Raw genomic sequence first — 45,485 nt, forward strand, 5'->3', positions numbered from 1 at the left:
TGATGCAGCAACTAAAGCCATCATCGCAACAAATGATTCCATCAGCATTGCACCATAACCAATAAAACGCGCATCGTTTTCATTGGCAAGTAATTTAGGTGTAGTACCTGACGAAATTAATGCGTGGAAACCAGAAACAGCACCACAAGCAATAGTGATAAATAAGAATGGGAATAATGCCCCTTTCCAAACTGGCCCTGTACCATCAACGTATTGTGTAATAGCAGGCATTTTTAAATCAGGATTTAAAATAACAATACCAATGGCTAAACCTACAATTACACCGATTTTTAGGAAAGTCGCTAAATAATCCCGTGGTGCTAAAATTAACCATACAGGTAACATTGCAGAAATTAATGCATAACCAACCAATACATAAGTAATCGTTGTTGCTTTAAAGGTTAAAGCTGGGCCCCAATATGCATCATGAGCAATAACGCCACCAAACCAGATGGATAAAACAAGTAGTACAATACCAATAACTGATACTTCTGCTACTCTACCCGGTCGAATAAACCGCATATAGATCCCCATAAATAGGGCAATTGGTACAGTTGAACAAACAGTAAAGACACCCCATGGACTTTCTGCCAAGGCTTTAACTACAATCAGTGCTAATACCGCTAAAATGATCAACATAATTAAGAAACAACCGAATAACGCAATAGTTCCCGGTATTGGCCCCATTTCTTCTTTAACCATTTCTCCTAAAGATGAACCGTTACGGCGAGAGGATAAAAACAGTACCATAAAATCTTGCACAGCACCGGCAAAAACCACACCAGCAAGTAGCCAAAGTGTACCCGGTAAATAACCGACTTGTGCTGCAAGCACTGGGCCAACTAAAGGACCTGCACCAGCAATGGCAGCAAAATGGTGCCCAAAAAGTACATATTTATTTGTTGGGACATAATTTAAACCATCATTGTTAATGACAGCTGGCGTAGCACGAGTTGGATCTAATTGCATTACTTTTTTAGCAATATACAGACTATAGTATCGATATGCGACTAAATAAATCGAAACTGCCGCCGCTACAATCCAAAGTGCACTAATATGTTCACCTCGCCGTAATGCAACAACACCTAAACAGCATGCACCTACTAAAGCAAGGATGAACCATGGAATATGCTTAAAAACTTTATTATTCATAATGATTCTCTTTGTGATTTATAAGATTAATTAGTTCATTACTTAATACCATAATGCGTATAAAAAAAATGCCGCGATAATATAGAACAAGTATTTTTTATATAAACAAAAGTAACAAGTAATATCTAAAGACCTTTTTGTGTTCGAGTGTATAGTAATTTTTTGCTCTTAAGAATGATAACCTTATTTGGGTTACAGGTTAGATTAAGAGTATGAGTGGTTAAAATTAGCAACTTAGCGGTAAAAGAAATAGTAATAAAGTAAAAAGATATTGAGATTATTGCAATCCCAATACCTCTTTAAGTGGTTTTAAATAACGACGGCTCACTGGCACCGAAACATCATTAATAAAAATAATATCAACACCACCTGTTTGATTAAAGCGAATTTCTTTAAGTTTTTTTAGATTAATCAGATATTGTCGATGGCACCTAACAAGATCGGTTTTATCTTCGAGTGTTTTTAGTGTTAATTCAGTTAGGTACTCATTATTTTCTTGATTAAATACATAAATACCACTCATTTTAGAGGAGATATAAAACACATCATCAAAATTCAATAAATAAATTCGGTTATACCCAACACATGGGACATATTTCAACTTTTGATTAACGCCATCTAATTGATTAATATTCCCAGAAAAACAATGATTATGCAGACGATATAAGGTTTTATTTAACCGTTCTTGTTCAATAGGCTTAAGCAAATAATCAAAAGCTTGTTCTTCAAAGGCTTTAACCGCAAATTCACTGTAAGCCGTTAAAAAGACAATCCTTGGCATAGTTTCAGGATCAAGCATTGATAACATTTCAATACCGTTTATTTTAGGCAATTGAATATCTAAAAATACAACATCAGGTTGAAGTCGATGAATCTCTCGAATCGCCTCAATGGCATTATTACATTCCGCAACGATGTTAATTTCGGAATCGCTTTCAAGCAAGCAGCGTAAATTTTCACGAGCTGGTAATTCATCATCAACAATAATAACATTTAACATTGAGTACTTGCATCCTCTTGCAAAGGTAATATCAGCATGACTTTAGTATATTCATCGGGTTTACATGCTATTTTTATACCATATTTTTCACCATAACGAATCTTAATTCTTTTATCAACTAAATTAAGCCCCAAGCCTTTAGTGTCTTTCTTATTTTCACGATAATGACCTGCGCTATCAATTACCTCCAAAACCAACGACTGTTCTAACTTATAAGCACTGATAGTCACGTTACCATGACCAAGCAATTGGGATGTGCCATGTTTAATAGCGTTTTCAACAATCGGTTGTAACGAAAAGGCAGGTAGTTGTGCATATTCTAATTTTTGGGGAATATCGATTTTTATAGTCAACTGATCCATAAAACGCATTTTCTCAATTTGCAAGTAGGCATTAACGTGCTCTATTTCATCTTTTAGTGTAACGATTTCTTCCGTTCGCTTTAAATTTTTTCGGAAAAAGGTAGATAAATTTTGCACGAGTTGCGATGCCTGTGTTTTATCACGACGAATAACAGCCAGCAATGTATTTAAGGCATTAAATAAGAAGTGAGGATTAACTTGCGCATGTAGCAGTTTAATTTCAGTTTTAGATAATAGTTGCCTATAGTGCTCATTTTGCCCAGCTAAAATCTGTGCAGATAATAAACTGGCAATCCCCTCGCCGAGGGTTCGATTAATTGAACTAAATAATGTGTTTTTTGCTTCATAAAGCTTGATCGTGCCCATTACCGTATTGTTTTCCCCCCTTAGAGGAATAACTAGTGTCGATCCTAAACGGCAATTTTTATTTATTGAGCATTTGTAAGGCTCATGAGCCCCATCAAGGTATTGTACTTCATTCTTTTCGATCGCTTCTAAGGTACTATTAGATGTGATTAGTGTTCCTGGTAAATGATGATCATCACCAACACCTATAAAAGCCAATATTTTTTCTCTATCGGTAATTGCAACAGCGCCAATATCGAGTTCTTGATAAATAATTTCAGCTACTTTAGTGCTATTTTGCTGATTAAAACCGTCACGCAACAAACCTTCTGTACTAACAGCGATTTTTAATGCTTTGGCTGAAAAGGCTGAAGTATAACGCTCAAAAATCGCCCGCCTATCAAGCAAAATCCGCATAAACATCGCAGAACCAATGCTATTGGCAACAATCATGGGCGCGGCAATGCTCCTAACAGCATGCAGCACTACGTCAAAAGGTCGTGAGATAAGTAACACCAAAATCATTTCGAGTGATTCAACTAATAAACCTAATACACCAACTAGCAAAGGATTATAAATTAGATCAACTCGTCCCTTTTTCATTAACACATAATGTAGTAATCCACTAATTAGTCCAATTAAAATGGTAGATAACATACAACTTTCAGCGGTAATGCCACCTAAAGTATAACGATGAATACCGCCTGTTATCCCAACTAGCAGTCCAACGATGGGGCCACCAAGTAACCCTCCTAAAATGGCACCAATAGCTCGTGTGTTGGCAATAGTGTCCTCAATATGCAAGCCGAAATAACTTCCCATAATACAAAATAACGAAAAGATGCAATAACAAACTAATTTATGAGGCAAATGTACTGTCACTTGCATAAGAGGAATCACGATCGGCGTTTTACTTAGTAAATAAGCAATCACTAAATAAACACACATTTGTTGAAGAAGCTGTAGGACAAGATCAAATTCAAACATAATACTGATCACATAATAAAACCGTCGACCAATGCCGACGGAAAATTAAAAATTTATTTATCAAGCAAAGTGAAAGTTTTCTTATCTTGTGTTGTTGAATCGGAACCAATAAACACATTAAATTTGCCAGGTTCTGCAACATATTGCATTTTGTCATTCCAGAATTTCAACATATCATATTTAATAACAAATTTTACTTCGCCTTTTTCATGCGGTTTTAAAGTAATATTTTCAAAACCAATCAACTCTTTAACAGGACGACTCACTGATGCGGTCACATCTTGCAAATAGAGCTGAACCGTTTGCATACCTTCTTTATTGCCGATATTTTCAACATTGACATTAACAACAATTTCGCTATTTTTATTCATTTCAGAACTAGATAAAGAAAAGTCCATCGCAAAATTGGTATAACTTAAACCAAAACCAAATGGGAATAATGGTTCATTTGGACTATCAAAATACGAAGTCGTATATTTTCCCATATTTTCAGTACCGCGTGGACGCCCCGTATTTAAATGGCTGTAATAAACGGGAATTTGCCCAACATTATCAGGAAAAGACATCGGCAACTTCCCAGAAGGGTTATAATCACCAAATAACACATCGGCAATAGCATTACCACCTTCTGTTCCTAAAAACCAAGTTTCAAGCATAGCATCAGCTTGCGTATATTCTTCAGATAATGTTAATGGACGACCATTCATTAAGACAATAACCAATGGTTTGCCGGTTTTTTTAAGCGCGCTAAGCAACTTTTTTTGGCTTGCTTGTAAAGAGAGATCTGTTCGACTTGATGATTCATGCGCCATGCCTTCGGCTTCACCCACAAAAGCAACAACGACATCCGCTTTTTTAGCGATACCAACTGCTTCAGCAATCATTTTATCCGCTGGTCTATGATCAAATTTAGTGGTCTCTTCATATAAATTTAAAAAACGATATAAATTTGCATCATCAGAAAGGTTAGCACCAAATGCATAACTAACGGATTTTGAATTATTAACGGCTCTTTTAATGCCTTCTAATGGCGTTACTGCCAAATTAGCACGACCGGCTCCCGACCAACTACCTAAAATATCGCGTTTTGAATCAGATAATGGACCAATAACTGCAATTTTTTTATTTTTAGCTAGAGGTAGGATTTCATTGGTATTTTTTAATAACACAATACTACGACGTGCCACATCACGGGCTTCTTCACGATGTAAACGATCATCAGCAAACATGGTTTCGATATCTAATTTTGGATCTAAATTACGATAAGGATCACTAAATAATCCCATATCGTATTTAAGTTCAAGCACATGGCGACATGCTTGATTAATTTCCTCTTCTGTAAGAGCACCCTCTTTAACCAATTCAGGAACAAATTGTAAAAAGTATTCGTCATTCATACTAATATCGATGCCCGCTTTAATCGCAACACGCACAGCATCTTTAGGATCGCTAGCTACACCATGGTTGATCAGTTCACGAATCGCACCATGATCACTCACCACAACACCATCAAAATGCCACTGATTGCGTAATACTTCGGTTAATAACCAATGATTCGCAGTAGCAGGAATACCATTAACACTCACAAGCGAAACCATCACCGAACGACTACCCGCATCAATTGCCGCTTTATAAGGCACAAGATATTCTTGGAACATTTTACGTTCGCTCATGTCCGTACTGTTATATTCACGCCCGCCTTCAACTGCACCATAAAGTGCAAAATGCTTAACGGTAGTAACTAATGATTTTTTATCAGAAAGAGATTGTTTTTGCATTTTTTCAACAAAAATACGTCCAGCCTCTGAAGAAAGATAAGGATCTTCACCAAATCCTTCTGACACACGCCCCCACCTTGGATCGCGCGTAATATCAACCATCGGTGCCCAAGTAATATTCAATCCATCCGAGGTTGCTTCGTCTGCCGAAACTTCAGCAGCTTTAGCTATCGCACTACGATCCCAAGTTGATGCAATACCTAAATTAATCGGAAACACGGTTCTATGACCATGAATAACATCAAACCCAAAATAAATAGGAATCTTATTAGGGGATTTTAAAGCACGTTCTTGCATTTGAGAAAGGTCAGGTTCAACTACAGTATTAAAAATACCGCCAATTTCACCTGCTTCGATTTGATCAAGTGCTTTACTCAATGTTAGATCACCGCCAACACTGACTAAACGCAGTTGCCCCACTTTTTCTTGGAGTGTCATTTTTGATAATAGATTATCAATAAAAACTCTCTTTTCAGCCTTTGTTTTACTATCAGGCTCTTGCGCAAACAAATGCATAGAAAAGATAAGAAAAAATAAAAACAGAGCTAATTTTTTCATCATAATAAGTATTGTTCTAATTAAGAAAACAGACATGCAAATAGCATAACGTATCCGTACAAAAAAATCTCGCTTTTTACACTACTTATATTTATGTTTTAAAGTATTATAGCCTTTATTTTATAAACAACGATGCAAAAACAAGAAATAAACTTAAACTTTCTTAAGATTGTTTAAATTTCTTTACAAAATACAGGTAAATAGCTATTTGGAATAGGATAATATTGCCGACAAATATCGGCAATATAAATTGAAAAGAAGATCAATCTCTAAAATTAGTAAACTGGAATGGTTGACCAAATTCGCCATTTTTGACTAAAGCCATAGTCGCTTGTAAATCATCGCGTGATTTACCTGTCACCCGAACCTGTTCACCTTGCACTTGAGCTTGCACTTTAATTTTACTGTCCTTGATAGCTTTCACGATTTTTTTAGCTAACTCTTTATCGATACCCTGCTTAAGTTTAACCGTAATGCTATAGAACTTACCACTGTGTTCCATTTCTTCAGGAATTTCAAGTGCACCACCATCAATACCTCGTTTAGCAAGTTTATCACGCAGAATATCGAGTAATTGTTGTACTTGGAAATCAGATTGGCTGGTTGCTTTGATCGTTTCATTCTTTTCATTTAACTCAAACGATGCTTCAACATTTTTAAAATCCCAACGGGTGGCTAGCTCTCGAGTTGCATTTTCAACACCATTTTTAACTTCTGGCATTTGGATTTCTGAAACGATATCAAAAGAAGGCATAAATTCTCCTCTTCTTCTAATGGTTATAAACTTAGTGGTTATAAACAAAAATTAACAAGTTAATAAATAAAATCATAACCGCCTAACAAGCTAGGCGATTTTAAAACATAAAATTAATCAATCGTACGCAGTAATTCGTTAATGCCTACTTTACCTAAAGTCTTAGCATCTACTTTTTTCACAATAACTGCACAATAAAGGCTATATTTACCATCTTTCGTTGGCAAGTTACCAGAAACAACCACAGAGCCTGCTGGTACACGGCCGTAATGAACTTCACCAGTTGCACGATCATAAATTTTAGTACTTTGACCAATAAACACACCCATTGAAATGACGCTACCTTCTTCAACAATAACGCCTTCAACAATTTCACTACGTGCACCAATAAAACAGTTATCTTCAATAATCGTTGGATTAGCTTGTAACGGCTCTAAAACACCTCCAATCCCCACGCCACCTGATAAATGAACATTTTTACCAATTTGCGCACAAGAACCAACAGTCACCCATGTATCAACCATTGTCCCTTCATCAACATAAGCACCAATATTGACATAAGATGGCATTAACACAGTATTGCGAGCAACATAAGCCCCTTTACGCGCTATAGCAGAAGGAACAACGCGAAAACCTTCTTGTTGGAATCTTGCTTCATCATATTCAGCAAATTTTAATGGTACTTTGTCATAATAGTTAGTCGCGCCACCATTAATCAATTGGTTTTCGTTAATACGGAAAGAGAGCAAAACAGCTTTTTTCAACCATTGGTGAGTCACCCAATCGCCATTGATTTTTTCTGCGACACGCATTTTACCGCTGTCTAATAAAGCGATACATTGGTTGATTGCATCACGAGTTACAGTATCGACATTTGATGGTGTAATTTCAGCACGACGTTCAAATGCTGCTTCAATAATAGTTTGTAATTGTTGCATCTCTAATTTCCTTTAACTTATAAATCCGTTGGCAAAGAATAAATGAGTAAACAGTATAATATAATATTCCTCGCTTTTTAAGTGGTTTAATCAAAACACCACAATCAATATCCAAGCAATCAAAAACAATCAAAATTTTAGTAAAGTCATAGGAAATCACAAAAAATAGAAAAATAAAAACTTTAATAAAATCAATACCTTTCCTGACCACTTTTGGGATGCAATTTCATTGCTTTTTTACACAAAAACAACTCACAAAAAAAACACCAAAGGTTATGCTGTTTGTCTTGTTCCGGCGTCAGAATGTGCCGACAACAGAGCGAAGTTAGCACGCCAAACAAGGATGTTTGGCGAGTTTGTGCTGCATCGGACAAATTTGAACACCTGAGCATAGCGAAGGTGGCCTCGTAGAGGCGAGTATCAGGATGATACGAGTAATCCCACAAACGGTGCGTTCAGACCGAGCGGCGGCGTCGTACAAATTTGTCTGGAACAAATTTGAACATCTGAGCACAGCGAAGATGGCCTCGTAGAGGCGAGTATCAGGATGATACGAGTAGTGCCGTAGGCCACATTCTGTAGCCAAAGCGTGGGATTGCAAAGGGAATTCGCTTTAATTCCCTTTGCTAGGACGTGGTCACTGTAGCTATTTTATTCACCCAAGGTCAAAACGTCCGAAACCTTGCCGTACTATAAATAGACCACGAATTTAAACCGCCACAGCGTAATCATTAGAATTGCCAACCACGCTTTCAGCGTCGTCGGCGGCGGGGGGGCGGCGCTATTGTGGCTTTGCCACAACTGCGCAACCCTAAGGGAAAACGCCCCAACTTACGCGGGGGCTTGATTCTTTTTTATATTGTCCTCTCAGGCACCATAACCACCCCCGCACCCTAAGGATTAAGTACTAAACGCTAAAAACTAAGGTACGGTGCAAACAGCAGGATTGCTGGTGAAAGCACGGCGGCTGAAGACGCTGCCGATGTTTGAGTAGACATAAAAGCCAATGCTACCTGCTGCGTCACTCGCCCAGACCCCGTTGTTGACGAAACCCGCATCAGCGTAGTAGAGCATAACCCCCCACTCCGTGAAAAAACCAGCACCTATGTGACGCATATAAACATTATTAGATGAACTAGGTGTAGCGCTGACAGAACCTTGGCAATATGAACCTGAATTAAAACCAGAACAAGTCGCATTAGTTAAATCTCTTACCCTAGCAAGACGATAACCCAAACGACTACACCAAGATATTTGGTCAGACTGACTAGCCTGTTTATTACCCCGATGGACGAACCACTGCCTTAACACAAATCCATACCTCACCTCATTACCTCGACTATCTCTGCCCACCAACTCAAATGTCTGTGGCAAAGAGGGTACAGCTAGAGGACTAGGATTTCCTGAATTTATCTGAACATTATCAGCCCTAGGACCGCTTAACGTTACCCGTGTTACATAACTAGATTTATCAGGAATCCATTGATCAGCTTGTCTGGTATATCCTTCTGGGGTTGTAAATGTACCAGAACGTGGCCTTGTCCAACTCACCGCTGCACTTATACTACCACTTGTGATTACTGTCCAACTCAACTGACTTGCGTCAATACCTCCTATATCCAAATCAAAATACAATCCATCTGCACCCGTTGTCGGAAAGTTTCGGTCGTAAGATGAAAAATCGTTTGACTGAGTTAAAAAACCCTTTGTACGAGACCATATGTTAGATGGGCCTGCGTAGCGAGGATCATCATAAGAAATGATGCCAGCTGTACCACCAAACAACAAATTCGGCCTTGCGTGACAAACAACAGGACGACTGCCATACGGATTAATATAATAATCCACCGTAGCTCCACTAAAACTGGTTCTATTAGGAACACCATAACGTGTCTGTAAATATCCCCCTGTACTACTTAATGTTACCCTATAAGGAGCATTACATATACTTAATGCATCGTTACGATTAACTCTATTGTCATTTTTGTCCCTAAACAATACCGATATACTCCCCGATGCGGTAACTCCATTTGTACCCTGACCATCTCCATCATCATCTCCCCAATAATTATACCTAGTGACTAAATCACTTAAACTCACTGAATTCACTGATGATGGAATTACCATATCTATATCTCCCAAAGTACTTCCTGCATAAGGTAAAACTATTGGATTTGTTGAGCTTGATGGATTGGTTGATGGTGTGAACCTTGTGCCATCCCGCAACTTAATAAACAAAAAACTATCCGTTGAAGTTGTCCTTGTTCGACCACCGTCAAACGTTAAATATGGCGCACTACCCTCAATATACCTTGATGTAGACGCCGTTAATGCCATAGAGCACTGTGTATATGGCAACAAAAACAATGGCACGAAGAACAACAATGATTTAGTTAATCTAAATAATCTAAGTAAGTTTGATAATTTAGATAGAAAAAATAAGCACCTCGACCTCGCCAAGCGCGATGAGCTTGATAACTTCGGTGATGAAAATAAGAACAGTGTCTGATTTAGACTACGGTGAAATTGAAAAAGATTTTGGGCGTAGGTTTGGCAGGCCAGATGCCAGATGCCAGATGCCATGCATGGTAGCGCATTTCGATAATCCTGTCAAGTAATTTATTGTTTTATTTTTATTTTTATAATTATCCGCTCAACTAATGAGCTTTTCCCTGCCTTAAAAGCGCTCAAATTATAGCCGATTGATTGATAATGCGCCAGTTTTTTGTTAAATATTCGTAAAGTTTTGTTAAGTTGATAAGGTTGAGCTTTTGGTGGCGTGTTTTGGGGAGTGGTTTTGGTGGTGTTTTGAATAAAAACCGCAAAATAAAAACTTTAATAAAATCAATACCTTTCCTGACCACTTTTTGGCGTGATTTTTAAATAAACCTTTCATCAAAACAAAAAGCAAAGTATTAACGAAAAAAACACAATTTATTTGAGCAATGTATCACAAATCTAGAACGTCAAATAACCAATTGTTTTATTAAAATATACTCTGTAACTATCGTGATAGTTACCAAGACAATATTATGCAAGATTTGGGATTTTCATTACTAGAATTATTAATAACTATCTGTATTAGCGCTATTTTAACCGCTATTGGCATTCAACATTGGAAAGAGCAACAACTTCGAAATGAGTTGGCATCCACAACTAAGCAGTTGGCTTATTTTATCTACGAAGTTCAAATAAAGGCTTCGAGCAAAAACGAAAATTATATTATCCATCAATTTACATCTCCTTGGTGCATCACAATTACTCACGATGAAAAACCTTCCTCATGCAATGAGGGCGTACTTTATTTTATGAAACCAGACAATTCTGTTGAAATTAGTGAACTATCAAACAATAAAAATGCTTTGATTGTAGGTCGCCGTAATTTAGCTCAAACAATGTCTTTTCAATTAAAAAATAAAATAGGCACCAGCAAGGTTCTCGTTTCTTTGCTTGGGCGAATTCGTTTTTGTGCAGAAAACAGTTATATAACAGGTTTACCACCATGTTAAAAATGTCTGGATTTTCCTTATTTGAAATGCTTATTAGTGTAATTTTATCTAGCCTTATTGTTATGGGAATGACATCTTTTTATATTCAATTGCAAACAAGTATCATGAAATATTACCAAAAGACACGCCTACAGCAAGCTATCGATCTTGGATTAGCTGGCATGAAAAAGGATATAAAACGAGCAGGTTTTATTGCTAACGATCCAAAAAAAATGACTGCCAAAGCAATTGAAATTAATGAAAAGATAAAATGTATTATCATTCGATATGACAGTGAAATCCGCAATTCTTGGGTTTGGAACATAGAGACCCCCATGAAGTCAGATGTTTTTACCTACCGTTATAAAGAAAATAATATAGCTTATAGAACAGGGTCATTAAACTGTTTTGGAAACAAGTGGGAAAACTTATTCGATTCAAACGAAATCAAAGTCACCTACTTTGCAATAAAACAGCTACCTGATGCAATTAGGTTATCAATTACGGCTGAATTGAGGAAAAACAAGCAAATTCAATATCACACAACTGAAATCATCAAAAATGAAAACCGATTTTAACCCAATGCCCGTCCAGTCAGGATTTAGCACGATTATGATGGTGATTATTTTGATGGTTGTGGGATCAGTGCTATTAATTGGCTTCAATCTACTTATTTACTCGTGGCAAAAAGCCATCTTAATGGAAAGCCAATACTATCAGCGATTTAATCAGGCTAATTCGTCTTTAACTTGGGCAATAACCCAAAATTGGCCAACACCAAAAGCCAATTGGCATTGTTTGACCGAACCTACTTATCAACTAAAAGCCTGTATAAAACAATCTTTATTAAAAGTCGATGAATATGTATTAGTCCGCGGCGAAGCCAAAGAGGAAGATTTCTATTTATATACACTTGCACATTTTGATAATAATCGATTAATTGTTGAAAAAGGACATTGGCTCGATTATTGCCCAGAAAAAAGGGCTATTTATTGTGAATAATAAAAATATAGCTGGCTTTAGTTTGATTGAAGTTATGATAGCAACGCTACTATTTTCAATTATTATGCTGGGATTTATTAACTACCAACAAGCGTTGTTCAATAAACACCATTACTTTGCAAACTATTTGCGCGCCAATAAAATTGCTTTTCAGCTACTTGATAACTATCCCTATACCACCAATCACATTATCCCTTCTGGTTGGCGTTATACGATCACCAGTAAAAGATATAATGCCCAGTGTAAAATGGTGGTAATAACGGTTAGTGCACCCAATAAACAAGTCGCCAAACAGCAACGTTTTTTTTGTGATTCACATTGATATTTAAGAGTTAAATATCATTTAGTCGCCTAACCAGTTATGTAAAAGTTGTAAAAGTTGCTGCGTTTTTTCAAAATGAACATTATGCCCAGCCCCTTCAACCACTTCGATTTTTGCATTAGGAAACTGCTCAAAAATAGCTTGATAAGCCTGATTGGTGATATAAGGTGAATTGCCACCGCGTATAAATAACGTCGGTTTTAACCAAGGTGAAATCGCTTGCCAATCACAAATATGACCATACTGTTCGTTAATGGCTTGAATATTAAACAACCAATGTTCATTTTTAAACGATTTTAATAAAAAAAGAATGATTGCATCATCAATGCCTTCTTGTCGCATTAAATCCATGATCTGTTTTTTGTCGGTGATCTGGTTCGCAAGGCAATAAGTTAATACTCTTAGAATGATAACATTGGCTGAGCGCTGATATTTTATAGGAGCAATATCTATTACCACCATTTTTTCGATCGAATCAGAGATCACTTGCGACAATTGCAAAGCAACCTTGCCCCCCATTGAGTGGCCAATTAAAATCATATTTTTTAATTGTAAATCATGACAAAGTTCGGCCACATCTTCGGCCATGGATTGATAGTCCATCTTATCAGACCATGGCGAATGTCCATGGTTACGCAAATCAACTTGCACTGTTTGATAATGTTGCACAAAATCCTTTGCTAGCATATTTAAATTATCTAAACTGCCAAATACACCATGTAAAAACACGATCGGCTGTCCATCGCCCTGCAATTTATAGTTTAATTTCATACTCTAATTATACCCATTATTTTAAGTGGCACTATTATACGTCTATTTTCAATGTCATCACCGATTAATTCGATAACCATAATTTGTATAATTATGATAGAATTTAGCACTAATTTTTTAAAAAGTGTTAAGCCATATGTTTCAAAATAACCCTTTACTTGCACAATTAAAACAAGAACTCCATGAACAAACACCTCGAGTTGAAGGCATTGTTCGAGCTCATGAAAAAGGATTTGGTTTTTTAGATACCGATAATAAGAAAAGCTATTTCATCCCTGTTGCTAAAATGAAAACAGTTTGTCATGGCGATAAAGTCTCAGGGTCAATCATCACGAATAACGATAAAGAATCTTTTGATCCCGAATTATTAATCGAAGGTGCATTACAAAAATTCATTGGCAAAATAGGATTTCAAGATCGTGCAATGGTTATTTACCTTGAAAACATGCCTGCTAATTTTGCTATTCGCTGCAAAATAAACGAGCAAGTGAATGAAAAGCTAAAGGAAGGTGATTGGGTTGTTGCAACGCTGGTTTCTCACCCTTTACAAAAAGAAAGTAAACATTTCTTTGCCGAAGTGACTCGTTTTGTTGCTGACGGTAATTCACCTTATCAACTTTGGTTAAAAACCTTAGCACGCTATGATTTAGAAACCCATGCTCCACAAGCCGAAGCATTAACCATTAACGATGCAGAACTTGATAACCGTCAAGATTTAACTGATGTTCACTTTTTTACTATCGATAGTGAAAATACTGAAGATATGGATGATGCCATTGCGGTTTCTAAAGATGAACACGGCTATTATCAATTAATGGTAGCTATTGCTGATCCTACCGCTTATATACTACAAAATAGCGAACTTGATAATATTGCCAAAGCTAGGAATTTCACCACTTATTTACCTGATTTTAATATCCCAATGCTACCCGAAGCGCTTGCCAATGAACTATGCTCATTAAAAGCCAATGAAAAACGCCCAGCAATGATATGTAAAATGTGCATAGACAACACTGGCAATATTATTGCTGATGATACAACCTTTATGCCTGCTTGGATCGAATCAAAAGCGAAGCTAGCTTATAATAATGTTTCTGATTTTTTAGAAAATAATGGCGAATTAGCAACAAATGACCCCACTATTAAACAACAACTTATCTGGTTAGCTGACTTAGCTAAAATCCGCATCACATGGCGACAAACCCATGCATTGCTTTTTAAAGATAATGGTGATTATCGTTTTGAACTGGATGAGAACCGCCAAGTTAAATCCATAATTAAAGAGACTCGTCGAATTACCAATCATATCGTAGAAGAGGTGATGGTTATCGCTAATCTCGCTTTAACTTTACAATTACAAACTAAAATTGGTTTTGGCATTTTTAATATTCATTCAGGTTTTGATAATAAATATATCGAACAAGCCATAAAATTTTTAAACGATAATGGAATAACAGAGTTTGATAAAGAGTTACTCTTATCTTTTGATGGTTATGTAAAATTGCGACGAATGATCGACAATGAGCCATTTCTAGCCGCCAAACTGCGCAAGTTCCAAAGCCCTGCAGATTTTTCGACTGAACCACAACCACATTTTGGTTTAGGATTTGAAGCCTATGCAACATGGACATCACCAATACGCAAATATGGCGATATGGTCAACCACCGATTAATCAAAGCGTATATCCGTTCACAAGAATTAACCTCGCCTGATAAAGAGCAACTAAAAAGCATGAATGAGAGGCGTAAAATGTTACGCTTTGCTGAACGCGATATGGCTGAAAATCTTTATGCTCAATACTTATCAGATAAAATCGATGAAACTTACTCCGCTGAAATTATTGATATTAATCGTGGCGGAGCTCGCGTTCGTTTATGTGATATAGGTGCTTTTGCTTTTGTACCGCTTTCAATGATTCATTCTGTCAAAGAGGAAATTGCTTCTTTCCCCGATGAAGGCGTTATCAAAATTAAAGGTGAAAGCTGCTATAAACTTGCCGATATAATTTCCGTTGTTATTCGCCAAATTAAAAGCGAAAATCAATCAATCATTGCAAAATTTGCCGATGACAACAAAGAATAAAACAAGTTTATTTTTGCTTGGATTTATTACTTTTATTATCTCTACTTGCCCCATTATAAATCAGGGGCAAGTCAAACAAAAATTAACAACATTTATTTAATCTTTCCCCTTTTTTTTATTAAAAATATCTGCTATCTTTCACTGCTCAAAATGACAAATATTGATTTTTAAATCAACAACAACTTGGGAGGCCCATAATGTCAATTCATGGACATGAAGTTTTGCATATGATGGATGGAAACAATTACACAGAAGCTTCCTTACTTAACGCTATCAATGACAAATTTGGTACCGATGCAAAATTTCATACTTGCTCTCAATCTGACATGAGTGCAGGACAACTCATCGCTTTTTTAAAAGCAAAGGGCAAATTTAAACCTTCTGTTGCTCATAAATATGAATTTACAGTAGATAATAAAAAAATATGTAAACATTAGAAAAAAAAGCATATGATAGTGTGCTTTTTTATAAATGTGATTTAATCTGCTAGTGTTTTTAAAACAATAAGAGTATATAATTTTGCGCTACAGCAATAATCCATTGTTACTAATAACATAATGCGATTAAATTAGCAGTACAGTTATTCACTTTAAAATTACATACACTCAAGAATACGTTCATGGAATTTGATAAATGAAAGTAAGTAATATCCTTATATGCGCCATCGTTTCTATTCTTGTCGCAAGTTGTGCTAAAAAGATTTCACCAACTAAAAGTAAAGAAGCGATTTCAGAGGCAGAACAGATATCTTTGTTGAAAGAACAAGCTGAAGCAAACAACCCTTACGTTGTTACAGCTAAAAATCAATTGCTTCAACTTATTGGTAGTAAAAACTTCGATAATTATGTTACTAAACACGGTATTTTAAATTGTGAAGGTGATAATAACCGATCATCTTGTGTATTGAGTTTCTATTTGAACGAATATTATAAATTAAATTATGATATGAAACTCAAAAAAGTAATTGAAGAAAACCAAGCGCAACTTGATATTGAGTTAAGCAAAATAAGAGCAACTGAATCGAATATTAAAAACTATTGTCAATCCTCGGCAGATTTTATTGCAGCAATTTATACAAAAGATACAGCTAAAATAAACCAATATTTTCAACCGAAATTTAGAATGTCTGTGCAAGATATATTATCCTTACAAGCAAAAATTTCCAAAGATAACTATTCTCAATTCCTGATCGAAGAAAACCCGAGTATTCTTCAAGAAATAAAAGTAGATTATGTTGAAAAGTGTTTGAATAATCCAAAAGATAATATTATCAATTACTTTAATATTTTTAGATAATAATGCGAGTCTTTATGTACAATTTATTACCCAATAATTCGTTTAATAAAATACTAATTTGCAAGGTGCTTTGTGTGGCTTGCGTTTCTTGCATTAGTTTTTCTTCATGGGCTTTTTCGTTTGACGATGTGGTTGCAAAAGCCGAAAAATTATCCAAAAAAGCTTATGTTCAGCCATCTAAAAACATTCCCAATGAATTGGCATCTTTACAATTTGCTGATTATCAGAAAATTCTATTTAATCATCAAAAAGCCTATTGGGGTGATCAAAAAAGCCGTTTCAAACTTGAGTTTTATCATGAAGGCATGTACTTTGATGTTCCGATCAAAATCAATGAAATCGTCAATAATCAAGTTAACGAAATAAAATATGATCCAAGTTATTTTGATTTAAGCCCACTCAACCTTAATAAGATTAATAGTAAAGACCTTGGTTTTGCTGGTTTTAAAGTTCATTATCCAATTAATAACCCAACAAAAACTGACGATGAAATATTCTCAGCACTGGGGGGCAGTTATTTTCGTGCAGTAGGTAAAGAACAGCGCTATGGCCTTTCCGCTAGAGGTCTTGCCATTGATACTGGCGAAATGTCGGGTGAAGAGTTTCCACGTTTTAAAGAGTATTGGATTGAAAGACCAGAAGCCAACCAAAAACATTTAGTTATCTATGCGCTACTTGACTCACCGAGTGTGGCAGGTGCTTATAAAATAACACTTGTACCAAGTGTTGATACCACAATCACAGTGCAAGCGAAAGTATTCTTCCGCGATTCAGTAAAAAAATTAGGCATTGCACCATTAACCAGTATGTTTTTATTTGGTCCAAACCAACCATCGCCTTTATTAAACTACCGCCCTGCAATGCACGATTCTAATGGACTATCTATTTTAGCCAACAATAACGAATGGATCTGGCGCCCATTAAATAATCCTAAGCGTTTATCATTTTCATCATATAGCTTAGAAAACCCAAAAGCTTTCGGTTTAATTCAACGCGATAACGGTTTTGAAGATTATCAAGATCTGGATGATCAGTACGAAAAACGACCAAGCGTTTGGACCGAAATTTTAGGTGATTGGCACAAAGGACGCGTTGAATTAGTTGAAATCCCAACTGCTGATGAAACTAACGACAATATTGTTACTTTTTGGGTACCAGAAAAACAATATAAAGCTGGCGATATACTTGATATTAAATATCGATTACATTATTCGTTAAATGAAAAACAACGCTATCCTAATAATGTAGCAAGAGCAGTTAGTACTCGTTTATCACTAGGTGATATAAAACAAGCCAATTTAATTCGTAAACTTGATGGTTCTAATGCATATGTGATCGACTTTGCGGGTCCTGAATTATCAGAAACAGCACCAGTCAAAGTGATTTCAAGCATAAGCAATGGCACTATCTTAAGTTCTGACGTGCAATACAATTCAGAAATTAAAGGCTGGCGAGTTATTGTTCGATTTAACATTGAAGATAACAAAAAAGCGAGTGACATACGCGTACAACTAGCTTCTCAAGCAACCAATAAAGTCATTTCTGAAACGTGGAGTGGGCAATATCCCGCACAATAATCATTATAATAATATGATAAAAATATGAAAAAAGATTACTTTGCAAATCTTTCTGACGCCGAAGTTTGGCGTCAGAAATCTGAAAACAATGCAATACCACCTGACGATGTCGATTTTTTAAAATATCGTTTAAATCAAGTTGGTGATACTTCCTCTTTTATTGATGATCGAAGGCAACAGCCAAGTTATCCTGAAGTTGATCGTGTTTCGATTCAACCACAAATCTGGAATCAACGTTATACAGCCAAATCAAAACATGGCATAAATATTCTTGCCATCATTCGGCGCTTTATTATGTTTGCACTTATTACCATACAAACATATTATGGAACCATTTATCTTGCGTCTTTATTACCTTATCAAAGTTGGCAAAAAATCAATTTTATGGCAAATTGGGATATCAATCCTGAATTAGCTATTTACAGCATAATCCCTTATATTATCCAAGGTGCGATTATTACCTTATTTGCTATTTTGTTTTTCTGGATTTCGATTGGTTTTTGGACCAGCATCATGGGGCTAATATTGGCTGTAATGGGAAAAGACCGTTACACTATTTCTATTCCTAATGACCCTGCATCACATATTGACACTAAGCATCGAACCGCACTTGTTATGCCAATTTGTAATGAAGACGTTGCTCGGGTATTTGCTGGATTACAAGCAACTTATCAGTCCCTAGTTGAAACAGGCCACGCCGCTTGCTGTGATTTTTATATTTTAAGTGATACCAATGATCCCGATCTTTATGTGAACGAACTTAAAGCATGGGCAGAATTTAATGCAGCAAAACAACAAAATGGCTGCAATGTTTTCTATCGCCACCGCAAACGCCGAGTCAAACGTAAAAGCGGTAATATTGATGATTTTTGCCGCCGTTGGGGGCATCAGTACGAATACATGATGATCCTTGATGCCGACAGTATTATGACTGGTGACTGTATTTTAAAGATGATTGCCATGATGGAAATGACTCCAAAAGCAGGCATTTTACAATCTCCCCCAAAATCAGTCAGAATGACTACGCTTTACGGACGTATTCAACAATTTGCCAACCAAATTTATAGTGACATCTTCTGCTCTGGCACTCATTTTTGGCAACTAAGCGAAGCACAATATTGGGGACACAATGCAATGATTCGTTTAAAACCTTTTATTGAACATTGCATATTATCACCACTTCAAAAACGTAAAGGGCCAATTCATATCTTATCGCATGACCTAGTCGAAGCAACACTTATGCGTCGTGCTGGCTATGGCGTTTGGATTGCATATAATATGAACGGCAGTTATGAAGAGCTACCTGGTAATATGATTGAAGATCTAAAACGCGATAATCGTTGGTGTATGGGGAACTTAATTAATTTAAGATTAATCTTCAAAAGCGGAATTAAATTGACCCATCGCATAATGTTTGCAACCAGTGGCATGGCTTATATTTCGTCATTATTGTGGCTAGTGTTTTTAATATTCTCAACACTATTATTATTGGTGTTTAATATTTCTGAACCTCAATATTTCTTCCAACCTAACCAGTTTTATCCAACTTGGCCAAGGTGGGATGAGCAATTGGCTATACAGCTACTCTCAACCACGATGGTTTTATTGTTTGCACCTAAGTTTTTCAGCTATGGCATTATTATAGCTAGAACAGGTGCAAAAGATGTTGGTGGTATATTTAAGTTAACCCTATCAATCTTTATTGAAATGATTTGGTCAATGATCTTAGCGCCAATACGCATGATCTTCCATAGTAAATTTGTACTTAAAGCATGGATGGGCAGCAAAATTCAATGGAAATCACCATCTCGAAGTGACGATGCGCTAACATGGGGTGAATCCTTTTATTTTTGTTGGCCACTATCGTTGTTAGGTATTGTGTGGTTATGGGTGATTATCTGGTTAAATCCGCAATTTACTTATTGGTATATTGCCATATTGATACCTTTAACTATTTCGCCTTTAGTCATTCGAATATCAGGACTTTCAAGCATTGGTATGAAAGCAAAAAAAGCAGGGTTATTTTTAACGCCAGAAGAAACTCACCCCGCAAAAGCAATCACACTTACGGGTGAATATTTAGTTAAAACTGAAGCGGCATTTATTGAAAATGGCTTTGTTATGGCGTTGGTCGATCCTGTCTATAATGCACTTGCGTGTGCATTATCGACTTCACGACATCAAGTAAACACTAAAAACCAACAAAAACGCCATGAGCTTATTACGCAATATCAACAAATAGATTTAGAAAAAATCAGTAAAGAAAAGCAGTTAGCCATTTTAGAAGATCCCATTATTCTTTCCGCATTACATCGTCATATATGGCAACAGCAAGAAAAATACGACAATCTATTCACTTTATGGCAAAATGAACGCCAGCAATAAAAAATAGGGCTTTGGCCCTATTTTTCTTTTTTAGTAAATAATCAAATTCCATGGATATTTTTTATGACTTGGCAACCTTCTGCATCTATCAATAATTTACTTAAGCGCGCAAAAATTGTTTCTCAAGTACGTCAATTTTTTGCTGATCGCTGTATTTTAGAGGTTGAAACACCTACCTTAAGCCAATATGCAGTAACAGACGTGCATTTAAGCTCTTTTCACACTAAATTCTTAAAACCTGGGGAGTTCGAAGAGCAACAAGGGCAACAAATGTCATTAATTACTAGCCCAGAATATCATATGAAACGCTTACTTTCTGCCGGCAGTGGTCCTATTTATCAAATATGTAAATGTTTTCGTAATCATGAAGAAGTCAGCCGTTACCATAATCCTGAATTCACCATGCTCGAATGGTATCGAATCCAATTTGATATGATGCAAATGATCAATGAAGTTGATGACTTGCTACAAACTATTTTAGATTGTGAATCTGCTGAACGAATTTCTTATCAAAAGGTATTTCAACGTCATTTGAATATTGACCCTTTAGAAGCGGATCATGCAACTTTAGTCAATGCCGCAAATCAACTCGATATAGGACTTAATACAGACAATTACGATAAAGATGGATTACTCCAATGCTTGTTCACTTTTGGCGTTGAACCGCATATTGGTCAAGATAAGCCTATTGCCGTATTTAACTTTCCGGCATCACAAGCTGCATTAGCTGCCATTAGTTCCGAAGATCATCGGGTAGCGAGCCGTTTCGAGTTCTATTACAAAGGTGTTGAACTTGCTAATGGTTTTAAAGAACTAACTAATGCTCAAGAACAACGAATGCGTTTTGAACAAAATAATTTAGATCGCGAAAATCAAAACTTACCAGCACAAAATATTGACATTGAGTTACTCGCCGCCATGGAAGCAGGTCTACCTGACTGTGCGGGTGTTGCCGTAGGATTAGATCGTTTAATTATGCTTGCTCTAGAGTGCAAAAGTTTAGATGAAGTGATGTCATTTACATTTGAAAGGGCTTAATTATGTTCAATGATTTAGGATTAGCCGAATGGATTGCAATTATTATTGGTATTACAGCCCTAATTTTATTAGTGTTAGCGATAAAATCTCAACTAACAATTAATAATTTACATCAATTATTTGATCTACAACTGATTCAAAAAAAGGAAGAAAACCAATCCTTAACAATTCAAATAAAACAGCTGGAGCATGAGTTAGATCAGTACCGACAACAGAATCTAGCGCAAAATGTCAAAATTAGTGAACTCAAAACGCGTTTAGAAGAAACGTTAAGTGCCACACAAGAACGGCAAACGATATTAGAACAGAGTGAACAACGGCTTACGACCCAATTTGAGAACCTTGCCAATCGTATTTTTGAACAAAGTGGCAAAAAGATTGAGCAACAAAATAAACAAAGTCTTGATTTTTTACTTTCGCCGCTTAAAGAACAGCTAGAAGGTTTCAAAAAACAAGTACAAGATAGTTTTGGTCAAGAAGCCAAAGAACGCCACACACTCACGCATGAAATTCGTAACTTGCAACAGCTAAATCAGCAAATGAGCAAAGAAGCAACCAACCTAACTAATGCGCTAAAAGGTAATAACAAAACCCAAGGGAACTGGGGTGAATTTATCCTAAGCCAAATTCTAGAAAATTCAGGATTACGTTCAGGTTATGAATACGAAACTCAGGTCAATTTAACAAACGAAAGTAATCAGCGATTACAACCCGATGTCATTGTTCACTTACCTCAAGGGGGAGATGTCGTTATTGATTCAAAAGTAACTTTAGTTGCCTATGAGCGCCATTTTAATAGTGATGATGAAACGATTAAAGCGAAAGCGATGACCGAACATTTAGCGGCTGTTCGTAACCACTTAAAGCAACTCAGCCAAAAAGATTATCATAAACTCATTGGCATTAATTCATTAGATTATATTTTGATGTTTATTCCTGTCGAGCCCGCATTTTTAAGCGCAATCGATAATGATCCCGCATTAATCAATGATGCCTTAAGAAGTAATATTATGATAGTCAGCCCAACCACATTGTTAGTTGCATTACGGACTATTCATAATTTATGGCGATTTGAATATCAGAATCGTAATGCAGAGCTGATTGCAGATAGGGCAAGTAAACTGTACGACAAAATGCGTGGCTTTGTTGAAGATATGGAAAACCTTGGTAGTTGTTTAGACAAAGCTCAACAAACCTATCAAAATTCCATGAACAAATTATCAAAAGGTCGTGGTAACGTAATTGGGCAAATTGAACGATTTCGTGAAATGGGTATTGAAGTTAAAAAACCAATTAACCCAGATATTACCTTATTATCAATGGACGAATTGAATAACGAAGATGAGCATGAATCAACAAGTTAGCTAAATTAACTAAATCAAAGGTTAACAAGCATTAACATCTATTGCGCGGTTATAAATAAGTAAAAGCTATGATTCACGATTATTTGAAATAAGTGTATACTCATCAAACGTAAAGAGGAATTGAAGATGGCCAAAACACAAGACAAAGAACCGAGTTTCGAAGACACACTAAAGCAACTCGAAACCATCGTAGCTCAACTAGAAAATGGTGATTTACCATTAGATGAAGCACTAAATGAATTTGAAAAAGGAATTAAATTAGCAAAAGCAGGACAAAAACAGTTACAACAAGCCGAGCAACGTATTCAGATTTTATTGTCTGAAAATAGTGATGCCGAATTGTCAGAATTCTTAATTGATGATAATGAATAGTTTAAAACCATTACAAGAACGAATCGACTCGTTTTTAACTACCTATATTTCGGAAATGGAGGCATCCAAACTCCAACAAGCAATGGCTTACAGCTTGCTGGCCGGCGGCAAACGGATTCGACCTATTTTAGTCTATTTAACAGGGCAAATGTTCAATTGCCCGCTTTCTAAATTAGACGAAGCGGCTGCAGCAATTGAATGCATTCATACTTATTCATTAATTCATGACGACCTACCCGCCATGGATAATGACGATTTACGTCGGGGTAAACCAACCTGCCATATCCAATTTGGTGAAGATCAAGCAATATTGGCTGGTGATGCCTTGCAAACTCTAGCGTTTTCATTACTAGCAAAAAGCGAATTAATTGATGCTAATACTAAAATTAATATGATAAACGAACTTGCCCATGCCAGCGGTGTTACCGGAATGTGCCTTGGTCAATCATTAGATTTACTGGCCACACATCAGCAGATAGACCTTGAACATTTGCAAAAAATCCATTGTTATAAAACTGGTGCTTTAATCAAAGCGTCTGTTCGTTTAGGTGCTTTTGCTTGTAGTGAAATAGCCAAACCATACCACCTAATGCTCGATCACTATGCCGAGGCAATTGGACTAGCGTTTCAAATTCAAGATGATATTTTAGATGTCATTGGCGAGCAATCTATTATGGGAAAACCGCAAGGTTCAGATCTTGCCCATGAAAAAAGCACATACCCAGCATTAATTGGACTAGATAACGCAATAAAACTCACTGAACAACTTTATCAACAAGCTATCGATAGTCTAAAACAAATACCCTATAATAGTCAGCCATTGCAAAATCTTGCTGGTTTTATTATTAATCGAAATAGTTAACAACTAACTAAAAGATAACATTATATAATGAATTTAGATAATTACCCTTTGTTAAAACAAATAAACTCGCCCGAGGATCTAAGACGTTTTCCTCAGTCACAGTTATCGGCGATTTGCCACGAGCTTAGGCAATATTTGTTAGCATGTGTTAGTCAATCAAGTGGACATTTAGCATCGGGGTTAGGCGTAGTTGAATTAACCGCAGCGTTACATTATGTTTATCACACGCCGTTTGATAAAATCATCTGGGATGTAGGACACCAAGCCTACCCCCACAAGATATTAACTGGTCGTCGCGATCAGATGCTTTCTATCCGCCAAAAAGGTGGGTTACACCCATTTCCTCATCGTAATGAAAGCGAATATGATGTGCTAACCACAGGACATTCTTCGACCTCGATTAGTGCGGCGCTTGGAATTGCAATTAGTGAACAAAAAAAACAATCGGGACAAAAAATAGCGGCCATTATTGGCGATGGCGCTTTAACAGCAGGTATGGCATTTGAAGCGATGAATCATGCTGGTCATGTTAAACCTGATATGCTAGTGATTGTTAACGACAATGACATGTCGATTTCAGCAAATACCGGCGCACTAAACCAACATCTTACTCAAATCTTATCAAGTAGAGCCTATACGTCTTTTCGGGAAAGTGGCAAACGTGTATTAGCAAATATTCCGCCATTAAAAGAACTGATTAAAAAGACTGAAGAACACTTAAAAGGCTTAGTCACACCCGCGATCTTATTTGAAGAGCTTGGTTTTAATTATATAGGTCCTATTGACGGACATGACGTTGATAGTCTGGTCTCAACTTTACAGAAAGTTCGCCAGCTAAAAGGACCACAGCTACTTCATGTGATTACACAAAAAGGCAAAGGTTATGCACCAGCTGAAAAAGACCCCACTCTATGGCATGGTGTACCTAAATTTAACCCTAATGATGGCATATTACCTATCGCTAAAAAAGCAATCCCAACATATTCGCAAGTTTTTGGAGATTGGCTCTGCGAAATAGCGCAAAATGATAAGCGTTTAATGGCAATAACCCCAGCAATGAGTGAAGGTTCAGGTATGACAAAATTTGCCAATCTTTATCCTGACCAATTTTTTGATGTTGCAATAGCCGAACAACATGCTGTTACCCTAGCTGCTGGATTTGCAATTAGTGACTTAAAGCCTGTTGTAGCTATTTACTCAACTTTTTTGCAACGAGCTTACGATCAAGTTATCCATGATGTTGCCATCCAAAACCTACCAGTATTATTTGCCATCGATCGCGCTGGCATCGTAGGTGCTGATGGCGAAACACATCAAGGTGCATTTGACTTAAGTTATCTACGCTGCGTACCCAATATGGTCATCATGACCCCAAGTGATGAAAACGAATGCCGACAAATGCTCTACACCGGCTACTTACATAATGGACCAGCAGCAGTACGTTACCCACGAGGTGAAGGTACAGGCACACAACTCATGCCATTAACCACAATTCCGCTAGGTCAATCTAAATTATGTCGACAAGGAAAAAATATCGCTTTACTTAATTTTGGCACTTTGCTTCCAGAAGTTTTACAAGCAGCAGAACAAATTAATGCTACAGTCATTGATATGCGTTTTGTTAAACCACTGGATAAAAAAGTCCTTTTGCACATTAGCCAAACTCATAATATACTTGTCACCATTGAAGAAAACAGTATCAAAGGCGGAGCAGGTAGCGGCGTCGGTGAATACTTATTATCGAAAAAAATAAAATGTGATATTTTAAATATTGGACTTCCCGATAAGTTTATTTCGCAAGGTGCTCAAAGCGAAATAAGACAAGAGCTGGGATTAGATCACAAACACATTATCGATAAAATTAATAATTTTATGAATCAATAGGTTAAACATGGAAACTCAAGCTGTCACTATTCAAATTTTTGGACGAACATTAAAGTTCAATTGTCCTGTTGATGAAGTCAACGCACTTAATCGTGCTGCAAAAGATTTAGATGCGCGCTTAACAAATTTACGAGAAAAGTCCCCTCAGGTTGGCAGTGATCAGCTTATTATGACGGCTGCGCTAAATATTTCTTACGAACTGACAAAAGAAAAAGAACGAAGTAACGAATTTGGCGATCGACTAAAAATGTTACAACAATTACTTGATTCTGCCCTAAATACCAACAATTAACTATTTAAATTGTAAATTTAATACAAATGGCATTGTATGATCTGGTAAATTTTGTATTATGTAATTAACTCTGAGATGATCGCGATATGGGTTAGTCCCCTGAGCCGATAATCTTATCTTAAGAACGGAGTGATTTTTAATTGGTGAGTATGCCTTACTTGTAAGGAAACCTAAAAATTAAAACACGATGTTCACCTTGAACCGTGGGTTCAAGGGTTACGACCCTAACGACATCTTGGAGCTTCCTTTCGACCTTGCAACAACAGTGAAAACTGATGAATATTAGGCAAATTATACGTCAAAAAAGACGACAATTATCTCCCAATGAACGTGACATTGCGCAACAAGCTATATATCAAAAAATTGCTCGTCACCAAGCGATTAACACTGCAAAAAATATCGCCATATTTTTATCATTCGATGGCGAAGTTGAAACAAAACCCATTATAGAATATTTATGGCAACAAAATAAATCTGTCTATTTACCCATTATCCACCCTTTTGTCTCAACACATTTACTCTTCTTAAAATACACTAGCCAAACCCGACTTATTAAAAATAAATTTGGTATATTAGAACCAGAATTAAACGTATTAAACGTACTGCCTAACGACCAACTTGATATCGTCTTTACTCCGTTAGTTGCTTTTGATCAACGTGGTTATCGTATGGGTATGGGCGGTGGATTTTACGACCGATTACTAACAAATTATCAATCAAAAAAAATCTTACCTATTGGGCTTGCTTTTGCTTGTCAAAAGGTACAACATATTGATAACAAACCTTGGGACGTCAGACTGCCCGAAATTATTTATGCTTAAGTTTATTAATAATAAGTTAAACACATTTTTCTAAGTATAAAAATAATCATATAAAACTTTTTTACTATGCACTACCATTCAAGTTCCTAGTACATATTATTCAAAAGCAATTGAGTCTTTCATCTTTAAAAGCTTTTTTAATATCATATAAAGGAGTGTTGCAATGTCAGACAAAAAAGTACTAACCACTAATAACGGCGCACCAATAGCCGATAACCAAAACTCTCGAACTGCAGGTCCCCGTGGTCCAGTTTTGTTAGACGATTTCCAACTTATCGAAAAACTTGCCCATTTTAACCGTGAAAATATCCCTGAACGACGAGTCCACGCCAAAGGCTCTGGCGCACATGGTACCTTTACAGTCACCAATGATATCACCCAATATTCTTACGCAAGCCTATTTGCCAATGTTGGAAAACAAACTCCAATTTTTGCTCGCTTTTCGTTAGTAGGCGGAGAGCGAGGCTCATCGGATACAGCGCGAGATCCGCGTGGGTTTTCAGTCAAATTTTATACCGACCAAGGCAACTGGGATATTGTGGGCAATAATACTCCCGTATTTTTTATTCGTGACCCACTCAAATTTCCTGACTTTATTCATACCCAAAAACGTGACCCTAAAACCAATTTAAAAGATCCACAAATGATGTGGGATTTTTGGTCTTTATCACCAGAATCACTTCATCAAGTCACTATTCTATTTTCTGACCGTGGTATTCCTGATGGTTATCGACATATGCACGGCTATGGCAGCCATACCTATAGCTTAATAAATAAAGATGGCGTTCGCACTTGGGTTAAATGGCATTTTAGAACCGAACAGGGAATCAAAAATATCCATCCTAAAAAAGCAACGGAAATAGATGGAACCAATCCAGATTCTGCACAAGAAGATCTATTTAAAGCTATTGAGCGAGGAGACTATCCAAAATGGCGTCTTTACATACAAGTCATGACCGAAGAGCAAGCCAATGACCATCCTGAAAATCCGTTTGATGTCACTAAAGTTTGGTCACAAAAACAGTATCCATTAATTGAAGTTGGCATCATGGAGCTCAATCGTAATCCAGAAAACTATTTTGCGGAAGTTGAACAATCTGCCTTTGAACCAAGCAATGTGGTGCCTGGAATTGGTTTATCACCAGATAAAATGCTTCAAGGTCGAATCTTTGCTTATGCCGATGCTCACCGCTATCGTATTGGAACTAATTATCAACAATTACCGATCAATGCTCCAAAATGCCCTGTGCATAATTATCAACGTGATGGCGCAATGCGTTTTTATAGCCCAGATAATGCCCCTAACTATGAGCCTAATAGCGTAGATAGTGCACCAAAAGAGCAACCACAATATGCCGAACCGCCAATGCATGTACCTGCTGGTACAATGGATAGGCATGATCATCGTGTGGATGGCGATTATTACTCACAGCCACGCGCATTATTTAATTTAATGAATCCCGATCAAAAGCAACTGCTTATTGATAATATCGTTGGCTCAATGAAAAATGTAAAGCGTGATATTCAAATTAGACAGCTCAAACACTTCTACAAAGTGCATCCTGATTATGGTTCTGGAATTGCCAAAGGGCTAGGTATCGATATTGACCTAATAAAAAGCTAGTACTTCAAACAACAATGCCGACTAAAATTAGTCGGCATTTTTATAATAGGGCTATTTATAACTTAACCATTTGCTTCAACTCATTTAATAATCCTGAGTAATCCACTTTAGCAAAGTCAGTAACATCAACTTGAATCAAGTTACCTAAAACAAATTGATCATACTGCCGCATTTGGCAAACTTGGTAGAATTGCTCCTTAGTAATTAAATCATCAGCAAGATTTCGATTTTCTAACGTATCGCCATAATGATAATGTTGCATAATATGGCATAAATGGCGCTCAGGTGAACGATCACGCAGGTAACGACGTTGCCATATCACATCAAAATCAGCAACTAAGCGAATGGTTATCACTTGGTAGTGATATTGCTCCGCAAATTCACTCAGTTGTTTTTTTTGCTTATCACTAAATGGGTATTCAGAAATAATCACCCTTTTACCTGCATCCATATACAGTTGTAAAACACCGTAATAAAACTGCCAAACTTTGTGTTCTAACGCTTCTTTTTCAGCTTTACAATTAAAGCCAACAGACTCAGCATATAAAATTTTGGCTTCATCGGGTGTTATAACAAAGCTATCTTTAAATTGCTGTTGCAATTGATTAACTAGATAGGTTTTTCCCGTACATGGACAGCCTGCCAGTAAAATTAAATATTTGTGCATACTAACGCACCTTAATTAATCCGACTATTAACATTAAGAAACAAACTCATTTTATGCTTAACAATTTCTTTAACTGCTTGATTAGCCGGAATAATATTGTGCCGTAATGATTTGTTGACTTCAGTACCAGCAAACTTATCTTTAGCTACTTGCGTCCAATTAACTAATAGCTCTGTGCCAACATTAAATTTACGAATACCGTTATTAATGAGTTCAGGGTAATCCTCTTCTTTAACACCGGTACCGCCATGAATAACCAAAGGAATATCAACCATAGCATGAATCTCTTTTAATAGTGGAATATTCACCTCTGTTTTTGATTTGAATTGTCCATGATTAGTACCAATGGCAACAGCTAATGCATCAATCCCCGTGGCTTGAACAAACGCTAACGCATCTTTCGGTTTGGTATAAATTCGATCATTAGGATCAACATGAATGCCCTCTTCTGTTCCGCCTATCGTGCCTAATTCACCTTCGACCGATACGCCACGCGCATGCGCATACTCAACCACTGCACGTGTTTTTAAAATATTCTCTTTAAATGGCAAAGAAGAGCCATCAAACATCACCGAGGTAAAACCACTATCAATCGCTTCTTTAATATCATCAAAATTTTTTGCATGATCTAAATGTAATACAGCATCAACAATTTCTTCATCGGCAATGGCTTTTACAGCATTAACAACCACTTTAAAGCCAATATAGCGTGCGGTATCAACGCTGGTTTGTATAATAATTGGTGCACCCACTTCTTTCGCTGCTCGTAGCATATCAGGAAGCATTTCTAAGTTATGCGTATTAAACGCACCAACAGTAAAATTGAGTTTTTGAGCTAATAAAGTGACATCTTTTAGTGTGGTATACATAATAATTTCCTTTAATCTCGTTGAACCGTAACTTGTTTGGCAATGTTGCGCATGAAATCCATCTTATTCATCCAAAAATCAATATCGTCCATTGAACCATGTTGTGCGGCATCGGCACGTTTATGGTTGTACAAATTCATTAATGCTTTATACCCCTCTCCAATTGATTTTTTATGTTGTAAACTCTTTTCTAAATACTCAATCGCAAAATCAATACGATCTAATTGGCAATAAAGAAGCCCTGTTTTTTCACATAATGTGGCTAAAGTTACCGCATCATCTGTATGATCAATTTGTTGTAACAATTGACTGATTGATTGTTCAATTTGGTCAATTTGTGCTGATGTCAGGCTACTTTTTATGTCTGGTTTATCAACCGACTCTTTTTGGGGCTTACTTCTTTTAAAAAAGTTAAACATAGCAAACTCCTATCCTAAAAATGCTTTAATAGAGGACTTAAAATCCATGCATAGAGTAACGCCGCTGTCACTGTATCAACATCGGTTGCTGTAGCATTAATAAAGCCCATTTGGTTAAAGATAGTCACCAGTAATGCAGGTAATAAAGTAATAAAGAAACCATGCGCAATACCACCAATGAGCGCACCACGGCGACCACCAACAGCATTACCGAATATGCCTGCGGTACCACCAGCAAAAAAGTTAGTTAACATTCCTGGTAAAATCATGGCTAATCCAAAAGCTGGCAACGTCAACATCGCAATCACAGTACCAATTGATGTGGTAATAAAACCTAAAATGACTGCATTTGGGCTATAAGGAAAAAACACAGGACAATCAAGCGCCGGTATAGCATTAGGAACCACTTTCATCGCAATACCTCTAAATGCAGGTACAATTTCGCCGAGCAATAACCTAACCCCAGCTAATAACACATAGATCCCCACAACAAAAATAATGGCTTGCGTAAAGGCATACATCACATAATTTTGGCTACCCGATAATGTTGAAGCATACTCCTCACCGGCAAAAAGAACCGTAATAATATAGAGTGGGATCATAACGACCATGACTGACAGATAGGTATCTTGCAAAAATTCAAATGATTTAGGTAATTTCATCTCTTCAATTGAACGTTTGTTTTCACCTCGCTCCCCCACAACATAAGCAACACCCGCTTCAAACAAATAACCAATTGTACAAAAGTGACCAAGCGCAATGTCATTAGACCCCGTCACTTTACGAATAATCGGCTGTGCAATAGCAGGCATAAATACCGCAAAAAGAGCACCAACAAAACCGCCGACTACAATTAACGCGATTCCTGAAAGTCCAGCAAAGCTACCAAATACCGTGGTCATAGTTGCCATCCAAAGAATAGCCTGACCAGTTAAAAAGATATATTTCCAGCGAGTAAAACGGGCAATTAGAATATTAAAAATAAAAATCATCAAAAAAGTCAGAGCAATATCACGACCTAAACCTAACTGATTCATGGCCTGACCATTAATCGCTTCAATAGACGGGATAATCCCTTGCATATCAAACCCAGCGGTAAAAATGTGCCCGAAATAGGTCAAACTGCCAACAATGATACTTGACCCTGCATTGAGCACTTGAAAGCCCAATAATGTTTTAAGCGATCCCGAAATAATTTGACCTACTGATTTACGTTGCAACATCAAGCCAAACATAGCAATGAGACTAATTGTTATCGAGGCTTGCGTTAAAATATTATCGATAATAAAGTTAATTACGTTCATAGTATTCTCCTATTTGGCAATTTAAAGCAGCCCTTTTTGTTGCAATACTGGACTTAACTTCTCATCTATTTCTGTTTTTGAGACAATATTTTTGAGATAAACAATTGAGGTCTGTTCACGAATATTAAACTTAGCAAACTGTGGACGAAAATTTTCAGCCGTGATAATAATATCGGCGTTCATAGAAGCAGCAGATGAAATATCCGTATGATCCAACTTGGCATCAATTCCTTTGGCTTTTAGCACGTCTTCAGTTGCCATTTGCGCGGCAAAACTACTGCCTAATCCCGCACCACAAACAAATAAAATGGTTAAATTACTCATTTTCAATCCTCCTATAATTTAATGGTTCAATCCGAATTAGGTTCATTAAATAAAATGTTCTTAAATTGTTGTACCGAATGACACATTGTTAAGCTTTCAAGTTTTTGCTCATCGTTAATCAACTCAATCAAACTACGCATAATATTGAGATGAGAAAACGAATCGATAGCGGCTAAACAAAATATGATTTTCACAGGTCCCATTTCTGAATTACCAAAATCCACGGGATGACGCAGAGTAACAACACTCACCCCTAACTGGTTTACGCCATCTTCAGGGCGAGCGTGTGCCAACGCTAAATTTTTGCCTATAACGATATACGGACCATATTGCTCGACCGACGTAATCATGGCATCAATATAAGATGGTAAAATAAATTGTTTTTTTAATAATGGCTCAGCAGCAATTTTGATCGCTTGTCGCCAATTTGAACTATCTTGCTGCAATATAATGTCATTATCGGTAAGAATATCTTTCAACATAGGCTGGATTTTCCTTTTATTGATTTTAAGATTATTAATCGCTAAACACTGTTCGAGTTGGTTGTAGATAGGTGCTGACACGATGCCACCACTTTGTTGAATTAAATCAACCAATGAATAGAAAAGATCGGTTGCATCAACCAAATGATTTACAACACGTTGATTAGCGCTATGCTTAGCTAAAAAATCAGTGATAATAGGATGATTTTTCTCTTTTAAAATCGGTTCTAACACCAATACTGGATGAGCTAAGTGCGGTAATGGAAAAGTAGAAAATATTAAGTCAAAATCGAGTTGAGCTAATAAATTTTGATCATTACGTCCTAAAATGGCTAGTACATCAATATTAAAAAATTCTTTAAGTGTTTCTGCTAATAAGTTAGAAGTTGCTATACCATGGTCACAAAAGACCACTGCTTTAAAATAGTAGCTTCGCTCTTGATTAATTGCGCTTGCAAAGGTAGAAAAATGGATAGTTAAAAAAGCAATTTCGTCATCAGATACTTTATGACTTAAAGTGGTTTCAAGTTCTTGCATAAACATAGCAATAACTGAATAAATTGCACCATAGTTTTGTTTGATGTTATCAAGTAATGGATTAATAATATGAATATTATTACTCACTCGCGCAATAAGTCCTGCTAAGTGTTTACATAAATTTTCGTACAACTGCTCTTGTTTGGTTGAAAAAGGAATTTGTGTTTTTTCTTCGACATAATTAACTAACTTAATCGCTAATAACTGCGCATTTACCCACTCTACATAGTTATTAATATCCTTAGTATTGAAAGCTTCTAACATATAAATAATGTATTGTTGTTCTTGTCGATTAACTTGCAAAGCAACATGCTGACAAACCAAATGAATAAATTTTGCTATTTCACCCAAATCATTATTATTAAAATTCGGTCTTATCATCGTAAGATGATGTTGCTGTTGGTTACGAACCACCCAAATAGTGGTAAAAATCACAATTTGTTGAACATAAATTTCATCATGAATTTGGCTAATAGTTTGGTGGGCTAATTGTAATAAGTCACAGATAAGAGATTGAGGAATATAATTAAACAATAACTGTTGTATCAAGCTTAATTCATTTAATGGTTTATCAAATTCTAAATTACCTGCGAACTGATTAATAGCTTCATACATCATCAAACGAATAGAGCGTTCTAAACCAACAAACTGCATACCCGATTTAGGCTGGCTACTTAATTCAATATCATATTTTTTCAGCCGAGCTTTGAGTTTTCTAATATCTTCATCTAAAACACTTTTTGATACAAAATATACATCTTCTTTATGACTTAAAATGGTTGGAGACGCAGAAAAAGCAATAGATAGCAACAAGTCAAATTGACGCTCCTCTTTACTTAAAACCGAAGAAATAGGTACACCCAACAATGCATCATGAATTAACAGCTTTTGATCTTGAGTCGCATTAATTACAAAACCTTTATTACGCACTGTTGAAATTAAAGGAAATTGTCTTTGCGTTAAAAACTCATTAATTTCTTGAATTTCATTGCGAATAGTTCGCGCACTAATTTGAAACTCTTCCGACAACATCTCGGAGGTGATCGGATAGTCGATTGAAATCAATTTTTTAAATAACTCAATGGTTCTTGTTCGCATAAGCTCATTCACCTATTTACTTCATAAATTAAGTATAAGTGAGATAGATTTGCTTACCTAGTTGGTATTTTTGCCAATAAAACTGGCAAAAATTACTAGTCAAAAAGGAAAAAAAGATTGAAAGAAGAAAATAATATTAAATAACACACACAAAATAATGTTAATAACCTAATGATTATAATTATTTTTTAACAATAACAGCTGAAGATCAGCGACCTGTTCTGCAAACTAGTAGTCTATATGAAAAACCACTTTGCAAACCCATTTTTATTGTGTATTTTCCCCATCTCAAAAGCATTAACCATACCCAATAATATTCATAGTCTGAAATGGCTATACAAAAATTTTTAGAATTTATTAATATATAGGGTGAAAGAGTGTTATTTTCCCTTCATGTTTAGGTAAAATAATCAAAGGATTAAAGATAAAAAGGATTAACCAATGAAATTCATTAAGTTATTTATTATATTGTTTTTTAATTTTATTGGAGGAGTGCTAAGTTATCAATGGTGTTATCGTTTTATCAAAAGACAATACCATACACCTGAATATTATTATTTAATGTATTATGGATTGTGTTATTTCTGTTTTATTCTTATTTCAATCTTCATTTTAAACAAAATAAAAAAACCGTTAGGATTAGTCATTTGCGGTTTACTTATTGGCATTTTAATTAGCCTCATTTTTATGATTACCCGTCAGCTAATTCAAGATCCTTATTTATATCAGCGTTATTTAATTAATCTAATTGGTATTGATTTGCTGATATCATCATGGATTACCCTTAATTTTATAATATACCCTGCTATTTTATTATGTTGTCATTACTCGATTTTTTGGATTGAAAAAATATATAGCAAAATTACTTATAGAATTAGGCCATAACCGTATTGAAATAACCAATACGGTTATAGCCATTCAGATTAGGTTTTGATGGCTGATTTTTGCCGAACAATTTCAAATAAACAAACACCAGTTGCAACCGACACATTAAGTGATGACACAATGCCAGCCATGGGGATGCTGACTAACTCATCGCAGTGCTCTTTAGTTAAACGGCGCATCCCTTCACCTTCAGCCCCCATCACTAAAGCAAGCGAAGTTGCTGTTGATGTTTTATAAAAATCGGTTTGATAAAGCGTACGATCAGCTTCGCCAGCAGTACCCACAATCCAAACTTGATATTCATCTTGTAACATTCGCATCGTGCGTGCCAAATTGGTCACTCTAACCACTGGTACACTTTCAGCTGCGCCACAGGCAACTTTTTGTGCGGTGGAATTAAGCGGTGCTGAGCGATCTTTTGGCACAATAATAAAATCGACTCCAGCGGCATCAGCGGTACGTATACAGGCGCCTAAATTATGCGGATCGGTCACACCATCTAAAATCAAAATAACGGGGTTTGGTTGCTGTTCCATCAATAACGGGATATCATTTTCTTGATATCCTCGGCTCGGTTTTACCATAGCTAAAATGCCTTGATGCACACCATTTTTTGACTTTTCATCTAACCATTGACGATTAGCTATTTTCACTGGCAAGCCAAGTTGCTCTAATTGACGCACAACGGCAATAAGGCGCTTATCTTCGCGCCCTTTAATAATAAATACTTCGATGATTCTTTCTGGCGAACGCGCTAATAATGCTTCAATGGCATGCAGGCCATAAACTGTTTCACTCATTTATCTGCTACTCTTTTATCTTATTAACTGATTTGGTTTTATTGACTGATTTTGGTTTCGATTTGTTACGTTTGTTACTTTTAGCTTTCGCTTCAACTTTCGTGCTTGATTTCGCACTCGGTTTAGCCTTTTTTTTAGTACTTGGCTTAGCACTACTTTCGCTAGTTGATTTTTTACCTTTTCGCTTAAGCGGTAAATCGGCATGTTGATCGGTTTGGGCTTGTTTAGACTTCTCTTTTGCTGTTTTACCTTGACGTTTTGGCTTATTATTACTACCCACTAGTGAAAAATCAATTTTACGTTCTTCTGGATTGACGTTATCAACTTTCACTTGCACTTTATCGCCTAAACGATAAGTAAAGCGGGTATTTTCACCAATTAAACGATTACGCGAACCATCAAAAGTATAATAATCATTTTCAAGCGATGACACATGCACTAAACCATCAATAAATAGATCGTCTAACCGCACAAAGAAGCCAAAATTAACTACGCTCGAAATCGTACCGTTAAAAACCTCGCCTACATGATCTTGCATATAATCACATTTTAGCCAATCAACCACATCACGCACAGCTTCGTCGGCACGTCGTTCAGTCATAGAACAGTGCTCGCCAAAATAGAGCATTTCGCTTGTATTATAACGGTACCCGCCAGTCTTACTAGTCTTTTGTTGTTCATCGGCTAAAATCCATTTAATAGCACGGTGCAAAAGTAAATCAGGATAACGACGAATTGGCGAAGTAAAATGTCCATATTCCTCAAGCGCCAAACCAAAATGACCTCGATTTTCAGGATCATAAATGGCTTGCTTCATTGAACGCAAAATAACGGTTTGCAACATATCATGATCAGGGCGTGTTTCAACCACGGTCATTAATTCGGCAATATCTTTAGGTTTAGCATTAGCCCCACCACCAAGTGACAATCCTAGTTCGCTTAAAATGCTACGTAGATTATTTATGCGATCTTCATCGGGTCTATCATGCACACGGAATAATGAAGGAATATCAGCTTTAATCACTAATTTTGCCGCAGCCACATTAGCTAAAATCATACACTCCTCAATGATTTTATGAGCCACATTCCGCTGTGCAAGCTCGACGCTTTCAATACGCTTATCGGCATTAAAGATAAATTTAGGCTCTTCTGATTCAAACCCTATCGCCCCACGGGCAACACGGGCTTTATCAAGCACACTATAAAGCCCGTAGAGGTTTTCAAGATGAGGAACCAAATCATGGTAATGCTCACGAAGTTCCTCATCACCCTCTAAAATTTTAGCCACTTTGGTATACGTTAACCGAGCATGCGAATTCATCACCGCTTCGTAAAACTCGTATCCTGTCAAACGGCCTCGATTAGACACCGTCATTTCACAAACCAAACACAAACGATCCACTTGCGGATTTAACGAACATAGTCCATTAGATAAAACCTCGGGCAACATAGGCACAACTCGTGAAGGAAAGTAAACCGACGTACCACGCAAACAAGCCTCTTTATCTAACGCTTTGCCCGGCCGAACATAATAACTCACATCGGCAATAGCCACCCACAAACGATAGCCACCACCACGATTTTTTTGACAATAGACCGCATCATCAAAATCACGCGCATCTTCACCATCGATGGTAACTAAAGGTAAATTGCGTAAGTCTTTACGACCTTTTTTGGCACTTTCGGGCACTTGATCGGTAAATTTGCTAACTTCGGCTTCAACCGCTTGAGGTAATTCATAAGGGATTTCGTGATTACGCAGGGCAATATCAATAGCTAAATTCGTCCCCATCATTTCGCCAAGGACTTCTTTAATCACACCCACCGCTTTTTGGCGACGCTCTGGTCGCTGTTGTAGCTCAACTACCACAACCGATCCCATACGTACGGTGCGATCAGGTTTACCCGTTATTAAAATATCAAAGTTCAAACGGCTATCATCAGGCACCACAAAACCAACACCTTGCTCGATAAAATAGCGACCAACAATTTGATTACTACGCGGCTCTAAAATTCGCACTACCCTAGCTTCGGTTTTACCACGATATTGTGTACCGATAGGCTGGGCTAAAATCACATCACCTTGTAACACCTTTTTCATCTGCTCAGGTGCTAAAAAATAGTCCTCAGGGTTCCCCTCTACCCGCAAAAAGCCAAAGCCATCACGGTGGGCAATAACCTTACCTTTGACCATGTCAAACTTTTCGGGCAAGGCATAACATTTGCGACGCGTAAACACCACTTGCCCATCACGCTCCATTGCGCGCAAACGACGGTGCAATGCCACTTTTTGCTCTTCATTTTTAATGTCGACAGCTTGGGCTATTTTTTCTAAACTTGCTGGTTTTGCTTCTTGTTTAAGGTAATCTAAAATAAGCTCTCGACTAGCAATTGGGGAATCGTACTTCTCGGCTTCGCGGTCAAAAAATGGATCTTTTATCATAAAGGGATATCCTGTGACTAATATTAGCGCTAGCATAACATAGAGTGCTATAACTTAAAACGAAGATTCAATTTATAAACAAGCATCAAAAAGTTGTTAATGTTTGAAAAGTTATGATTGACAAGTTCTTTGCATAAATAAGGATAAAATTAATTTTATCCTTATTTAAATTCAATTAATCATTTCCATTTTTTCTTTTTTCTAAAAGGTCTAGGGCTTTCAAGCCAGCCAATTGAAAATAGATAAATATAGATAAATATTCCAGCAGATAATAGTAATAGGTCAAACTCAGATGAATATCCTCTGATTGTTTTTTTTTCTCCTAAAATAATGATCAGCATTAATATGACGGCATAGTTTAAGATTAATACTATTCTTTTTTTCCACTTTAACCCATTATCGTATCTATAATCTCTGATGGAATATTTTTTAAATCGATAAGAAATAATAAGAGGTATAATAGAAAAAAAATAAAATAAGATATAAATTAAAGCAACCATATTTATTATTCCAATTCTTCCGGATGTTCATCATATTTGCGATATTGCGAACCATCAGGACGAGTACATAAATAATATTCGGAATTTTTTGTTGGTTCAGAACTTATTGCCATAATAAACTCATAATTTTCAACTATTTTACCTACATTATCTATTTCTGCTGGCTGCGGTACATATAAATTTATTTCACTACTTTCTTCGTCTTTAATGAAATAATTTAAATTCTCAGACAAGGCATAACATTTACGGCACGTAATAAACCCCTGCTCGTTTTGCTTCTTGTTTAAGATAATCTAAAATAAGCTATCAACTAGCAATAGAATAATAATGCTTCTCGGCTTCGCGGTCAAAAAATGGATCTTTTATCATAAAGGGATATCCTGTGACTAATTGAAGATTCAATTTATAAACAAGCATCAAAAAGTTGTTAATGTTTGGAAAGTTATGATTGACAAGTTCTTTGCATAAATAAGGATAAAATTAATTTTATCCTTATTTAAATTCAATTAATCATTTCCATTTTTTCTTTTTTATGTATCTACGTGGGGTTTCAAGAAAACTAATAAAAAATACATACAATATAAAAATTAAAACAGCCGACCAGAAAAAAATAAGTTCTAAAAAAAGCCCTTCTCCTGGCTGACTTATCATAAACAGGCTATATAAAAAAATAAAATAAAAATAAAGAAGAGCTAAACGTCGTTTACGATTTAAAGTTTTATCATTATCATAGTCCATTGCAATATATTCCGAAAAATAGTGCCGAATAAAACACCCAACAATAGCAAAAAAATAATAGCTAACCCACATTTCAACAGCCATGCAAATCTACCTTTTAATTTTTCATGTAGTTGATAAAAAGACATATGATTAATATAAAATATCAACATCTTCTATTTAAATTCAATTAATCATTTCCATTTTTTTCTTTTTATGTATCTACGTGGGGTTTCAAGAAAACTAATAAAAAATGAATACAATATCAAAATAAAAACAGCCGACCAGAAAAAAATAATATTTGAAAAAATACCCTCTCCTGGCTGACTTATAATTAACACGCTATATAAAGAAATAAAATAAAAATAAAAAAGAGCTAAACGTCGTTTACGATTTAAAGTTTTATCATTGGCATAGTCCATTGCAATATATTCCGAAAAATAGTGCCGAATAAAACACCCAACAATGGAAAAAAAGTAATAGCTAATCCATATTTCAATAGCCATGCAAATATCCTTATTTTATAAATTAAGATTTGTGGCAGTTTTTTTCCCTCTCAATAGCACGATAACCAATATCATGGCGATAAAAACAACCATGCCAATAAATACCTTTGATGTGCTCATAAGCACGCTGTTGCGCCTCAAGTATGGTATTACCTAATGCAGTAACGCACAGCACACGCCCGCCATTGGTGTAAACGCGACCTTTTTCTAAACTAGTACCCGCATGGAAAATTTTGCAATCATCACTTGATTCGGCAGGCAATCCAATAATCACATCTTGGGTATTATATTCACCCGGGTAACCGCCGGCTGCTAGGACTACGCCTAATGCGGGTCTTGGATCCCATTTTGATTGTACGGTATCTAATTTACCATCAAGCGCAGCCAAACAAAGTTTGACTAGATCCGATTGCATTCGCATCATTATTGGCTGTGTTTCGGGATCGCCAAATCGGCAATTAAACTCAATAACTTTTGGATTACCTTCTTTATCAATCATTACACCCGCATATAAAAAGCCAACATAAACATTGCCTTCTTGCGCCATGCCATTAACCGTTGGGTAGATGATTTCATCCATTATTCGTTTAAAAACAACATCAGTCACCACTGGTGCTGGCGAATAAGCGCCCATACCACCAGTATTTAATCCTGTATCACCATCGCCAACACGTTTATGATCTTGACTTGTTGCCATGGGTTCGACATTTTTGCCATCCACCATGACAATAAAGCTAGCTTCTTCGCCATCGAGAAACTCTTCAATCACGACTTGGTGACCGGCATCACCAAAGGCATTACCGGCGAGCATATCACGCACAGCATCTTCAGCTTCTTCCACTGTCATGGCAACAATCACCCCTTTACCAGCGGCTAGCCCATCAGCCTTAATCACAATCGGTGCGCCCTTTTCACGAATATAGGCAATGGCTGGAGCGACTTCGGTAAAGTTTTGATATTCTGCGGTGGGAATTTTGTGGCGAGCTAAGAAGTCTTTAGTAAAGGCTTTTGACCCTTCAAGTTGTGCAGCAGCTTTAGTTGGTCCAAAGATTTTTAATCCCGCTTTTTGGAAGCTATCAACAATGCCAATGACTAATGGGGCTTCGGGTCCCACTATAGTTAAATCGATTTGTTCTTGCTGAGCAAAACTAAGCAGACCACTTACGTCGGTAGCTTTGATGTTGATATTTTCTAAGCTAGGTTCTAGGGAAGTACCGGCATTGCCTGGTGCAACAAAGACTTTAGAAACCAATGGTGATTGTGCAATTTTCCAAGCAAGTGCATGTTCGCGCCCACCATTACCAATGACTAAAACTTTCATAAAAGATCCTTTAATGATGTCTTTTTTAATAATAAACAAGGTCGCCCTATTAAGGCCTAAAACTAGTGCCTAAAATGGCGCATATGCGTAAATATCATTGCAATATTGTGTTCATTGGCCGCTTGAATCACTTCGTCATCGCGAATCGAACCACCAGGCTGAATCACACAAGTCACCCCTGCTGCGGCAGCGGCATCAACCCCATCTCTAAATGGGAAAAACGCATCTGATGCAACAACAGAACCTGCAACGTCTAAATTCTCGTCTTGCGCTTTAATGCCCGCGATTTTTGCGGAATAAACTCGGCTCATTTGCCCTGCACCAATACCAATTGTCATGTTATCTTTTGCATAAACAATGGCATTGGATTTAACAAATTTAGCCACTTTCCAACAAAATAGCGCATCGGAAAGTTCTTGGTCGGTTGGCTTACGTTTGGTGACTACCGTTAATGCATCTGGCGATATCATGCCTAAATCACGATCTTGCACTAACAAACCACCATTGACACGTTTAAAATCTAAACTTACTGACGCTGATGTTGACCACTCGCCACATTCAAGCACGCGCACATTTTTTTTAGCTTGAATGATGTTCAGCGCTTCTTGACTAACTGAAGGAGCAATAATCACTTCAACAAATTGTTTATCAACAATCGCTTGAGCAGTTTTAGCATCTAGCGCTCTATTAAACGCAATAATGCCACCAAAAGCTGAAGTGGGATCGGTTTTAAAGGCTTTTTCATAAGCGTTTAAAATGTTATCGCTAACGGCAACACCACAAGGATTGGCATGTTTTACAATCACACAAGCGGGCTCGTCAAATGATTTTACGCATTCAAGTGCAGCGTCAGTATCAGCAATATTATTATAAGAAAGTGCTTTACCTTGCAGTTGCTTTGCCGTTGCAATCGAGGCTTCCTTGGCATCTTGCTCAACATAAAAAGCCGCTTGCTGATGGGCGTTTTCGCCGTAACGCATATTCTGTTTTTTAATAAATTGTAGATTTAACGTTCTAGGAAACTCGCCCGATGGTTCATTGGTTTCGCCCATATAAGGGGGGACTAATTGCCCAAAATAGTTGGCAATCATGCCGTCATATTTAGCCGTGTGTTCAAAGGCTTTAATAGCAAGGTTAAAACGATATTCAAAAGAAAGGGAATTTTGGTTATCATCCATCATGTTAATGATATTGGCATAATCACCACAATCAACCACAATGGCAACATCTTTATGATTTTTAGCGGCAGATCGCACCATCGTTGGGCCACCAATATCAATATTTTCAACGGCGTCTTCTAACGTACAATTGGCTTTAGCAACCGTTTGTGCAAATGGGTAAAGATTGACAACCACCATATCGATTGGCGTAATTTGATGTTGTTGCATCACGTCATCATCAATCCCTCGTCGCCCTAAAATAGCGCCATGAATTTTGGGATGTAACGTTTTAACTCGCCCATCCATCATTTCAGGAAATCCGGTATAGTCAGAAACTTCCGTTACCGGTATCTGGTTTTCCATTAACAATTTTGCCGTCCCCCCTGTTGAAAGAAGTTCCACATTTCGTTCTGATAAGGCTTTGGCAAACTCTAAAATACCGGTTTTATCGGACACACTAAGTAAAGCACGGCGGATGGGACGAAACTGCTGCATGAGGGAAGCTCCGAGGTTGATATCTAAATTCAAATGGTTAAGTCGACATTATATATAAATTAAGGGTAGATGTTTAGTATTAACTTTTTAAAAAATTTTATTAGGTGGACTCAAAACGAGTAAATCATAAATTATTACGTTTAGCTGTTATGTATAATATTTTAAATAAGTAGTGTTAATTTAGATTATAGGATTGATAAGGGGCAGATTGTTTAGGGAATGTTTTTTAAAAAAAACAGCCAGAAAAAACTTTAATAAAATCAATACTTTTTCTGACCGATTTTTGGGCGGAAAATCAGGCCTTTTTGGGTTGGTGAATAGGATGGATTGGGTGCGGTGGTTTCGGACGTTTTGAGCTTTGGTGAACAAAATAGCTATCGTGACCACGTCCGAGCTAAGGGAATTAGAGCGAATTCCCTTAGCAATCCCGCGCTTGGCTGCAGAATGTGGCCTGCGGCTGCCCTCCGCCGTCGCTCGGTCTTAACGCACCGGCTATGATTCGCTCCCGGCGAAGCATAGCCTCGCCAAACGTCCTGTTTGGCGTGCTAACCTCGCTCTGTTGTCGGCACATTCTGACGCCGGAATAGGACAAATAACATAACCATTGTTTTTGGGATGGGTTGTTGTGTTTTTATTAGGCGGTTTTTGTTAAAAAAAACAGCGGAAAAACTTTAATAAAATCAATACGTTTCCTGACACATTTTTAGCGGAAAATCAGGCCTTTTTTTTGGTGAATAGGATGGATTGGGTGCGGTGGTTTCGGACGTTTTGAGCTTTGGTGAACAAAATAGCTATCGTGACCACGTCCGAGCTAAGGGAATTAAAGCGAATTCCCTTAGCAATCCCGCGCTTGGCTGCAGAATGTGGCCTACGGCTGCCCTCCGCCGTCGCTCGGTCTTGACGCACCGGCTATGATTCGCTCCCGGCGAAGCATAGCCTCGCCAAACATCCCTGTTTGGCGTGCTAACCTCGCTCTGTTGTCGGCACATTCTGACGCCGGAACAAGACAAACAACATAACCATCCTTTTTTGGAAGATATTATGTTTTTATAGTTATATAATTGATTTTATTTGAATTAACCGCCTGCACGGCGTTAAGGTGGAGGAGATAGCTCAGAAAGCGATGTAGATTTTTCTAAACCGCCTACACGGCGTTAAAGATTATCACAGAAGAAGAATTCCAAGCACAAAATTTCTAAACCGCCTACACGGCGTTAAAGAGAGTTATCTTCATCATGATCAAGGTTTATATTTTCTAAACCGCCTACACGGCGTTAAAGTAGAACTCAAGATTTGATAAATCTTGCTATATAAAGATAAACAACAATTTTGGTTTTGAAAACCCTTTTTTTAAGGTGTTTTATAATTTATTGATTTTATTTAATTTTAAATTGTCGTTAGAAAAAGGGTTTGGAGCGGTTAAGGGTGCTATTTGTGGTTTTGTTGATTTGTTGTATGTCGGCGCTTTGCTTAGGTTATGTAAGCGGTTGATTTTCCTTAAAAATACAAAAATAAAAACTTCAATAAAATCAATACCTTTCCTGACCACTTTTTGGATGTAATTACATTGCTTTTTAACAAAAAAATTCACCCAAAACACCTAAGATTATGTTATTTGTCTTATTCCGGCGTCAGAATGTGCCGACAACAGAGCGAGGTTAGCACGCCAAACAGGGATGTTTGGCGAGGATATGCTTCGCCGGGAGCGAATCATAGCCGGTGCGTTAAGACCGAGCGGCGGCGGAGGGCAGCCGTAGGCCACATTCTGCAGCCAAACGCGGGATTGCTAAGGGAATTCGCTTTAATTCCCTTAGCTCGGACGTGGTCACGAGAGCTATTTTATTCACTAAAGGTCAAAACGTCCGAAACCACTGCACTCAATTCATTTTATCCACCAACCCAA

The 45,485-nt window shown here is 36.9% G+C and carries 39 protein-coding genes and 1 other RNA gene (1 of these 40 cut by a window edge); 18 read left to right on the forward strand and 22 right to left on the reverse strand.

Annotated elements, in window-relative coordinates:
- From ACYH9I_RS03470 to ACYH9I_RS03500, 7 genes are all read right to left on the reverse strand, one after another.
- Positions 1 to 1,152, reverse strand: the 5' portion of a protein-coding gene (locus ACYH9I_RS03470) for a carbon starvation CstA family protein (protein WP_483558944.1). 996 nt of this gene lie to the left of the window's left edge; 1,152 of the gene's 2,148 nt are visible here — the first part of the coding sequence; it begins with the start codon at positions 1,150 to 1,152; its stop codon lies off the left edge, out of view.
- 277 nt (positions 1,153 to 1,429) lie between these two features.
- Entirely contained in the window at positions 1,430 to 2,152 is a 723-nt protein-coding gene (gene btsR, locus ACYH9I_RS03475; protein WP_483558946.1) for a two-component system response regulator BtsR, read from the reverse strand.
- A complete protein-coding gene (locus ACYH9I_RS03480; protein WP_483558948.1) occupies positions 2,146 to 3,846 on the reverse strand; it encodes a LytS/YhcK type 5TM receptor domain-containing protein in 1,701 nt (566 codons plus the stop codon). The genes btsR and ACYH9I_RS03480 overlap by 7 nt, the downstream gene beginning before the upstream one ends.
- A gap of 53 nt (positions 3,847 to 3,899) precedes the next feature.
- Positions 3,900 to 6,182, reverse strand: a complete 2,283-nt coding sequence (bglX, locus tag ACYH9I_RS03485; RefSeq protein WP_483559010.1) for a beta-glucosidase BglX — start codon at positions 6,180 to 6,182, stop codon at positions 3,900 to 3,902.
- 262 nt (positions 6,183 to 6,444) lie between these two features.
- Entirely contained in the window at positions 6,445 to 6,936 is a 492-nt protein-coding gene (locus tag ACYH9I_RS03490) for a YajQ family cyclic di-GMP-binding protein (RefSeq protein WP_091346008.1), read from the reverse strand.
- Between the two features lie 113 nt (positions 6,937 to 7,049).
- Complete coding sequence (gene dapD, locus ACYH9I_RS03495) at positions 7,050 to 7,874, reverse strand: 2,3,4,5-tetrahydropyridine-2,6-dicarboxylate N-succinyltransferase (protein ID WP_091346009.1); 825 nt, start codon at positions 7,872 to 7,874, stop codon at positions 7,050 to 7,052.
- A 921-nt stretch (positions 7,875 to 8,795) separates the two neighbouring features.
- The gene (locus ACYH9I_RS03500; RefSeq protein ID WP_483558950.1) at positions 8,796 to 10,457 is read right to left on the reverse strand and encodes a hypothetical protein; all 1,662 of its coding nucleotides are present in this window, start codon (positions 10,455 to 10,457) and stop codon (positions 8,796 to 8,798) included.
- 449 nt (positions 10,458 to 10,906) lie between these two features.
- Between ACYH9I_RS03500 and ACYH9I_RS03505 the strand changes: the two genes are divergently transcribed.
- The 4 genes from ACYH9I_RS03505 to ACYH9I_RS03520 are packed head-to-tail and all read left to right on the forward strand — an operon-like array spanning position 10,907 to position 12,686.
- Positions 10,907 to 11,383 (forward strand): prepilin-type N-terminal cleavage/methylation domain-containing protein, encoded by a 477-nt coding sequence (locus ACYH9I_RS03505; protein WP_483558952.1) that lies wholly within the window; start codon positions 10,907 to 10,909, stop codon positions 11,381 to 11,383.
- On the forward strand, positions 11,377 to 11,940 hold the full coding sequence (locus ACYH9I_RS03510; protein WP_483558954.1) for a prepilin peptidase-dependent protein: 564 nt from the start codon (positions 11,377 to 11,379) through the stop codon (positions 11,938 to 11,940). The genes ACYH9I_RS03505 and ACYH9I_RS03510 overlap by 7 nt, the downstream gene beginning before the upstream one ends.
- The gene (locus ACYH9I_RS03515) at positions 11,924 to 12,364 is read left to right on the forward strand and encodes a DUF2509 family protein (RefSeq protein WP_483558956.1); all 441 of its coding nucleotides are present in this window, start codon (positions 11,924 to 11,926) and stop codon (positions 12,362 to 12,364) included. Before ACYH9I_RS03510 ends, ACYH9I_RS03515 begins: the two co-directional genes overlap by 17 nt.
- Positions 12,357 to 12,686, forward strand: coding sequence for a type IV pilus modification PilV family protein (locus ACYH9I_RS03520; protein WP_483558958.1), 330 nt, complete (start codon positions 12,357 to 12,359; stop codon positions 12,684 to 12,686). Before ACYH9I_RS03515 ends, ACYH9I_RS03520 begins: the two co-directional genes overlap by 8 nt.
- A gap of 21 nt (positions 12,687 to 12,707) precedes the next feature.
- Here ACYH9I_RS03520 and ACYH9I_RS03525 read toward each other — a convergent pair whose 3' ends face one another.
- Positions 12,708 to 13,457 (reverse strand): alpha/beta fold hydrolase, encoded by a 750-nt coding sequence (locus tag ACYH9I_RS03525; RefSeq protein WP_483558960.1) that lies wholly within the window; start codon positions 13,455 to 13,457, stop codon positions 12,708 to 12,710.
- Positions 13,458 to 13,593: 136 nt separating this feature from the next.
- On the opposite strand from ACYH9I_RS03525, the gene ACYH9I_RS03530 reads away from it, so the two are divergent.
- The 14 genes from ACYH9I_RS03530 to ACYH9I_RS03595 all read left to right on the forward strand — a co-directional run bounded on the left by ACYH9I_RS03530 (position 13,594) and on the right by ACYH9I_RS03595 (position 29,055).
- The gene (locus ACYH9I_RS03530) at positions 13,594 to 15,540 is read left to right on the forward strand and encodes an exoribonuclease II (RefSeq protein ID WP_483558962.1); all 1,947 of its coding nucleotides are present in this window, start codon (positions 13,594 to 13,596) and stop codon (positions 15,538 to 15,540) included.
- Between the two features lie 194 nt (positions 15,541 to 15,734).
- A complete protein-coding gene (locus ACYH9I_RS03535) occupies positions 15,735 to 15,977 on the forward strand; it encodes a YecH family metal-binding protein (protein ID WP_483559012.1) in 243 nt (80 codons plus the stop codon).
- A 196-nt stretch (positions 15,978 to 16,173) separates the two neighbouring features.
- Complete coding sequence (locus tag ACYH9I_RS03540; RefSeq protein WP_483558963.1) at positions 16,174 to 16,836, forward strand: hypothetical protein; 663 nt, start codon at positions 16,174 to 16,176, stop codon at positions 16,834 to 16,836.
- A gap of 14 nt (positions 16,837 to 16,850) precedes the next feature.
- Positions 16,851 to 18,413, forward strand: a complete 1,563-nt coding sequence (locus ACYH9I_RS03545; RefSeq protein ID WP_483558965.1) for a glucan biosynthesis protein G — start codon at positions 16,851 to 16,853, stop codon at positions 18,411 to 18,413.
- A 24-nt stretch (positions 18,414 to 18,437) separates the two neighbouring features.
- On the forward strand, positions 18,438 to 20,798 hold the full coding sequence (gene mdoH, locus ACYH9I_RS03550) for a glucans biosynthesis glucosyltransferase MdoH (RefSeq protein WP_483558966.1): 2,361 nt from the start codon (positions 18,438 to 18,440) through the stop codon (positions 20,796 to 20,798).
- Positions 20,799 to 20,861: 63 nt separating this feature from the next.
- On the forward strand, positions 20,862 to 21,836 hold the full coding sequence (gene epmA, locus ACYH9I_RS03555) for an elongation factor P--(R)-beta-lysine ligase (protein ID WP_483558967.1): 975 nt from the start codon (positions 20,862 to 20,864) through the stop codon (positions 21,834 to 21,836).
- Between the two features lie 2 nt (positions 21,837 to 21,838).
- Complete coding sequence (gene rmuC / locus ACYH9I_RS03560; protein ID WP_483558968.1) at positions 21,839 to 23,200, forward strand: DNA recombination protein RmuC; 1,362 nt, start codon at positions 21,839 to 21,841, stop codon at positions 23,198 to 23,200.
- Between the two features lie 126 nt (positions 23,201 to 23,326).
- On the forward strand, positions 23,327 to 23,572 hold the full coding sequence (gene xseB / locus ACYH9I_RS03565) for an exodeoxyribonuclease VII small subunit (RefSeq protein WP_483558970.1): 246 nt from the start codon (positions 23,327 to 23,329) through the stop codon (positions 23,570 to 23,572).
- Positions 23,559 to 24,434, forward strand: coding sequence for a (2E,6E)-farnesyl diphosphate synthase (gene ispA / locus ACYH9I_RS03570; RefSeq protein ID WP_483558971.1), 876 nt, complete (start codon positions 23,559 to 23,561; stop codon positions 24,432 to 24,434). Before xseB ends, ispA begins: the two co-directional genes overlap by 14 nt.
- Before the next feature lie 27 nt (positions 24,435 to 24,461).
- The gene (gene dxs / locus ACYH9I_RS03575; RefSeq protein WP_483558972.1) at positions 24,462 to 26,318 is read left to right on the forward strand and encodes a 1-deoxy-D-xylulose-5-phosphate synthase; all 1,857 of its coding nucleotides are present in this window, start codon (positions 24,462 to 24,464) and stop codon (positions 26,316 to 26,318) included.
- 7 nt (positions 26,319 to 26,325) lie between these two features.
- Positions 26,326 to 26,610 carry a cell division protein ZapA gene (gene zapA, locus ACYH9I_RS03580; RefSeq protein WP_483558973.1) on the forward strand — a complete coding sequence of 95 codons (285 nt, stop codon included), beginning with the start codon at positions 26,326 to 26,328 and terminating at the stop codon, positions 26,608 to 26,610.
- Between the two features lie 64 nt (positions 26,611 to 26,674).
- A non-coding RNA gene (gene ssrS, locus ACYH9I_RS03585) (6S RNA) lies at positions 26,675 to 26,856 on the forward strand.
- Between the two features lie 29 nt (positions 26,857 to 26,885).
- Positions 26,886 to 27,431: a 5-formyltetrahydrofolate cyclo-ligase gene (locus ACYH9I_RS03590; protein ID WP_483558975.1), complete on the forward strand. Its 546-nt coding sequence runs from the start codon at positions 26,886 to 26,888 to the stop codon at positions 27,429 to 27,431.
- A gap of 163 nt (positions 27,432 to 27,594) precedes the next feature.
- Entirely contained in the window at positions 27,595 to 29,055 is a 1,461-nt protein-coding gene (locus ACYH9I_RS03595; protein ID WP_483558977.1) for a catalase, read from the forward strand.
- A gap of 55 nt (positions 29,056 to 29,110) precedes the next feature.
- Here ACYH9I_RS03595 and ACYH9I_RS03600 read toward each other — a convergent pair whose 3' ends face one another.
- The 14 genes from ACYH9I_RS03600 to purH form a co-directional block, all read right to left on the reverse strand.
- Positions 29,111 to 29,722 (reverse strand): AAA family ATPase, encoded by a 612-nt coding sequence (locus tag ACYH9I_RS03600; RefSeq protein WP_483558979.1) that lies wholly within the window; start codon positions 29,720 to 29,722, stop codon positions 29,111 to 29,113.
- 11 nt (positions 29,723 to 29,733) lie between these two features.
- Complete coding sequence (locus tag ACYH9I_RS03605) at positions 29,734 to 30,591, reverse strand: class II fructose-bisphosphate aldolase (RefSeq protein ID WP_483558980.1); 858 nt, start codon at positions 30,589 to 30,591, stop codon at positions 29,734 to 29,736.
- An 11-nt stretch (positions 30,592 to 30,602) separates the two neighbouring features.
- Positions 30,603 to 31,010, reverse strand: coding sequence for a tetratricopeptide repeat protein (locus ACYH9I_RS03610; protein ID WP_483558982.1), 408 nt, complete (start codon positions 31,008 to 31,010; stop codon positions 30,603 to 30,605).
- Between the two features lie 14 nt (positions 31,011 to 31,024).
- Positions 31,025 to 32,314, reverse strand: coding sequence for a PTS sugar transporter subunit IIC (locus ACYH9I_RS03615; protein WP_483558983.1), 1,290 nt, complete (start codon positions 32,312 to 32,314; stop codon positions 31,025 to 31,027).
- A 21-nt stretch (positions 32,315 to 32,335) separates the two neighbouring features.
- The gene (locus ACYH9I_RS03620; RefSeq protein ID WP_091346064.1) at positions 32,336 to 32,638 is read right to left on the reverse strand and encodes a PTS sugar transporter subunit IIB; all 303 of its coding nucleotides are present in this window, start codon (positions 32,636 to 32,638) and stop codon (positions 32,336 to 32,338) included.
- 26 nt (positions 32,639 to 32,664) lie between these two features.
- On the reverse strand, positions 32,665 to 34,755 hold the full coding sequence (locus ACYH9I_RS03625) for a BglG family transcription antiterminator (RefSeq protein WP_483558985.1): 2,091 nt from the start codon (positions 34,753 to 34,755) through the stop codon (positions 32,665 to 32,667).
- A gap of 923 nt (positions 34,756 to 35,678) precedes the next feature.
- Positions 35,679 to 36,440, reverse strand: coding sequence for a 23S rRNA (guanosine(2251)-2'-O)-methyltransferase RlmB (gene rlmB / locus ACYH9I_RS03630; RefSeq protein WP_483558987.1), 762 nt, complete (start codon positions 36,438 to 36,440; stop codon positions 35,679 to 35,681).
- 7 nt (positions 36,441 to 36,447) lie between these two features.
- Positions 36,448 to 38,883: a ribonuclease R gene (gene rnr, locus ACYH9I_RS03635; RefSeq protein WP_483558988.1), complete on the reverse strand. Its 2,436-nt coding sequence runs from the start codon at positions 38,881 to 38,883 to the stop codon at positions 36,448 to 36,450.
- A 179-nt stretch (positions 38,884 to 39,062) separates the two neighbouring features.
- Positions 39,063 to 39,383 (reverse strand): hypothetical protein, encoded by a 321-nt coding sequence (locus tag ACYH9I_RS03640; RefSeq protein WP_483558990.1) that lies wholly within the window; start codon positions 39,381 to 39,383, stop codon positions 39,063 to 39,065.
- Positions 39,384 to 39,388: 5 nt separating this feature from the next.
- Positions 39,389 to 39,616, reverse strand: a complete 228-nt coding sequence (locus ACYH9I_RS03645) for a hypothetical protein (protein WP_483558992.1) — start codon at positions 39,614 to 39,616, stop codon at positions 39,389 to 39,391.
- Positions 39,617 to 39,893: 277 nt separating this feature from the next.
- Positions 39,894 to 40,205: a hypothetical protein gene (locus ACYH9I_RS03650; RefSeq protein WP_160403622.1), complete on the reverse strand. Its 312-nt coding sequence runs from the start codon at positions 40,203 to 40,205 to the stop codon at positions 39,894 to 39,896.
- 89 nt (positions 40,206 to 40,294) lie between these two features.
- A complete protein-coding gene (locus ACYH9I_RS03655; protein WP_483558993.1) occupies positions 40,295 to 40,606 on the reverse strand; it encodes a hypothetical protein in 312 nt (103 codons plus the stop codon).
- A 22-nt stretch (positions 40,607 to 40,628) separates the two neighbouring features.
- Entirely contained in the window at positions 40,629 to 41,927 is a 1,299-nt protein-coding gene (purD, locus tag ACYH9I_RS03660; protein ID WP_483558995.1) for a phosphoribosylamine--glycine ligase, read from the reverse strand.
- A gap of 62 nt (positions 41,928 to 41,989) precedes the next feature.
- The gene (gene purH / locus ACYH9I_RS03665; protein ID WP_483558997.1) at positions 41,990 to 43,582 is read right to left on the reverse strand and encodes a bifunctional phosphoribosylaminoimidazolecarboxamide formyltransferase/IMP cyclohydrolase; all 1,593 of its coding nucleotides are present in this window, start codon (positions 43,580 to 43,582) and stop codon (positions 41,990 to 41,992) included.
- Positions 43,583 to 45,485 lie beyond the last annotated feature (1,903 nt).

This window comes from Gilliamella sp. X-23 (assembly GCF_057063545.1).

What these genes read in the sequence shown, in the direction of transcription:
- btsR (WP_483558946.1), bottom strand. Translation starts at nt 2,152, where the DNA reads ATGTTAAATGTTATTATTGTTGATGATGAATTACCAGCTCGTGAAAAT.
- ACYH9I_RS03480 (WP_483558948.1), bottom strand. Translation starts at nt 3,846, where the DNA reads ATGTTTGAATTTGATCTTGTCCTACAGCTTCTTCAACAAATGTGTGTT.
- bglX (WP_483559010.1), bottom strand. Translation starts at nt 6,182, where the DNA reads ATGAAAAAATTAGCTCTGTTTTTATTTTTTCTTATCTTTTCTATGCAT.
- ACYH9I_RS03490 (WP_091346008.1), bottom strand. Translation starts at nt 6,936, where the DNA reads ATGCCTTCTTTTGATATCGTTTCAGAAATCCAAATGCCAGAAGTTAAA.
- dapD (WP_091346009.1), bottom strand. Translation starts at nt 7,874, where the DNA reads ATGCAACAATTACAAACTATTATTGAAGCAGCATTTGAACGTCGTGCT.
- ACYH9I_RS03500 (WP_483558950.1), bottom strand. Translation starts at nt 10,457, where the DNA reads ATGGCATCTGGCATCTGGCATCTGGCCTGCCAAACCTACGCCCAAAAT.
- ACYH9I_RS03505 (WP_483558952.1), top strand. Translation starts at nt 10,907, where the DNA reads ATGCAAGATTTGGGATTTTCATTACTAGAATTATTAATAACTATCTGT.
- ACYH9I_RS03510 (WP_483558954.1), top strand. Translation starts at nt 11,377, where the DNA reads ATGTTAAAAATGTCTGGATTTTCCTTATTTGAAATGCTTATTAGTGTA.
- ACYH9I_RS03515 (WP_483558956.1), top strand. Translation starts at nt 11,924, where the DNA reads ATGAAAACCGATTTTAACCCAATGCCCGTCCAGTCAGGATTTAGCACG.
- ACYH9I_RS03525 (WP_483558960.1), bottom strand. Translation starts at nt 13,457, where the DNA reads ATGAAATTAAACTATAAATTGCAGGGCGATGGACAGCCGATCGTGTTT.
- ACYH9I_RS03530 (WP_483558962.1), top strand. Translation starts at nt 13,594, where the DNA reads ATGTTTCAAAATAACCCTTTACTTGCACAATTAAAACAAGAACTCCAT.
- ACYH9I_RS03540 (WP_483558963.1), top strand. Translation starts at nt 16,174, where the DNA reads ATGAAAGTAAGTAATATCCTTATATGCGCCATCGTTTCTATTCTTGTC.
- ACYH9I_RS03545 (WP_483558965.1), top strand. Translation starts at nt 16,851, where the DNA reads ATGTACAATTTATTACCCAATAATTCGTTTAATAAAATACTAATTTGC.
- mdoH (WP_483558966.1), top strand. Translation starts at nt 18,438, where the DNA reads ATGAAAAAAGATTACTTTGCAAATCTTTCTGACGCCGAAGTTTGGCGT.
- epmA (WP_483558967.1), top strand. Translation starts at nt 20,862, where the DNA reads ATGACTTGGCAACCTTCTGCATCTATCAATAATTTACTTAAGCGCGCA.
- rmuC (WP_483558968.1), top strand. Translation starts at nt 21,839, where the DNA reads ATGTTCAATGATTTAGGATTAGCCGAATGGATTGCAATTATTATTGGT.
- xseB (WP_483558970.1), top strand. Translation starts at nt 23,327, where the DNA reads ATGGCCAAAACACAAGACAAAGAACCGAGTTTCGAAGACACACTAAAG.
- ispA (WP_483558971.1), top strand. Translation starts at nt 23,559, where the DNA reads ATGATAATGAATAGTTTAAAACCATTACAAGAACGAATCGACTCGTTT.
- dxs (WP_483558972.1), top strand. Translation starts at nt 24,462, where the DNA reads ATGAATTTAGATAATTACCCTTTGTTAAAACAAATAAACTCGCCCGAG.
- zapA (WP_483558973.1), top strand. Translation starts at nt 26,326, where the DNA reads ATGGAAACTCAAGCTGTCACTATTCAAATTTTTGGACGAACATTAAAG.
- ACYH9I_RS03590 (WP_483558975.1), top strand. Translation starts at nt 26,886, where the DNA reads ATGAATATTAGGCAAATTATACGTCAAAAAAGACGACAATTATCTCCC.
- ACYH9I_RS03595 (WP_483558977.1), top strand. Translation starts at nt 27,595, where the DNA reads ATGTCAGACAAAAAAGTACTAACCACTAATAACGGCGCACCAATAGCC.
- ACYH9I_RS03600 (WP_483558979.1), bottom strand. Translation starts at nt 29,722, where the DNA reads ATGCACAAATATTTAATTTTACTGGCAGGCTGTCCATGTACGGGAAAA.
- ACYH9I_RS03605 (WP_483558980.1), bottom strand. Translation starts at nt 30,591, where the DNA reads ATGTATACCACACTAAAAGATGTCACTTTATTAGCTCAAAAACTCAAT.
- ACYH9I_RS03610 (WP_483558982.1), bottom strand. Translation starts at nt 31,010, where the DNA reads ATGTTTAACTTTTTTAAAAGAAGTAAGCCCCAAAAAGAGTCGGTTGAT.
- ACYH9I_RS03615 (WP_483558983.1), bottom strand. Translation starts at nt 32,314, where the DNA reads ATGAACGTAATTAACTTTATTATCGATAATATTTTAACGCAAGCCTCG.
- ACYH9I_RS03620 (WP_091346064.1), bottom strand. Translation starts at nt 32,638, where the DNA reads ATGAGTAATTTAACCATTTTATTTGTTTGTGGTGCGGGATTAGGCAGT.
- ACYH9I_RS03625 (WP_483558985.1), bottom strand. Translation starts at nt 34,755, where the DNA reads ATGCGAACAAGAACCATTGAGTTATTTAAAAAATTGATTTCAATCGAC.
- rlmB (WP_483558987.1), bottom strand. Translation starts at nt 36,440, where the DNA reads ATGAGTGAAACAGTTTATGGCCTGCATGCCATTGAAGCATTATTAGCG.
- rnr (WP_483558988.1), bottom strand. Translation starts at nt 38,883, where the DNA reads ATGATAAAAGATCCATTTTTTGACCGCGAAGCCGAGAAGTACGATTCC.
- ACYH9I_RS03640 (WP_483558990.1), bottom strand. Translation starts at nt 39,383, where the DNA reads ATGGTTGCTTTAATTTATATCTTATTTTATTTTTTTTCTATTATACCT.
- ACYH9I_RS03650 (WP_160403622.1), bottom strand. Translation starts at nt 40,205, where the DNA reads ATGGCTGTTGAAATGTGGGTTAGCTATTATTTTTTTGCTATTGTTGGG.
- ACYH9I_RS03655 (WP_483558993.1), bottom strand. Translation starts at nt 40,606, where the DNA reads ATGGCTATTGAAATATGGATTAGCTATTACTTTTTTTCCATTGTTGGG.
- purD (WP_483558995.1), bottom strand. Translation starts at nt 41,927, where the DNA reads ATGAAAGTTTTAGTCATTGGTAATGGTGGGCGCGAACATGCACTTGCT.
- purH (WP_483558997.1), bottom strand. Translation starts at nt 43,582, where the DNA reads ATGCAGCAGTTTCGTCCCATCCGCCGTGCTTTACTTAGTGTGTCCGAT.